This is a genomic window from Burkholderia sp. KCJ3K979 (assembly GCF_016759955.1).
Classification (GTDB): Bacteria; Pseudomonadota; Gammaproteobacteria; order Burkholderiales; family Burkholderiaceae; genus Burkholderia; species Burkholderia orbicola.
In genome coordinates, this window is the sequence record NZ_JACFYV010000041.1 from 1 (window position 1) to 41,471 (window position 41,471).

Below are 41,471 nucleotides of genomic sequence, written 5' to 3' on the forward strand. Positions count from 1 at the left end.
GCCGGCCGGAATCGGATACGGCTTGCCCCCCGCCTGTCGCACGCTCTCCATCGCTTCTTCCCAACTGCGGCGAATGCCGATGTCGAAACCGTCGGATACGAGCCGCACGTCGGCGCCCATCATCCGCGACAACTGGATGTTGCCGACCCGGTCGTACACCGGATCTTCATAGTTGACCCAGTGCTCCTGCACGAGCACGCATTTCATTCCGAGATGCGCGGCGACGGCCGCAACCTGGCGGGTCTGGTTCGACTGCACGCCGCCGATCGACACGAGCGTGTCGGCACCCTGCGCGAGCGCGTCGGGAACGAGATATTCGAGCTTGCGCGTCTTGTTGCCGCCGAACGCGAGGCCGCTGTTGCAGTCCTCGCGCTTCGCATACAGCTCGACCTTGCCGCCGAGATGCGCGCTCAGGCGCTTGAGCGGCTGGATGGGCGTCGGGCCAAACGTCAGCGGATAACGGGGGAAGCGTTGCAGATTCATCGGCGGGGCTCCGGAAGGGGAACAAGGCGGGAAATCGGATCGTTCGGGCGTGGCCGGCAGGCCGTGCGCCGATGACGAAAATGATAGGCAGAAGCGCGGGAAATGAGCTTGCGAAATGAATTGCGTCGACCTACTTTATCGAAGTTAATAATTAAAAATAGACAATTCTGATTCGTTGAAAAGGAGATTGGCGCAATGAAATTAGATCGCGGCAGCGCATTACCGACTGACGCCGCACCGGCGCTCGACCGCATCGACCGCGCGATCCTGCGGCAACTGCAGCAGGACGCGTCGATCTCGAACGTGAGCCTGGCGGCGAAAGTGAAGCTGAGCGCGCCTGCGTGCCTGCGGCGCGTCGAGCGGCTGAAGGAAATGGGGCTGATTCGCAGCATCGTCGCGCTGCTCGACCCGAAGCCGCTCGGTGCCGGGATGCTGGTCGTGATCGGCTTCGTGCTCGATCGCTCGACGCCGGAAACGTTCGCCGCGTTCGAGAAGGCCGCGCAGAAAGTGTCAGGGTGTGTCGAATGTCATGTCGTGACCGGCGAATTCGACTATTTCATGCTCGTGCGCACGCGCGACAACGACAGCTTCAATCGGCTGCATGCCGAACAGCTGTTGTACCTGCCGGGGGTACGGCAGGTGCGCTCGTTCATGGTACTCAAGGAGATCCTGTCGACGCATGCGCTGCCGGTATAGCGGATGACGTCCGCGCGTGGCCGGGCGGACGCTTCCGGACGAAGCGGCGTCCGGCCGAGTCCGCATCGGCCCGCGTGCACGGATTGCCCAGGCGGCAGCGACGCTCTTCCGATCGTGCGGAAAGAGCGGGCTGGGCGCGCGAACGGGCCCGGCCGCGCTGTCGCGCATGCCATGCTGCTCGCACCGTCACGACGCCGCCCGGCGCGATCGCGTATGCTCGTCCCGTCATCTCGGCGAAGGCCGCAGGCGCCGCCGCCGGATCAATCGACGACCGATCAACGAGCGAGGGCATCATGGCAAGACAGACGATGGCGGAATACCTGGCGAAGACGCTGGCGGCAGCGGGCGTCGAGCGCATCTGGGGCGTGACGGGCGACAGTCTGAACGGCCTGTCGTTCAGCCTGAGCCAGATCGGCTCGATCCGCTGGATGCACACGCGGCACGAGGAAAGCGCGGCGTTCGCGGCCGGCGCCGATGCCGCGTCGACCGGGCGACTCGCGGTGTGCGCGGGCAGTTGCGGGCCCGGCAACCTGCACCTGATCAACGGGTTGTACGACTGCCACCGCAATCACCAGCCGGTGCTCGCGATCGCCGCGCACATTCCGTCGACCGAGATCGGTCTCGGCTATTTCCAGGAAACCCATCCGCAGGAGCTGTTCCGCGAATGCAGCCACTTCGCCGAGCTCGTGACGAACGCGTCGCAGTTTCCGCGCGTGCTGGCGCGGGCGATGCGCACCGCGATTGAGGCGCGCGGCGTGGCGGTGATCGTGCTGCCGGGCGACATCGCGCTCGGCGACGGCCCGGACGAGGCGCCGGCGTGGAGCGAATCGGCGCCGCCGTCGATCTTGCCGGCCGATGCCGATCTCGATCGGCTCGCGGCGCTGCTCAACGGGTCCGACGCGGTCACGCTGCTGTGCGGCAGCGGCGCGCAGGGTGCGCACGACGAAGTGGTCGCGCTGGCCGACACGCTCGGCGCGCCGGTCGTGCATGCGCTGCGCGGCAAGCAGTTCGTCGAGTGGGACAACCCGTTCGACGTCGGGATGACGGGGCTGATCGGTTTCAGTTCCGGCTATCACGCGATGGAATCGTGCGACACGCTGCTGATGCTCGGTACGGATTTCCCGTACCGGCCGTTCTATCCGACGAACGCGAAGATCGCGCAGATCGACTGGAAGGGCTCGCAGCTCGGCCATCGCGCGCCGCTCGCGCTCGGGCTCGTCGGCACCGTGAAGGAAACGATCGCGGCGCTGCTGCCGCGGCTGACGCGCAAGACGCAGCGGCGCTTCCTCGAGAACGCGCTGAAGCACTACGCGGCCGCGCGCAAGGGGCTCGACGATCTCGCGGTGGCCGAGCCGCCGGGCCGCGCGATCCATCCTCAGTACCTGACGAAGATCGTCGACGAAGTCGCGGCGGAGGATGCGATCTTCACGGCCGACGTCGGCACGCCGACGCTGTGGGCCGCGCGCTACCTGACGATGAACGGCAAGCGGCAATTGCACGGGTCGTTCAATCATGGGTCGATGGCGAACGCGATGCCGCAGGCGCTCGGTGCACAGGGTGCGCATCCGGGGCGGCAGGTCGTGTCGCTGTCGGGCGACGGCGGGCTGTCGATGCTGCTCGGCGATCTGCTGACCGCGCGCCAGCTCAAGCTGCCGATCAAGGTCGTCGTGTACAACAACAGCCTGCTCGGCTTCGTGTCGATGGAGCTGAAGGCGGCCGGCTATCTCGACACGAACGTCGATCTGAGCCCGACCGACTTCGCGGCGATCGCGAAGGGCGCCGGTATCTTCAGCGTGCGCGTCGAGCATTCGGAGAACGTCGAGCACGCGTTGCGCACGGCGTTCGAGCATGACGGGCCGGCGGTGGTGGACGTCGTCACGTCGAAGTACGAGCTCGCGATGCCGCCGAAGATCGAACTCGCGCATGCGAAGGGCTTCAGCCTGTTCATGCTGCGCGCGATCCTCAGCGGTCGCGGTGACGAAATCGTCGAATTGGCGAGAACCAACTTGCGGTGACGGTAGACGCGCGCGTCGTGCGGCGAGCATGGCGCGCGGTTCACAACTCGGCTGTGCTGCCCGCTCGCGCACGGCTTCGGCGAGCAGCGGCAGCAGAAATACAGCGCGCCGAAATACTGACCCTATTTCAACCGTCGTGGCGCTGATAGCAGACGATCCCGCCGCGATCGAGACGACGCTGCAGCAGATCCGGATCGTCGCCGAGCGTTATCCCGCCCACTTCAGCAGAGCGTCGATCGCCAACCGCAAATCGACGGCTGATCGGGCACGAATTGGTCAGGGGAATCAGGGTCAATCTTCACGTCGCCTTAAGTTTGCGTTTCCTAGAATCGATTGACCGTCGCGCGCCGCGGCGGACCGATTCGCCGAGGAGGATGCGCATGAACCTTGCCCGTGTCGCCGTAGCCCCGTTCCGTGCCGTCATCGGCACACCGCCGCCAACCGCGCAAGCGCCGGAGGCCCGCCTATGATGTGGCCGAACGCGTGGCGTGTCTCGGCACTGTTCGTGCGCGAGTGGGTCGGCCGGCCGGCCGCGGTGGGCGCGTTGTGCCCGAGTTCGCGGCATCTGGCGCGCGAAATGGCCGACGCGGTGCCGGATGGCGACGGGCTGGTCGTCGAGCTCGGCGGCGGCACCGGTGCGATCACCGCGGCACTGCTCGAGCGCGGTGTCGCGCCGCGGCGCCTCGTGGTGGTCGAACGCTCGCCGGCGTTCGTGCAGCATCTGCGGCGGCGCTTTCCCGGGATCTCGATCGTGTCGGGCGACGCGCGGCGGCTCGAACGGCTGTTGCCGCCGGGCGCCACGGTCGATGCGATTGTGTCGTGCCTGCCGCTGCGCACGCTGCCGCGCGAGGACGTGGCGGCGATCATCGGTCAATGTCAGCGGGTGCTGTCGGCCGACGGCGTGATGATCCAGTTCACGTACGATTTGCGCCCGCCCGGTCGCCATCCGCTGGGCGATTCGGCATTCGTTGCCAGCGGCAGCCGGATCGTCTGGGCAAATATTCCGCCTGCGCGCATCGTGACCGTACGCTGCGCTGCCGCCGAATACGCCGGCTGACCCGCTGCGCGCGGGGCGCCCGGACGCAGCGCCCCGCCGCATTCTTTCATCCGTCATACTGATCCTTCCGGTTTCCCTTCATCTTGCCGTCACATCCGGTTCCTACCATCGCCTTTCATTTCGAAAGCATCTGCGGTGAGCAGCACAGGCTACTTGATGTCCTCGGCTCCCCGAAGGCAGGGATTCCGACGCGGATGTTGACGTTGACGCCGGCTTTTGTTCGCCACCGTACGCGGAAAACTAGACGCGCGCGCTGTCGGTCATCCGCGCCGCCGGCCGCGATGCGACGCGCTTGATGAAGCGGTCGAACGGCGTCGCATAGCCGCGCGCGATGACCGCACTCACGCCGGCCGACAGCGCCAGATACGCGACGAGCAGCGCGAGCTTGCCGTCGCCCTGCGTGGACGACGGCGGCCAGAACGTGCGCAGCGCGCCGAGCACGATCAGATGGAACAGATACAGCTCGTAGCTGAGCCGGCCGCTCCAGCGCAGCGGCGCGAGCAGGCGGCCATGAGCGCGGGCGTGTTCGACGTGCGCGCCGATCAGCAGCACGGCCGTACCGAGTGCCATCGCCGAGACGCCGAACACATGGCTTTGCGCGATTGGCCACGCGAGATAGAGCGCGGTCATCAGTGCTGCGACCAGCCATTGCACGGGTGCCGCCGCGAGCAACTGCCAGCGCGCGTGTTCGGCGAGCAGCGCGGTGCAGCAGCCGATCGCGATACCGTCGAAGCAGGCGAGGTACGCGTACAGGAAGCCGCCTTCGTCGCCCGGATGCGTGTAGCGGTACACGGGACCGACCGCCGCAATCAGCAGCCAGAACGCGAACAGCCGCGTGTCGCGGCGCAACGCGATGCACAGCAGCGGGAACGACAGGTAGAACACCTCTTCGACCGACAGCGACCACAACACGCCGAGCGCGTAGTTGACCCATCCGTACGCGCCGATCAGCACGTTCATCCAGAACGTGAGCGATGCCAGATTCACGAGCCAGTACGACACGGCGATGCCCTGCGGCGCATGGTTCGTGAAGATCGGCACGCCGGCTGCCGCGAGGCCGTTGACGAGCGCGAGCAGCAGAAGCAGGCACGGGACGATCCGCGCAATGCGCGACACGTAGAACGCGCGCACGTCGAGCGCGCCGAGTCTGCCCCAGCGGCGGCGCGCGTTCGACGTGATCAGGTAGCCCGAGATCGCGAAGAACATCGTCACGCCGTAGTTGCCGTTGCGCACGATCGCGTGGATCGTGTCCCAGCCGAGCACGCGCGCGAGCGCGGTGTCGCGCAGCGGATATGCGATGTTGAAGTGATGCAGCAGGACGAGCAGGATCGAGACGCCGCGCAGGAGGTCGATGCGGGCGTTGCGGGGAGCGGCGCTCATTGCGGCGGGGCCGCGGCGGCGAGCGTCGGCAGCGCCGCGAGGAACGTGTCGCGTGAGCGCAGGCCGGCATTGGGCGTTTGCCGCTCGTCGTCCTGGATCAGGTTCGCGAACACCAGCGTGCGCGATCCCTTCGTCGCCCAGCCGACGAACCAGCCGTACGCGTGTGCCGCGTCGTACTGGATGCCCGGCGAGCCGGTGCCGGTCTTGCCGTGCACCGTCCAGCCGCCCGGTTGCGCGTCGAGCAGCGTGATGCGCGCGGTCATGTCATACGCGTGCGCGCTGACGGGCAGCGTCCGCTGGACGATCTTACGCATGAACGCGACCTGTTCGAGCGGCGAGATTCGTAGCGACGAATTGACCCACGCGCCCATCATGCCGGGGAGTTCGCCCGCTTTGCTGGTGACGTCGGCGTTGCCGTAGTCGAACGCGCTCGTGTACTGCTGGAAGCGTGCCTGCCCGAGCGCCTGCGTGACCTGCTCCGAATACCAGAAGACCGACAGCCTCATCCAGCGCGCCGGATCGGTCGGTTCGCGCCACGGCGCGCCGCCCCAGTCGGGGTAGCCGGCGTGGAACTCGAGCGTGGGCGTGTGTTCGTCCTTCAGCACGCCGGCGTCGAAGCCCATCAGGCCGATGGCGACCTTGAACGTCGATGCCGGCGTTACGCGGGTCGTGCAGTCGCCCTGCTGCACGAGCAGCTTGCCGGTGGCGGCGTCGGCGACGACGGTGCAGACGGGGTGCGCGTGAGAGGACGCGGCGGCCAGGAGGCCGGCGAAGGCGAACAGCGCGTAATGCCAGTGCTTCAAGTGCAATTCCTTGGAAAGCGTGCGGAAGATGCGCGGGGCGGACGGAAAGCGGGAAGCCGTGCGCAAGCGAAGCGGCGGCCGGCATCGGTGAGGGCGATCGCGGCCGTCGGGATGGCTCACAGTGTATCGACGGATCGCCGGCTGTCGACCTGTCATGGTTGACGGGGGCGCTCGCGACGGCCGAGCGGCCGTATCACGTCGTCCATACGAGCCGGGGCCCGACCGGCATGCCGTTTTTTGCACGGCCGCCCCGTTTTTTTTGCACGGCGTTTATACCGCCTCTTCTAAGCTGGGGACGTGTCGAACAGCCGAGACGGCTTGCGTCCGCGCCATGACCTTTATTCGTCCCTTTCCCGCGTTCGATGTCGCCGGCCGGCGGTTGCGTGCCGGCGCACCCGGCAACGTCACGCCGTTCCCGGCGCCGCGCCCGCGCCTGCAATTGCCTGTCACGCTGACGGCCGACTCCGTCGCGGCGGCGCACGCCCGGCTTGCCGCGCTGCTGCATTCCCCGCTCGGTGTGTATGTCGTCAGCGCGCGCGCCGTGCGCAACGTGATCCACGTGCATTTCGACATCGCCTCGAAGGATCTGGATTTCACGCTGCACACGCTGATCGCGCAGCAAGTCGACGCGGTGATCGGGCCGATCGCGCGCCAATTGTGCGTTCCGGCTGGCGTGCGCTGAGCCGGGAACGGCGATTGCTTGGCTAATCCGCCGCCGATTCGCCGGCCGCCGTGCTGTCCGCCGGCCGCCGATGGTGGACGTTTGTGCGCTGCGTCGAACGCGGCGCTACCCCTGAACAGGGAGGGCCTATGTACCTTACGGAAGAAGTGCGTATTGCGCGCCCGGCTGCCCGTCGCGCGCATACCGCGGCGTTGCCGTCGGGCAGGCAGCTTGCCCGGCAGTTGATGGTGACGGTTCGCACGGCGGACGTGCTGCTGCGCCAGGCGATTCGCGTGCCCGATCGCCATCAGTGGCTGGTCGACGCCGAACGCGTCGATGCGGCCGGCGGGCCGCTCACCGCGTGGGATTCTCACGTGACGTTCCGCATCGTCAAGGCATTCGCACCGGCGTTCGATGCGGATGCGTGTGCGGCCGACCCCGATCAAGCGGCGGTCGAGATCCGCTTGTTTCTACCCGAACAGGCTTATGTCGCCGAGCGGCGCATCGGCATCTTCGGCCGGCGGCATGGCCAGCGGTTCAGCGCGACGCTATCGGTCACGGCCGGCTCGCAGTGGGGCGGCCGGCGCAGCGAGCACGTTCCGCCGGCAGGGCGCCACGTGCACGGCGACACGCTGGAAGCGCTCGTCGATACGGTGGCCGGCATCGTCAACGCGGCGTTGCGCGCGGCCGGACATGGCACGACCGGCCACGGCTGACGCGGCGGCGAGCGGCCGCCGGCGGGCTCATACGTCGCCGGTCTGCCCGGTCTGCCGCTGCAGGTCTTCCATCAATTGTTCCGCGAGGAAGTCGCACGGCGGCCGTTTCGACTTGGTGCTGCGCGCGAGGATCAGCTCGAGCGGCGGCAGGTCGGGCAGCCCGTGCGAACGGCCGAGCATCGACAGTTGCGCGGGAATCGCGCAGCGGGCAAGCGGCGCGACCGCGAGGCCGGCCTCGACCATGCTGAGCAGCCCGAGCAGGCTCGGGCTTTCATACGAGGTGCGGTACGGCACTTTCGCGCGTTCGAGGCTGCGAATCGCGTTCTCGCGCGCGACGCTTCCCGGCATGAACACCGCGATCGGCAGCGGCCGCTCCTCCCAGACACGCGGCCCGTTCGTCATCGCGGCCCACGCCATCGGCTCGTGGCGGATGAAGTCGCCCGACAGCCCCTTGATGCGCGTCCCGCACACGAGATCGACGGTGCCCTCCTTGATCAGCGGCGCGAGCGCGCTGCTCGGCAGCCCCATTACCTGGATCTCGACCTTCGGGTAGGTCGCGGAGAATTTCTTCAGCACCGACGGCAGCAGCGACGACGCATAGTCGTCCGGCACGCCGATCACGACCTTGCCGGTCACCTCCGGCCGCACCACGGCCGCCCATGCCTCGTCACGCAGCGCCAGCATTCGTCTGGCGAATCCCAGCAGCACCTCGCCTTCGCGCGTCAGCACGATGCTGCGCGGCTTGCGCACGAACAGCGGCCGGCCGATCGCGTCCTCCAGGCTCTTGATCTGCATGCTCACGGCCGACTGCGAGCGGTTCACGGCCTCGGCCGCGCGGGTCATGTTGCCGGTTTCCGCGACGGCGACGACGGTGGCCAGCACGTCGTGATCGAGCATCTTCATAGGTATCAGGAAAACTGGACGTAACGATCAGCATTATGCGTTTTTATTGTTGCTGTGTGTCTGCCATAGTGCGATCACGCTGGCGTTTCGCCCGAGGGTGGCGCGGCGGTCGGGCCGCGCCAATCCGGCGTGCGGGACTGAACAGGGAAGCGTGGTGAATCGATGATGGACCATCCGTTGCGCGCCGCACTGGCCGCGGAATTGCATGCGCGGCCGTTCCTGCGGCTCGCCGAAGCCGTGTCGCTCACACACTACGCGATCTATGCGGACGGCCAGCCCGACATCCACGAAACGCTGCTGCACGCGCTGTGCCGCGATACCGGCATCGACGCGCCGCACGAAGGCGCGACGCACTACGCGGTGCAGTCGCCGTGCGGCTGGCACCTGAAGTGGGAGCGCCACACCGAATTCTCGACCTTCACGTTCGTCACGCCGCGTCGCGACACCGGTTATTTCGACGATCTCGCGATCGACGGCATTCCGGCCGCGTGGTTCGCGCGGCTGGCTGGCATCCGCTTCGTCGCGGTGCGGATGGAGCTGCTATCGGGCGACGCCGCGCGGCGCGTGTGCGGCGACCTGCGGCGCTGGATCGACGGGCCCGTGCTCGTCGGCAGCCACGTGCTCGGCGGCGGCAAGGTGTTCTGCGACTGGCACGTGCGCGACGACGGCTTCATGCGTTTTCTCGTGATCGACGAGGATTTCCGCGAGGAGCAGGGTGGCCGGCTGTTGCAGCGTCTGTATGAAATCGAAACGTACCGGATGATGGCGCTGCTGGCACTCCCCGTCGCGCGCCGGATGAGCCGCGAGCTCGACGAGATCCATGCGGCGCTGCACGCATTGATGCAGCGGATGGACGCGAGCGGCGCCGACGGTGACGACGCGGCGTTGCTCGTCAAGCTCACGCATCTGGCGGTGCGGGTCGAATCGTTGTCGGGATCGGGGGCGCGCTTCAGCGCGTCGCGCGCGTACGAAAAGCTCGTGCTGGCGCGCATCCACGAGCTGCGCGAGGAGCGTATCGAAGGGATGCCGACGATCGCCGAATTCATGGAGCGACGCTTCGCGCCGGCGATGGAAACCTGCCGCAGCGTATGGGCGCGTCACGAACAGATCGCCGCGCGGATCGCACGGGCGGTCGACCTGCTGCGCACTCGCGTGAATCTCGCGCAGGAAAAGGACGTGACGCGGCTGCTGGCCGGCATGGAGCGCACCGCGCGCAACCAGCTGCATTTGCAGCACGCGGTCGAAGGGCTGTCGGTGGCCGCCATTTCGTACTACGTGCTGTCGCTCGCGACGGCGGCGTTCAAGGCGCTGCACGTGATGAACCTGCCGGTCGATCCGGAGCTGGCGGAAGGGCTGCTGATCGCGCCGGTCGTGTTCGCGGTGATCCACATCACGCGGCGTACGCGCGCGCAGCTTGCGCGGGCCGAGGCGGGGCATGACAGTGCGCCCGTGCATGCGGCGGCGTTGAAGCAGGCCAGCTAGAACATCAACGACCTATGAAGGCAAAGGAGTGGAGATGACTTTTTCGCAGAAGCAAGCGGGGTTTTACAGCGGTTTCGATGCCGCGTTCGATGAGCCGGTGCCGGATGATGCCGGTGTGCCGGAAGCGGTGCGCGTGACGTCGTATCAGGCAGTGCTGCAGGAACCGATGACGTCGCTCGTTGGCAGCACCATCGATCGTCCGGAGGTCGCGGCGGTAGCGATTCTCGGGTACAACTGACGCGGCGTCGCGCGACTATTCCGCGCGGCTACGCAGCATCCACGAGCGGCCCTTCTCCGATCAACCGCCATCGCGCATGCGTGGCATCGTCGGGTACGCCGCCCATCGGGCGTCGATCTTGCGGCCGGGCAGGAAATGAAACTCGATATAGCCGTCTCGCCGGTTCGGCAAAGCCGGCACGGCGACCTCGGTTTCGACGATTTCAGGTGCCTGGTTCCTGGCGTCTTCTTCAGCCGTCAGGTCGTAAGTGACCCTGACGTGCCAGGTCTGCTTGCCGCGGGGCACGCTCATGCAGCACATCGTGCCACCCCCGCCGCCGAACTGGCGTGCGTGCACGCTGCCGGCGCCGAAGCCGTCGACCACGAAGCTGTAGACGCCACGATCCGTGTAGTTGAACCCCACGACGCGATACGGGCCGTCGGCGCGCGTCTGTGCGTGGACCCACCAGGCTGCGCCTGCCAGCAGCGCGGCGATGGCAAGTGGGTTGAGCGTCATGCGGCGTAGCAGGTTCGACATGTCGATGTTTCCATGAGTCGGTTCGCCGGCGACGATCCGTTGCCAGCAGCTGAGGTCAGCGCGCGCGCCTGACCGGCCCCGCCCCCCGCGCGAGCGCTAACTCGACGAACGCCCGCGCGGCCGCACTCCGATACCCACCCTTGCGCTGCAGCAGCACGGCCGTGCGCCTCAGCCCCGCCGGATCGAGCGCAACCGCGACGAGATCGTCGTGCTCGACCGCGATCGTCGCCGGCAGCAGCGTCGCGAGGTTCGTGCGGCGCACGATCTCAATCACCGCACCGAGCGAATTCGCTTCCATCAGCACGCGCGGCTGCAGGTCGTGCTCGCGGAAATAGCGGTCGATCTGCATGCGCGTCGCGAATTCCGCGGTGAGCAGCACGAGCGGCGCGTCGTGCAGCGCGCGCAGGCCGGCCTTGCGTTTGCTGCCGAGCGCGTGTCCGCGGTTCACGACGAGCGCGAGCGTCTCGACCAGCAGCGCCTGCGCGTCGATATCCGCCGTCTGCACCTCGTCGAATGCAATGCCGACATCGATCTCGTCGTCGACGAGCAGTGCCTCGATACGCTCCTGCGACATCTCGCGCACCGACAGCGATACGTCCGGATAGCGGCGGTGAAACGCCTCGACGAGCGGCCCGACGAGATAGCTCGTGAAGGTCGGCGTGACCGCGACGCGCAGCGAGCCGCGGCTCAGGTCCTGCACGTCGTGAATCGCCCGCCGGCCTTCCGCGAGATCGTGCAGCGCCTGCCGCGCATAGCGGAAATACACGTCGCCGGCATCGGTCAGCCGCGTGACGCGCCCGGTGCGGTCGAACAGTTGCGCGCCGAGCGTGTCCTCGAGCTGGCGGATCTGCTGCGACAGCCCGGGCTGCGATACGTGCAGCGCGGCGGCCGCGCGCGTGAAGCTGCGGTGTTCGGCGACGGCCAGGAAGTAGTGGATGTGACGCAGCAGCATGGCGGTTCCTATAAGTCGTGCTTATCCGGTGGATCGTAAATCAGTCTTTTACGTTATCGGAAGTCGGGCGTAACCTGTCCTTCATCGATTCCACCCGCACCGGAGAACACGCGATGAAGGACATCATCGAGGGCTTCCTGAAGTTCCAGCGCGACGCCTATCCGTCGCGCGCCGCGCTGTTTCGCGATCTCGCGCGCAGCCAGAATCCGCGGGCGCTGTTCATCTCGTGCTCGGATAGCCGGCTCGTGCCCGAGCTCGTCACGCAGCGCGAGCCGGGCGACCTGTTCGTGATCCGCAACGCGGGCAACATCGTGCCGTCGTACGGCCCGGAGCCGGGCGGCGTGTCGGCGTCGGTCGAATATGCGGTCGCCGCGCTGCGCGTGACGGACGTCGTGATCTGCGGGCATTCCGATTGCGGCGCGATGACCGCGATTGCGACCTGCCAGTGCATGGACCACATGCCGGCCGTCGGCCACTGGCTGCGCTATGCCGATTCGGCACGGGTCGTGAACGAGGCGCGCACGCATCGCAGCGAGCGCGAGCGGATCGACTCGATGGTGCGCGAGAACGTCGTCGCGCAACTGGCCAACCTGAAGACGCATCCGGCCGTGCGGCTCGCGCTCGACGAAGGGCGCCTCGCGCTGCACGGCTGGGTCTACGATATCGAATCGGGCTGCATCGACGCCTACGACGGCGCGAGCGGCCGGTTCGTTTCCCTTGCGGACCATCCCGGCGTCCGTGCAACCCCCGCGACACTCCCCGTCGCGGCCTGAATCGCTCCCACTCCACTACGAGGCATTACCATGATCCAGTCCCAGCACAGTCAGACGGCGCGCCACGCGCTGGCGGAAACCGTCGTGCTCGCGAAGGCGCGCAAGAACCTGTCGTTCGCGCAGCTCACCGAAGGCACGGGCCTGAGCGAAGCGTTCGTCACGGCCGCGCTGCTCGGCCAGCATGCGTTGCCGGCCGACGCGGCGCGCCTCGTCGCCGACAAGCTCGGCCTCGACGACGATGCGGTGCTGTTGCTGCAAATGATCCCGATGCGCGGCAGCATCGACGATCGCGTGCCGACCGACCCGACCATCTACCGTTTCTACGAAATACTGCAGGTGTACGGCACGACGCTGAAGGCGCTCGTTCACGAGAAGTTCGGCGACGGCATCATCAGCGCGATCAACTTCCGGCTCGACGTGAAGAAGGTCGACGATCCGGAAGGCGGTTCGCGTGCGGTGATCACGCTCGACGGCAAGTACCTGCCGACCAAGCCGTTCTGACGCCCGCAGCGCGTCGTGGCGTCGCGACGTCGCGCGATATCGAGCGATCATCGTGCGTCGTCACGGCATATGACGACGCGCTATAGTCGTGTGATACCCGCCGCGGGCGCCGCCCCGCCCGGCGGTCTATTCACGCACGCGTTCGCCTCGATGACAGCCCATCCCGACGTTACCCTTCGACTGACCGATACCGAGCAGCCGGCCGCCCGAGACTTCATCAGCCGCAAGCTCGGCGAATTCAACCATGCGATGACGGGGCGCACCGATACGGCCGCGCTCGACGTCTACGTGACCGATCCCGCGACCGGCGACGTACTGGGCGGCCTCACCGGCCGCACGTCGCTCGGCCTGTTCTTCATCGATCTGTTCTATCTGCCCGAATCGCTGCGCGGCGGCGGCTTCGGCAGCCGGCTGCTGCGCGAGGCCGAAGCGGAAGCGAAGCGGCGCGGTTGTGCGCGTGCGGTGCTGTACACGATCTCGTTCCAGGCGCCGGACTTCTACCGGAAGCACGGTTACGAGACGTTCGGCGAAGTGCCGTGCGAGCCGGCAGGCGCGGCGCGCGTATTTATGGTCAAGGTGCTTTGAGCGGCAACGGGCGGTTTCCTGACATCTCATGACAAGCTGGTAGCGCCGGAAGGCTCATGGATCACCGCCCGGGCGTCGCCCGCTCGACGATCATGTCGCACAGCGCCCGCGCGGCGGGCGACAGTTGCGCGTTCCTCCGCATGACGAGCACGAGCGTGCGCGACACCGAGGGCTCGACGAGCTCGATCGTGCGGATCATCGGATACGCATTCTTCTGGATCGCGAGCTTCGGCACGACGGCCGCGCCGAGCCCTTCCGCGACGAGCCCGAGCGCGGTCGAGCTGCGCTGCACCTCGTAGAACGAATGCAGCGATACGCCGCTCGTCTTCAACGCGCCATCGAGCAGCCCGCGATTGCCGCTCACTTCGCCGGCGAAGATCAGCGGATGCGGCTGCAGCGCCGCCCAGCGGATGCGCCGCCGCTTCGCGAGCAGGTGATCGTCGCGGCACACGAGTACGTAAGGGTCGTGCGTGAGCGGCACGCTGACGAGTTCCGGGTGCTGGTCGCCGGCGATGCTGATGCCGAATTCCGCTTCGCGGCGCAGCACGGCCTGCAACACCGACGCCGACGCGTGATCGAGAATCTTCACGCGATCGTGCGGCCGGTGCGTGGAGAAAGCGCGCAGGATGCGCGGCAGGTACTGCACGCCGACCGTCGGCACGCACGCGATCGTGACGTCGCCGCGCTGGCTCAGGCCCGTCTCGCGGATTTCGGTCAGCGCATCGGACAGTTCGTTCAGCAGCCGGCGCGCCTGCGGCAGGAAACGCCGGCCGATCTCGGTCAGCGTGGTACGGCGCGTCGTGCGCTCGACCAGCGCGACGCCGAGATACGCTTCGAGCTTGCGCAGCCGCTGCGTGATCGCCGTCTGCGTGACGTGCAGCGTATCGGCTGCCTGCCTGAAGCTGCCGCCGTCGGCGATCGCGACGAAAGCCTGCACTCCGAGCGTATCGATCTTCATCAGAATTTTGAATCAATCACGATATTAAATTCATTTTACTGAAGGTCGGCGGCAGTCGCAGAATGCGCTGAATCGACGGCCCGTTGCATCCGGTGCCCGGATGCGCGGCGGCTGCTCATGCCGACCAGGAGAACTATCGTGACGACCCCGCTCGATCAATACGCGACCCAGTACGTGCAGTTCGAGGACGAGCGCACGCGGCCGGTGCGCGATCTGCTGGCCGCCGTGCCGAACACGCCGATCCATACCGCGATCGATATCGGCTGCGGGCCGGGCAATTCGACGGAAGCGCTGATCGCCCGCGCACCGGACGCGACGATCCACGGGATCGATGCGTCGGCGGACATGATCGAGGCCGCGCGCAAGCGCCTGCCGGCGCTGCGTTTCGACCTTGCCGATGTCACCACCTGGGACGATCCGGGCGGCTATGACCTGATTCTGTCGAATGCGGTGCTGCAGTGGGTGCCTGCGCACGACACGCTGTTCCCGAGGCTCGTCGGCCGGCTCGCGTCAGGCGGCCATCTCGCGGTGCAGATGCCCGACAATCTCGACGAACCCGCCCATCGGCTGATGCGCGAAGTCGCCGCAGGCGGGCCGTGGGCCGACAAGCTGAAAGGCGCGGCGCGCACCGAGCGATTCGATGCGCGCTATTACCATGCGCTGCTGGCGCCGCTGTGTTCGCGTGTGGACGTGTGGCGCACGACCTATTACCACCCGCTGCGCGGCGGTGCGGACGCGGTCGTCGAATGGTTCAAGGGCAGCGCGCTGCGGCCGTTCCTCGCGGCGCTCGACGCGTCCGAACAGCGCACATACCTCGAGCGCTATCGCGACGCGCTGGCCGGCCCGAACGGTTATCCGGTGCAGGACGACGGTACGGTGCTGTTGCCGTTTCCGCGCCTGTTCATCGTGGCGACGCGCAAGTAACGCGGCAATCACACTGCATTGACGTGACGATCAACCGTGCATCAGCGCACCGGCTGCACCGATGCCGGATCGACCGTGCGGCTTCGCGCGGTCTGCCCGTCGCGCAGGTCCTTGTACCAGAACAGCGCGACTTCTCCCGCGTTCTCGCCATCGGCGTAGAGAAAGCGGTCGTGGCCGCCGAGCACGAAGCCCGCACGCGCATACGTCGAGCAGGCCGCGACGTTGTTCGCCTGCGTTTCGAGCCGCATGAAGCCGAACCCGTGGCTGCGCGCCCACGCTTCCGCGGCTGCCAGCAGGAATTTCCCGATACCCTGGCGCCGGCAGTGGCGGTCGACGGCCAGTTCCGCGATCTCGGCCATGCCGTTCCAGCTTTCCTCGATCGCGACGAATCCCGCGAGCCGTTCGCCGGCCGTCGCGCGAAACAGCGCCGTGCGGCCCGACGCATCGCGCGCCCAGCCGGCAGGATCGAAACCGTAGTCCTTGCGCCGCGCCGGCAGCGCGCGAAGATCGAGCAAGTCTTGATACGGCGCATTCAATTCCCACGCGATGTCGAACGAGAAATCGCATCCGTCCAGTTCGTCGGCGGCAAGCGCGAGCGCCGGTTCGATGCTGATGTGTTCGGCTCGGTCCATAGGTCGGTGTCCTGTCTTCGGCGCGATGGCGCGATGACGTGATGGTATCCGTGATGCGATCGTTGGTGCGATGAATGCGCGCCGCAGCGCGTCCTCGTCGTTGCTTCGTTCGCTGCGCCGGGACGCAGACGCAGCGGCTCAGGTCAGCGCGGGATGGCCGGCGGTGCGTCGCCGTCGTCATACGATCCGGCGGCGGGGAGCACGGCGGCGGCCGAACCCCATGCGGCGAGTTCGCGCTTCGTGCGCACGCCGAGCTTCGCGAATGCACGCTTCACGTACGACTCCGCCGACGCGACGCGTACGCCGAGTATCCCGGCGGTTTCCGGCACGGTCTTGCCGGAGAGCAGGTGCTTGCAGGTTTCGTATTCGCGCTTCGACAGCTTCACGCCGTCGGCCGCGAGCCGCGCATCGAACTGCGCGAGCGGATGGACGTCGGGCGTCGCGTGCGCGATGCGCCGCGCGGCGGTGGTCGACGCATGCAGTTCGAGCAGCGGAAACAGCATGTCGCTGATGCTGCGGAAGCGGTTCATCTCGGCGAGCGTGAAGGGCGGCCGGTCACGGCCGCGCTCCAGCGCGATCGAATGCTGCGAATAGCGCGTGCCGCGTGCGAGCACGCATTCGTGGCCGATATGCACGTCGTCGAACAGCCGCTGGCGGAATTCGCCGGGCGGGATCGCCGCGATGTCGCGCACGACGAGCATCGTGCCGGTCTTGCCGCGCAGCCCCGCGAACAGCGGGTCGCTGTCGAGAAAGCGCTCGTAGTAGAGCGTCATCACGTCGGAGATGTCGGTGGACGCGGTGCCGATGCCGCTGCTGCCGATCCATTCGCAACGGTAGCCGGTGGGCATCGTCGCGTCGACGCGCGAGCGTTCGACGTGCGCGACGTCGAGCGGCACGACCTCGTTCAGCAGTTGCGTGAGGCGCGGCACGAAGTGCGGCGTGCCGACCGTCTCGATCAGCTCGCCCAATGCCTTGAACGACACGTTGAAGCGATCGTTGTCGCGGTGGATGGCGTTCACGTTGAGCAGCATGCGATTCCCAAGGCCTGTTCCGCCCATGACACGCGTTCCGTTGATACGAAAAAAGGGCATCTGTTCGGCTCGCGATCGGGAGGGAATACAGGCAGGCGACCTGCCGGTCCGTTCGCCTCGTAAAACGTCGCGTGTCATCCCGAAGAGGGCATACCGGGGCAGTGTAAACGAGTCACTGCATCCCCGTCTTTTTCAATCGAGCGACAAGCGATTTTGACGACCAACCTGATCAGGCGCATCGTGCCGCAGGGCACGCGCTTGGGCGAATCGAAGAGGCTCGACTTCGGGGGGACCAAAGCGATCGGCGCGCGGCCGAAGGCAGGCGCGGCAACTGAATCGACGGCTGTCGGGAAGGCAAGGGTGGGTCAGGCGCGTTTCCGGAGTCCGCCGCATCGGCGGTGTGGCGCGCCAGCCGGGACAGCGGTCAAGCAGGGCGACGCAGGTGCGCCGCCCTTGCAGCGCTTACGCGTCGATGCGCTCGACCTTGCCGACGAGCAGCCCATACGACAGGCTGCCCGCGAGCGCCATGGCGGCGATGTAGGTGATCGCGCGCGAGAAGTCCGCGCCATCGACCAGCAGCCCGATCACGATCGGCGTCGCGATCGCGGACAGGTTGCCGACCAGGTTGAACACGCCGCCCGTGAGGCCGAGCAGTCGCGCGGGTGCGAGCCCCGACACGAGCGACCACGTGATCGATGCGAAGCCGTTGCCGAAGAACGCGATCGTCATGAACGCGATCACCCAGCCGGTGGAGCTCACGTAGTTCGCGCCGATGATGCAGGTCGAGATCAGCAGCCCCGAGATGATCGGCAGCTTGCGCGCGAAGCCCTGCGATGCGCCGCGCCGCATCAGCCAGTCCGACAGCACACCCGAGCACAGCACGCCGACGAACGCGGCGAGGAACGGCAGCGACGCGAGGAAGCCCGACTTGATGAAGTCCATCCCGCGATACTTGACGAGGTAGGTCGGGAACCACGTGAGGAAGAACCACAGCGTCGAGTTCAGCGCGAACTGGCCGAGGTAGATGCCCCACAGCTTGCGCCGGCCGAGCACGACGCCGAGGTCGCGCCACGTTGACGGTGCGCGGTCGCTGCGCGCCGCGATGCGATCCTCGAGATCGACGAGCCCGCCGCCGTCGCGGATCAGCGCGATTTCGGCCGCATTGACGCCGCGCAACGCGCGCGGCTCGCGATACACCGCATACCAGATCGCGGCCCATGCGATGCCGGCGAGGCCGGTCGCGACGAACACCATGTGCCAGCCGAGATGCACCTGCAGCCACGCGAGCACCGGCGTGAGGAATGCAAGGCCGACGAACTGCCCCGACGTGTAGCCGCCGATCGCGCTCGCCCGCTCGCGGGTCGGGAACCAGGTCGTCACCACGCGGTTGTTGATCGGATAGGCCGGCGCTTCGAGCGCGCCGACCGCGAGACGCAGCGCGATCAGTCCGACGAACGAACCGGCGAAGCCGAGCAGCAGCGTCGCGGCCGACCACAGTGCGAGCGCACCCGCATACAGCACGCGCGGCGACACCTTGTCGACGAGCCAGCCGCCGGGAATCTGCATCAGCGCATAGGTCCAGCCGAACGCGGAGAACACGAGGCCCGCGCGAACCGGATCGATGTTCAGTTCCTTGAACAGTTCGGGCGCCGCGATCGACAGGTTGCTGCGGTCGAGATAGTTGATCACGACCGTGACGAACAGCAGCGCGAGGATCAGCAGCCGCTTGCGGCTCGGCGGCGTGGCCGGGGGTGCGGTGGTGGCGGCCGAGTGGGTAGCTGATTCGGATGAGGTGGCGGTGTGCGCGGATGGCCGCTGCGGCGGGTTGGCATGGGTGCGTGACGCGGATGGGCCCACGGTTGTCTCCTGTGTTCTATGCCCCGGCCGGCGCTCGCGAACGAGGCGGCCGAATCGAATGGCGTTGGGGCGAACGTTAGAGCCGTGGCGCGGCGTGCGTCAACATTTGGGCAGGCATCCCCATTAATGGGACGTGTGCCGTTCAATATGTGGGAACGGGCGCCGAGACGCGCGGGTCGGTGTCGTCACGAAGAAGCGCAAGCAGGCGAGCGCTTAGCCGCCCGTGCTGTCGTCGCTATAGCCGCTCTTGCCGACGAAGATTTCCTTCAACGCGGCGCGCAGCGTGCCCGGATCGTACTGACCGGGCGCGAGATGGATCACGTAACGCGTCTGGCCGTCGAGCCGCGCGGCGACGCCCGGTTCGATCTCGACGTCGATCGTATCGTCGGTCAGCTGCACCGACAGATCCTTGACGCGCACGTTGAGCTGGTCGCGCACCATCACTTCGATCAGCGCATCGTCCGGAAAGCGCGACAGCGCGAAGCAATAGTCCTGCTCCGCATCGTGACAGTAGATATTGGCGAAGCTTTCGTCGTCGTCGAGGTCGGACGTGGCCGCGCCGACGGTAGCGTGCAGTTCCATGAGCATCGATTCCTGCTGAAGGGTTATTTATGAGCGTGCATCGTCTTTTCGATTGCAGCCGCGGTGTCGGGCATTGCGTCGGCGTGCGCGTCGCGTGCCTTCAGCCACAGCCCGAAATCGCGCATCACGTCGACCACCGGCCGCAGCCGCTCGCCGTCCGCGGTGAGATCGTACTCGACGCGCACCGGCACTTCGGGATAGACGGTGCGCCGCACGAGCCCCGCGTCTTCCAGCGCGCGCAGGTCGAGCGTCAGCATGCGCTGCGAGATGCCCGGCATGTCGCGCCGCAGGTCGCTGAAGCGGCGCGGCCCGTCGAGCAGATACGACACCAGCAGCAGCCGCCAGCGGCCGCCGAGCAGGCGCATCGCTTCTTCAACGGAACATCCTGTCGCACTCGTTTTCATCGCGCTGAATCCTGGTCGGTAAATTTTTTGTGACTACGGCACAAACGACTGCCGTCTTCTCAGCCGTGTGCCGATGCGAGATATTAGCGCCCGCGTCGCGGCGAATCGATACATGGACAACCCACGAAGGAACCATATGAAGCTCTACCACGCTCCCGGCAGCTGTTCGCAGGCGATCTGCATCGTGCTGCGCGAAGGCGATATCGACGCCGAGATCGTCAAGGTCGACGCGCGCAAGCATGTCGTCGACGGCGGCCGCGATTACTACGACGTGAACGAACTCGGCTACGTGCCGCTGCTCGAACTCGACGACGGCACGATACTGCGCGAAGGGCCGGTGATCGCGCAGTATCTCGCGGACCAGCGCCCGGAAGCCGCGCTCGCGCCCGCTTACGGCACGCTCGCGCGCTACCGGCTGATGGAATGGCTGAACTTTCTCGGCACCGAGATCCACAAGGGCTTCATCCCGCTGCTGTATGCGGTGCAGGCGGGGAAGTACGTCGACCCCGTGCGCCAGAAGCTCGACAGCCGCTTCGCATGGATCGACCGCCAGCTCGACGGCAGGACGTTCCTGACCGGCGACACGTTCACCATCGCCGATGCGTACCTGTTCGCGCTGACCGGCTGGGGCAAGGCCGACTGGATGCGCTCGGTATACAACGCGGATATCGACCTGAGCCGGCATGCGCATCTGCGTGCGTGGTACGAGCGGGTACGGGAGCGGCCGGCCGTGCAGGCGGCGCTGGCGGCGGACAACCTGTTGCGATGACGCGCGGCCGCCGCAGCGGGGAGGGCGCATCATTTCGTCGTAGCGGCGCCGCGCCATGCCGCAACAGTGCGCGCTATAATCGCCGCCATGAAACTGCTTCGGACCTTCATCCTGCTGCTGCTATGCGCGGTGCTGCCCATCACGGGGCTGGCAGCCAGCGGCCTGACCGGTGAATGTCCGATGCAGCACACGATGTCGATGGACGCGGACACGGGCATGAACATGGCCATGTCCGCCGAGATGAGCGATTGCGATTCGATGCAGCCGCCATCCGCCGATCACGCGAAGGCCAAAGCCAAGGGCATGGCCTGCAAGGTGACGGCCCAATGCCAGTTCGGCAGTCTCTACCACCCGGCCGTCCGCGCCGACGTCAACCGTCCCGCTGCATTCGCCAGCACGATCGTCTTCCACTACACGCAGTCCGTCCCGGCTCGCGACCCGAACGGGTTGTGGCGCCCGCCACGCATCAGCTGATCCCGATTTGACCGGTTCGCCGCGCACGCGGTGAGGTTCGTCCTGCGCGCAGGACGTGGAATCCCTTTGGATTCCGATTTGGGGTTACACCATGTCATTTGTTTTCCGCACGCTGCGCATGCCGCGTGCAGGTCGGCGCGCGCCCGTACCGTGGGCCGCGCTGCTGGTGGCGGGCGCCGTTCACGCGCAGCCGTCGCCGCTGACGCTGGACGCCGCGCTGCAGTCCGCCACCGATCGTTCCGCGTCGATGCAGGCCGCGCAGGCGTCCGTGCTCGCGCGTTCCGAAGCGGCCGTCAAGGCCGGCCAGTTGCCGGACCCGATGCTCAAGGCCGGCATCGACAACCTGCCGGTCAACGGCGGGCAGCGCTTCACCGTCGGCCAGGACTTCATGACGATGCGCCGCATCGGCATCGAGCAGGAATGGGTGTCCGGCGACAAGCGGCGGCTGCGTACCGCGCTGGCCGACGAGCAGGTCGGCCGCGAGCGCGCCGGCTATCTCGTGCAGCTCGCGGCCGTGCGCCGGCAGACCGCGACGGCGTGGCTCGATGCCGTCTATGCGAAGCAGGCGCTCGCGCTTCAGCAGGCGCTGCTCGGTCACATGAACCATGAACTCGACGCGACGCAGGCGTCGTATCGCGGCGCGAAGGCGAGCGCGGGCGACGTCGTGCAGGCCCGCGCGATGCTCGCGCAGACGCAGGACCAGGTGCTCAAGGCACAGCAGGCGTATCGCACCGCGCTCATCGCGCTGGCCCGCTGGACGGCGGTGCCCGTGACGGACGTGGCCGGTACGCCGCCCGCGCCCGAATCCTTCGTATCGTCGTTGCCGCCGGACGAACTGCGCCTGTCGCAGCCGGCGCTCGTCGCCGCCGCGGACGATATCGCAGTGGCCGAAGCCGACGCCGCGGTCGCGAACAGCGAGCGCAGCCCCAACTGGACGTGGGAAATCGCGTACCAGCAGCGCGGCGGCGCGTATTCGAACATGGTGTCGGTCGGCGTCTCGATCCCGCTGCCGCTCAATCGCAAGAATCGCCAGAACCGCGACGTCGCCGAAAAGGCGGCGCTCGCGACGAAGGCGCGCCTGATGTACGAGGACACGCTGCGCCAGGTACAGGCCGACATCCGCACGCAATCGGACACGCTGGCGAGCGGCCGCGAACGCATCGCGAATCTCGGCGCCGCGCTATTGCCGGCCGCCGACCAGCGCGTGCAACTCGCGACGGCGGCGTACCGGGCCGGCACGGGGTCGCTTGCCGACACGTTCGCCGCGCGGCGTGCGCAACTCGAAGCGCAATTACAGGTGCTCGACCTCAGGCGCGACGTGTCGCAGACCTGGGCACAGCTCGAATATCAGGTCGTGCCGTCGGCGATGGCCGCCGCGCAGTGAAGGAGACGTTCATGACAAGGCAATCACTGATGCGAGCGGTGCTGATCGCATCCGCCGGCGCGGTGCTCGTCGGCGCAGGCTATTTCGCGGGCGTTCGCCATGCGACGAACGGCGCGGCGACGGCCTCAGTGCCCGCCGCTGCGCCGTCGGGTATGCCGGCTCAGCAGGCCGCACGCAAGGTGCTGTACTGGCACGACCCGATGGTGCCGAACCAGCACTTCGACAAACCGGGCAAATCGCCGTTCATGGACATGCAGTTGCAGCCGGTCTATGCGGACGAAGGCGGTGCCGCGGCAGGCATCCGGATCGATCCGGGCCTGCAGCAGAACCTCGGCATCCGCTATGCGACCGTGCGTCGGCAGCAGACGGCGGCCGGCTTCGACGCGGTGGGCACCACGCAGTTCGACGAAGCGCGCGTGGAGGTCGTGCAGTCGCGCGTCACGGGCTACATCGACCATCTGTATGCACGCGCGCCGATGCAGCGCATCGCGAAGGGCGCGCCGGTCGCATCGCTGTTCGTGCCCGACTGGCTCGCGCCGCAGGAGGAATATCTCGCGCTGAAGCGCGGCGGCATGGACGGCAACCTGCTCGATGCGGCGCGCGCACGAATGCGCGCGCTGTCGATTCCGGACGGGATGATCGCGACCCTCGATCGCACCGGCCGCGCGCAGACGCACGTCGAGCTGAGCGCGCCGGAGACGGGCGTCGTCAGCGAGTTGAACGTGCGCGACGGCGCGATGGTCGCGCCCGGCCAGACGCTCGCGAAGATCGCCGGGCTGTCGACGCTGTGGCTGATCGTCGAGGTGCCGGAAGCGCTCGCTTTGAACGTGCAGCCGGGAATGTCGGTCGACGTGACGTTCGCGGGCGATCCGGCCCGGCATTTCAGCGGACGCATCCGCGAAGTGCTGCCCGGCATCAGCACGGGCAGCCGCACGCTGCAGGCGCGCGTGGAGATCGACAACGCATCGCTGAAACTCACGCCCGGCATGCTGATGCGCGTGCGGGTCGCCGCGAAGGAGACGGTGTCGCGCCTGCTCGTGCCGTCCGAGGCCGTGATCGCGACCGGCCGGCGCATGATCGTCATCGCGAAGCTCGGCGACGGTCGGCTCCAGCCGGTGTCGGTGACGGTCGGCAACGACGTCGGCGGCGACACGGAAGTGCTCGGCGGGCTGAACGAAGGCGACACGGTTGTCGCATCGGGGCAGTTCCTGATCGATTCGGAAGCCAGCCTGAAAAGCGTGCTGCCGCGGCTGGAGCGGGCGGCAGGCGCAAGCTCGGCCGCATCGTCCGCGACGGCAAGCGCGCCGGTCTACGAAACCACCGGCAAGGTGGAGAAGGTCACGGCCGACGACATCACGTTCTCGCATCAGCCGGTGCCGGCGCTCGGCTGGGGCGCGATGACGATGGCGTTCGGCAAGCCGTCGGCGCACGCGTTTCCGGACGTGAAGCCGGGCCAGACGGTACGTTTCGCGTTCACGCAGGCCGACGACGGCTACCGGCTGACGAAGGTCGAACCGCAGGGAGGTGAGCGATGATCGCGCGCCTCATTCACTGGTCCGTCCATCATCGGTTTCTGGTGCTGCTGGCCACCGTGCTGATCGCGGCATGGGGCGTGCATTCGCTGCGGCAGACACCGCTCGACGCATTGCCCGACCTGTCGGACACGCAGGTGATCGTGAAGGCGTCGTATCCGGGCAAGGCGCCGCAGGTCGTCGAGGATCAGGTGACCTATCCGCTGACGACGACGCTGCTCGGCGTGCCCGGCGCGAAGACCGTGCGTGCGTACTCGTCGTTCGGCGACGCGTTCGTCTACGTGCTGTTCGACGACCGCACCGATCCGTACTGGGCGCGCTCGCGCGTGCTCGAATACCTGAGCCAGGTGCAGAGCCGCCTGCCGGCGGGCGCGACCGTGTCGCTTGGGCCCGATGCGACCGGCGTCGGCTGGGTATACGAGTACGCGCTCGTCGATCGCACCGGCCGTCACGATCTCGGCCAGTTGCGCGCGCTCAACGACTGGTTCCTGAAGTTCGAACTGAAGGCCGTGCCGGACGTCTCCGAAGTCGCGAGCATCGGTGGCATGGTGCGCCAGTACCAGGTCGTGCTGGACCCGGACAAGCTGCGCGCATACGGCATCACGCAGGCGGCGGTCGCGGAGGCGCTCGGCAAGGCCAACCAGGCATCCGGCGGCTCGGTCGTCGAGCTGGCCGAGTCGGAGTACATGGTGCGGTCGTCCGGCTACCTGCGCACGCTCGACGATTTCCGTCACGTCGTGCTGCGCACCGACGACACCGGCACGCCGGTCCTGCTCGGCGACGTCGCACGCATCCAGGTCGGCCCGGCGATGCGGCGCGGTATCGCGGAACTGAACGGGCAGGGCGAAGTGACGGGCGGTGTCGTCGTGATGCGCTCGGGCAAGAACGCGCTGACGACGATCGACGCGGTGAAGGCGAAGCTCGCCGACCTCAAGCGTTCGCTGCCTGCCGGCGTCGAGATCGTCACGACCTACGACCGATCGCAACTGATCGCGCGCGCGGTCGACAACCTGACGGACAAGCTGATCGAGGAATTCGTCATCGTCGGTGTCGTCTGCGCGGTGTTCCTGTTCCATCTGCGCAGCGCGCTGGTCGCGATCCTGTCGCTGCCGCTCGGCGTATTGGCCGCGTTCATCGTGATGCGCTACCAGGGCGTGAATGCCAACCTGATGTCGCTCGGGGGGATCGCGATCGCGATCGGCGCGATGATCGACGCGGCGATCGTGATGATCGAGAACGCGCACAAGCATCTGGAAGCGTACGACCACGCGCATCCGGGCGAGCCGCTCACGGTCGCGCGTCGCTGGGAGCTCGTCGCGGCGTCGGCGGCGGAAGTCGGGCCCGCGCTGTTCTTCTCGCTGCTGATCATCACGCTGTCGTTCGTTCCGGTGTTTTCGCTGGAAGGGCAGGAGGGCAAGCTGTTCGCGCCGCTGGCGTTCACGAAGACCTATACGATCGCGGCGGCCGCCGGGTTATCGGTGACGCTGGTGCCGGTGCTGATGGGCTATCTGGTGCGCGGCCGCATTCCGCACGAGCACGCGAACCCGATCAATCGCGTGCTGATCCGCCTGTACCGGCCGTTGCTCGAAGCGACGCTGCGGCGCCCGTGGGCCGCGATCGGCGTGGCAGTCGTCGCGCTCGTGCTGACGGCCGTGCCGTTGTCGCGGCTCGGCGGCGAATTCATGCCGCCGCTCGACGAAGGCGATTTGCTGTACATGCCGACCGCGCTGCCGGGCATCTCGGCGGACAAGGCGAGCGAGCTGCTGCAGCAGACCGACCGGCTGATCAAGACCGTGCCCGAGGTCGACACGGTGTTCGGCAAGTCGGGCCGCGCCGATACCGCGACCGACCCCGCGCCGCTCGAGATGTTCGAGACGACGATCCGCTTCAAGCCGCGCAGCACATGGCGGCCGGGCATGACGCCGGAGAAGCTCGTCGACGAACTCGACCGGACGGTGAGGGTGCCGGGCCTGTCGAACGTATGGGTGCCGCCGATCCGCAACCGGCTCGACATGCTGTCCACCGGGATCAAGACGCCGGTCGGCGTGAAGATTTCCGGGCCGGACCTGACGGGAATCGACGCGATCGCGACGCAGGTCGAGGCCGCCGTGAAGCGCGTGTCGGGCGTGACGTCCGCGCTCGCGGAGCGGCTGAACGGCGGCCGCTACGTCGACGTCGACATCGATCGGCTCGCCGCCGCGCGTTACGGGCTGTCGGTGGCGGATATCCAGTCGGTCGTGTCGTCGGCGATCGGCGGCGAGGACATCGGCGAAGTGATCGCCGGGCGCGAGCGTTTCCCGATCAACATCCGCTATCCACGCGAGATCCGCGATTCGCTCGAGAACTTGCGGCAACTGCCGGTCGTCACCGCGCGCGGCGCGCAGATTCGCCTCGGCGACGTCGCGCGTGTCGCGATCGCCGACGGGCCGCCGATGATCCGCAGTGAGAACGCACGGCTGTCCGGCTACGTGTACGTCGATCTCCGCGGTGTCGACCTGAGCACGGCGGTTCGTGCGATGCAGCAGGCCGTCGCGCGGCAGGTCGCGTTGCCGCCCGGTTATTCGATCGCGTGGTCGGGACAGTTCGAGTATCTCGAACGCGCGGCGGCGACGCTGCGCACCGTCGTGCCCGTCACGCTCGTCGTGATCTTCGTGCTGCTGTTCGTCACGTTCGATTCGGCGGCCGACGCGTTGCTGCTGATGTCGACGGTGCCGTTCGCGCTGGTCGGCGGATTCTGGCTCGTATGGGCGCTCGGCCATGCGGTGTCCGTCGCGACGTCGGTCGGGTTCATCGCGCTGGCGGGCGTGGCGGCCGAATTCGGCGTGGTGATGCTGCTGTACCTGAAGGGCGCGCTGCAGCGCCGGCTCGATGCCGGCGAACCGCTGACCGATGCGTTGCTGCTCGACGCGATTCGCGAAGGCGCGGTGCTGCGCGTGCGGCCGAAGGCGATGACGGTTGCCGTCGTGCTTGCCGGCCTCGTGCCGATCATGATCGGCCACGGCGCCGGTTCCGAAGTCATGCAGCGCATCGCCGCGCCGATGGTCGGCGGCATGGTCACGGCGCCGCTGCTGTCGATGTTCGTCATTCCCGCCGCATGGCTTCTGCTGCAGCGCCGTCGTGCGCGAAGCGCGGGCGGAGCGCGGCATTCCGATGCAGTTCCTTCCGGCACGAACGTGCCATCTCTTCCGACCGGAGAATCACGATGAAGATGAATCAATTGATCGCTGCTGCAACCGCTGTCGTCGCGCTGAGTGCTTTCGCGGTACCGGCGCTTGCCGCCGGCGAGATGTCGAACATGGACATGTCCGGCATGAAGATGTCGTCGGACGGCGCGACGGAATCGAACGCCGCGCTGACCGACGCCGAAGTGAAGAAGGTCGATGCCGCGAGCGGCAAGATCACGTTGAAGCACGGCGCGCTGCAGAACGTCGGGATGCCGCCGATGACGATGGCGTTCAAGGCGAAGGATGCGGCGATGCTCGCGCAAGCGCATGCAGGCGACAAGGTCAAGGTGCGGATCGAGAAGGTCGACGGCACGTTGACGATCGTCAAACTCGTCAAGGGTTCCTGATCGGCGGGATGCGGGCGTCGCAGCCGCCGCCTGCATGCGGCGCCGTGAAGCGCGCCGTGCCGACGTGTTGGTCGGCCGGCGCGCCCGACCGGCGTTCAACGCGCCAGCGTCACCGCCAGATACCCCGCATACCCCGCGCCGTTCGCGAGCAACGCCCAGATCGCGAGCCCGCGCGTGCGTGCATTGACGCGCAGCCACGCCGCCGCCGCGAGCGTGATGATCACGCCGGTCAGCACTTCGGGGCGCGGCTCCCAAGGCGTCAGCATGATGCCGATCGCCGGCAGCAGCGTGCCCTGGAACACCATCGCGCCGGTGATGTTGCCGAACGCCAGCGTGTCTTTCCCGCGGCGAATCCACAGCACGCTGTTGACCTTCTCCGGCAGCTCCGTCGCGATCGGCACGATGATCAGCGACAGCAGCAGCGCCGACACGCCGAGCACGTGCGACACACCTTCCACGCCATGAATGAAGCCTTTCGCCCCGCCGACCAGCAGTGCGACGCCGATCAGCAGTTGCAGCACGATCGTCGCCAGGTTGGTCGGCAGGCCGATGCGGGAGAGCAACATCGCGTGCGGCGCCTCGGTGCCGTGCCCGGCATCGACGAGCCGGGTCGACGCGCGGAACGTCAGCACGACGTACATCACATAGAGGCCGACCAGCATCGCGGCGAGCAGCGCGCGCACGGCCCAGTTGTGATGCGGGACGAACATCGCGACGGTCGCCAGCGAGAATGCGGCGAGGAAGGTGTTCATGTCGCGCACGAAGCCCGTGCGTTCGGGCGCGATCGTGCCGCGCAGCCCGCGCGAGCGGATCACGGCGAGCGCCATCAGGAACGTGGTGAGCGTCGCGAGCATCAGCGGGGCGCCGAGAATCGCGCCGACGCCGATCTCCTCGTTCACGGCCTGGCTCGACGTGCCGCCGGCCAGCGCGAGCAGCGGCACCATCGTTTCGGGCAGCGCCGTGCCGACGGCCGCGAACAGCGAGCCGGTCACGCCTTCGGAAATCTTCAGGCGTTCGCCGAGATGTTCGAGCGCATTGGTGAAGACTTCGGCCGCGACGAGGATGACGATCAGCATGAACGCGAGTTCGACGAACATGAAGGTCATGTGGCACCTCCGCAGGCAGCGGGGGCGTGGGGCAGGTGAGCAGGGAGGAACATGGGGACTCCGTGGTCGGACGCTGACGAACCATGACACATCCGCCGACGTCCGACCAGGAACGACGCGATGTGCCGATGGTCTCGCCAAGCCGATCAGGCCGAACGCGCCACGGCCGCAGGCCGAGTGTGTTGACGCGTTCGCTTTCCGGGGGACGGAAAGCAGGCTACTCCCCAAAGACGGAAAGCAGTCTAGCCGAGCGGTTTTCTTTCGACAAGCCTTCGTCTCGAAAAAATATACCCCTCCGCCCTATAGGGGCAGCGCTTCGGAGATATACTCCCCTACCCTATACAGGAGCCATCGATGAGTCATACCGTTCGCGAAAAACAGAAGCTGCTGAACCGCGTACGCCGTATCAAGGGACAGGTCGAGGCGATCGAGCGGGCGCTGGAGGAAGAGCGCGGCTGCAACGACGTGCTGCAACTGATCACGAGTTGCCGCGGCGCGATGAACGGCCTGCTGGCCGTCGTGCTGGAAGACCACATCCGGTCGCATCTCGTCGATGCGGATACGCCCGACGCGCACGAAGGCAGCGCGACCGAGCAGCTGATCGAGGTCGTTCACAGCTATTTCAAGTAAGCGGATCGGAACATGAACGAATTCAAGGGCACGGCGGCCGGCGGCGCGCACAGTCACGCGTTTCTGGGCGCCGCCCATGCGCGCAACGAGCGGAAGACGTGGATGGTCATCGGCCTGTGCACGGCGATGATGATCGCCGAGATCGTCGGCGGCACGCTGTTCGGGTCGCTCGCGCTGGTCGCGGACGGGCTGCACATGTCGACGCATGCGGGCGCGATGCTGATCGCGGCGCTGGCCTATACCTATGCGCGCCGGCACGCCGACGATCCGCGCTTCGTGTTCGGCACCGGCAAGCTCGGCGACCTGGCCGGCTTCACGAGCGCGATCGTGCTGGCGATGATCGCGTTGCTGATCGGCTATGAGGCGATCGCGCGCCTGCTGGCGCCGGTGCCGATTCACTTCGACGAAGCGATTCCGATCGCCGTGCTAGGGCTGGCCGTAAACCTCGCCAGCGTGTGGCTGCTGAGCGGCGATCACCATCACGGGCATGGTCACGGCCATCATCATGCGCATGGACACGACGATCACCATGACCATGACCACGACGACGCACACCACGCGCATCATGCTCACGGGTCGCACTCGGCCGCGCATCGCGATCACAACATCCGGTCGGCCTACGTTCACGTGATCGCCGACGCGGCCGTGTCGGTGCTGGCGATCGTCGGCCTGCTGCTCGCGCGTGCGTTCGGCTGGGTCTGGATGGACCCGCTCGCGGGCATCGTCGGCGCGCTGGTGATCGCCAACTGGGCGTACGGGCTGATGCGCGATACGGGCGGAATCCTGCTCGACGTCAACGTCGATCGCAAGCTGACCGACAACGTGCGCCGCGCGATCGAGGCGCTCGGCGACAAGGTCAACGATCTCCATGTGTGGCGCGTGGGCCCCGGGCACATGAGCGCGATCGTGTCGGTCGAATCGGGCGACGCCGCGCGCGACGCGCGCTTTTATCATGCGCTGGTCGCGGGTTTCGACGGCGTGTCGCACGTGACCGTCGAAGTGCTGACGCCCGCGAAGGCCGCCTGATCGTGGCCGTGAAATCGCCGTGTATCGAGCTGTGCACGTTCGACGGCCGCACCGGCTTTTGTGTCGGCTGCCTGCGCACCCGCGACGAGGCGCGCGACTGGAAGAAGCTGACCGACCATCGCCGGCACCAGATCCTCAACGACCGCACGCGCCGGCAGGCGAAGCTCCGGCGCGACGCGGCGGAATAACGAGGGTGCACGCGCAACCTGCGATCGTGTCACGGGACTGCAGTAGCATCACAGGCATTCAGCGTCACGATTCCTGAGCCGGGGACGACCCATGCAGACCGACTCATCGACCGGCATTCTTCGGCAGATTCCGCGCAGCGTGTGGGTGCTCGGCTGTGTCAGCCTGCTGATGGACGTGTCGTCCGAAATCATCCACAGCCTGTTGCCGATGTTCCTGATGGCGGGACTCGGTGCGAGCGCGACGACGATCGGCCTGATCGAAGGGATCGCCGAGGCGACGTCGCCGGTCGTCAAGGTGTTCTCCGGCACGCTGAGCGACTATCTGCGCAATCGCAAATGGCTCGCGGTGGCCGGCTACGCGCTCGGCGCGCTCAGCAAGCCGCTGTTCGCGATCGCGCCGACGATCGGCGTCGTGGTGACCGCACGGATCGTCGACCGCGTCGGCAAGGGGATTCGCGGCGCACCGCGCGATGCGCTCGTCGCCGACGTGACGCCCGTTCACCTGCGCGGCGCCGCGTACGGGTTGCGTCAGTCGCTCGACACGGTGGGCGCGTTCCTCGGGCCGCTGCTGGCCGTCGTCATCATGCTGATGTGGCGCGACGATTTCCGCCTCGCGTTCTGGCTGGCCGTGATCCCGGGCGTGCTGGCCGTGGTGCTGCTCGCGTTCGGCATTGATGAGCCGGCACGTGCGCCGGGCGAGAAGCGCGTCAATCCGATTCGCCGCGAGGTCGTCGCGCAACTCGGCGCGCGCTACTGGTGGGTCGTGGCCGTCGGCGGCGTGTTTGCGCTGGCGCGTTTCAGCGAGGCGTTCCTGGTGCTGCGCGCGATGGGCAGCGGCGTGCCCGTCGCACTCGTGCCGCTCGTGATGGTCGCGATGAACGTCGTGTATGCGTTGTCCGCTTACCCGTTCGGCAAGCTCGCCGATACGACGAGCCACACAAAACTGATGGTGGTCGGGCTCGCGCTGCTGATCGCCGCCGATATCGTGCTGGCGCACGGCGCGCACTGGCCGGCCGTGCTCGTCGGCGTCGCGCTGTGGGGGCTGCATATGGGGATGACGCAAGGGCTGCTCGCGACGATGGTCGCGCAGGCCGCGCCGGCCGAATTGAGAGGCACGGCGTTCGGCGTGTTCAACCTGATCAGCGGCATCGTCACGCTCGTATCGAGCGTCGTCGCGGGCGCCCTGTGGGACCGGATGGGCGCCGCCGCCACGTTCTACGCAGGGGCCGCATTCAGCGCGGCGACCATCGTGCTGCTCGTGTGCGTTCGCACGTCGTTCGGCGCGGTGCAGGATCGCTAGCCGCTCAATGCGGCGGCGCATGGCCTAACTATCGGTACCGCGCGGAAAGTACAGCGCGAACGTCGTACGCCCGTCGCGGCTCGCGACTTCCACCTTGCCGCGATGCAGCTCCATGATCGACTTCACGATCGCGAGCCCGAGCCCCGCGTTGCGCGCCGCGCCGTGCCGCGACGAATCGATCCGGTAGAAGCGCTCGAAGATCCGCTCGACCTGTTCGGGCGGAATCGCGACACCGCGATTCGTGACTTCGACGACCGCGTAGCTGCCTTGTACGGACACGGCCAGTTCGATCGTCGACGCGGCTTGCGCGTGTTCGAGCGCATTCGACGCGAGGTTGCTCACCGCGCGCCGGAACAGCGTCGCGTCCGCGACGACCGGCGCTTCGCCATGCACGTCGATGCGCACGCCGGCCTCGTCGGCCAGCGCCTGGAAATACGACGCGAGCCGGCGCAGTTCGCTGCCCGCATCGAGTTCGGCGGCCTTCAGGTGCTGCCGCGCATTGTCGGTACGGGCGAGAAACAGCATGTTCTCGATCATCCGCTGCAGCCGTTCGCATTCCTCGATATTCGATTCGATCAGCGCTTCATATTCGTCGGTCGTGCGCGCGCGCGACAGCGTGATCTGCGACGAGCTGATCACGTTCGCGAGCGGCGTGCGCATGTCGTGTGCGAGATCGGATGAGAACTGCGACAGCCGCACGAACGCGCGTTCGAGCCGGTCGAGCATCCGGTTCACCGACGTGGCGAGCTCGCGCAATTCGACCGGGCCGCCGCGCGCGTCGAGGCGCGCGTTCAGGTTGTGCGCCTCGATGCGCGACGTCTGCCGGCCGAGGCTCTCGACCGGGCGCAGCCCGCGCGACGCGACCGCATAGCCGAGCGCACCGACCAGCAGCGCGCCGACGGCCGCCGCGAGCCAGATGTCGACGCGATAGCTTTCGAGCAGCGACTGGCGATCGGTTGCGGTGCGCGCGAGCGCGACCTGGATCGCTTCGCCGGACGGCAGCGTTTCACGCGCATACACGCAGCGCGATGTGCCGATGCCGGGCGGCGCGCACGTGAACGGCCCATCGGTGCTGCCAGCCGGATGCGAGGCCGAGAGCACCGACGCGAGCGTGTTGCCGGCTTCGTCGGAATGCTCGACGAGCGGCCGGTGTTGCGCATCGTAGATGCCGAGATAGACGCCCGGATGCGACAGCAGCACGTCGTGGAACACGGCCGGATCGGCACGCAGCGCGGCCGTCGATCCGCTGGCGCGTGCGAGTTGCAGGAACTGATTGAGCTTGGCCGAGATCTCGATGTCGTCGCGCCGTGTCAATTCGGCGGACAACGAGCGGTAGAGATACGCGCCGGTCAGCGCGAATACCAGCGCCGCGACGGCGGCGAACGCGAGCGTCAGGCGCCGCAGCAGCGAATACGATGCGGGGCGCGCGGTCACGAACGATCCTCGAGCACGTAGCCCATACCGCGGATCGTGTGGATCAGCTTCTTCTCGTACGCGTTGTCGATCTTCGCGCGCAGGCGCTTGATCGCGGCATCGACGACGTTCGTGTCGCTGTCGAAATTCATGTCCCAGATCTGCGACGTGATGAAGGTGCGCGTCAGCACCTCGCCTTCGCGTTCCGCGAGCAACTGCAGCAGCGCGAATTCCTGCGCGGTCAGGTCGATGCGAGTGTCCGCGCGCCGCACGCGGCGCTTGAGCAGGTCGATTTCGAGATCGGCGACGTGCAGGATGTCGCGCACGTTACGTGGCGCGCGCCGCAGCAGCGAGCGGATGCGCGCGAGGAATTCGGCATACGCGAACGGCTTGAGCAGGTAATCGTCGGCGCCGAGTTCGAGCCCGGCGACCTTGTCCTCGATCGCCTCGCGGGCCGTGAGCAGCAGCACGGGCGTCTGCTTTTGCGCGCGCAGCCGCCTGAGCACCTCGAAGCCGTCCAGCGCGGGCAGCATCACGTCGAGCACGATCAGGTCGAAATCCTCGTGCAAGGCGAGGAACAGGCCGTCCTGGCCGTTTTCCGCGACGCCGACCGTATAGCTCGCCTCCGTCAACCCCTTCCGGAGGTATGACGCCATCTTGGGTTCGTCTTCGACTATCAGTATCCGCATGGTGAGGCAGGCTGTCCGTGATTCCAGCCGGTCAGTTTAACGCCGGAGCTTACGGCAGCGCGCGTGCGTGAAGGATGACCGGCGGATGACGGAATTGTCATGAAAAGCCGGTCATGTTTCGGCCATGCCGTCGTCACCGCGGCGGCGATAAGCTGCGACCGTCTTGTCCCCGGAGCGCGCCGTCGTGCGACGCGCCGGCCCTAACGATCGCTGTCTGCCTGATCTCGCATCCATGTCGTACTGGCGCACATTTCTCGCCGTCGTGTTGCTCGCGCTGAGCCTGTCGATCCCGTCGTTCGCGGCGGTTTCGATGCAGTGCCCGGGCGCCGCCGTGCCGCAAGAGGAAAAGGCGTCGTACGCGATGCCGGCCGCGCAGGGTGGCCATCACGATCACGGCGATCGCGACGATCACGCGCGGCATGCGTCGTCATGTGCCGCGTGCGTCGTCATGTGCCGCGTGCGTGTCCTGCTGCTTCGGCACGGGGATGTCGAGTGCGCCTGCGGTGCCTGCCGCGGCGAGCGTCGGCGTCACCATCGTCGCGCCTCCGCGCTCGGCCGGGGGCGTCTCGTTCCTGACGGGCGGAATCGACCGGCCGCCGCGCCGGACGCCCGCCTAGTCGCTGCCCGCGGCCGATGCGCCGCGATCCGCCATCCGCTCCGGCGGCCGCATCCGGCGCGCCGGACGACTTACGACGAGACATGTTCATGCGATTGATCATTGCGGCGCTGTTGGGCGCGGCGGCCCTCGTGCCGTCGCTCGCGCCCGCGCAAACCCCGTTTCCCGATCCGGCGGACGCCGCCGCGTCGGTGCCGGACGTCACCGTGACGTCCGCGTTCGACGGCTACCGGCCGTATCGGGACGACGCAGGCCCGGGCTGGAAGCAACTGAACCGGGACGTGATGGAGCGGCCCGCGAAAGGGCGCACGACCGGCAACGCCGCGCCCCATTCGACGCACGGAGGGGCCACGCGATGACGACGCTGGCGATATCACCGAGGATCGGCGCGGCCGCGATCGCGCTGGCGTTCCTCGCGGGCTGCACGACGTTTTCGAAGGATGGCGGGTTCGACGCCGTGTCGTCGGTTGCGTCGGAACGCATCGGAAAGGACGCGGTGGTGGTGAGGACCGACGCCGACCGCGAAGCGGTCGACCAGCGGACGAAGGAACTGCTCGGCAAGCCGCTGTCGATGGACGACGCGGTGCAGGTCGCGCTGCTGAACAACCGCGGGCTGCAGGCGTCGTACGCGGAACTCGGGCTGTCGGAGGCCGACCTCGTGCAGGCCGGCCGGCTGCCGAACCCGCGCTTCGCGTTCAGCCGCACGCGTGCCGGCGATGGCGAGCTGACGCTTGGCCGCACGTTCTCGGCGAACGTGTTCGCGCTGCTGACGATGCCGCTCGCGACGAAGATCGAACGCCGCCGTTTCGAGCAGACCAAGCTCGAAACGGCCGATGCGATGCTGAAGGTCGCGGCCGACGCGCGCCGTGCGTATGTCGAGGCCGTCGCCGCCGAGCAGGCCGCACACTATGCGCAGCAGGTGCGCGACGCCGCGAGCGCGGCCGCCGAACTCGCACTGCGCATGCGTCAGGCCGGCAACTTCAGCCGGCTCGACTACGCCCGTGAACAGGCGTTTCACGCCGACGCGGTCGCGCAGCACGCGAAAACGCGACAGCAGGCCATCGCCGCACGCGAGAAGCTCACGCGCGCGATGGGGCTGTGGGGCGAGCGCACGCGGTACGCGCTGCCCGAGCGCTTGCCGGATTTGCCGAAGGCGCGCCCGAACCTGCCCGACCTCGAACGCTTCGCGATGGGCAATCGCCTCGACGTCCAGGCCGCGAAGCTGCAGACGCAGGGCGTCGCGTCGTCGCTCGGCCTGAGCAAGGCCACGCGTTTCGTCAACGCGGTCGAGCTCGGCTACGTGAACGACTACGAGACCGGCAAGGGCCACGAGCACGGTTACGAGATCAGCGTCGAGATTCCGCTGTTCGACTGGGGTGGCGCCAAGGTCGCGCGCGCCGAGGCGATCTACATGCAGTCCGCGAACCGGCTCGCGAAAACGGCCATCGATGCACGCTCGGAAGTACGCGAATCGTATGCGGCGTACGTGACGAGCTACGACGTCGCGACGCACTATCGCGACGAAGTCGTGCCGCTGCGCAAGACGATCTCCGACGAACTGCTGCTGCGCTACAACGGGATGCTCGCGAGCGTGTTCGAGCTGCTGACCGATGCGCGCGAACAGGTCGGCGCGGTCAACGGCTACATCGATGCGCTGAAGGACTACTGGCTCGCGGAAACCGATCTGCAGATGGCCGTCGGCGGCCGGTTGCCGTTACCGGGTGCCGTGCCGAGCGCGACGCATTCCGCCGAATCCGCACCCCAATCCACACCCCAATCCACACCCGTCGCCGACGCTGCGCCGCAGCCGGCTTCCACTCCCGCGGCGCCGTCGGCGCCCGCCACGCAACCGCATCCGGAAGGTCATTGACATGGTGTCCCGTCGACAATTTCTCAGCGGCTCGGGCGCCGCGCTGCTCGGTGCGGCGATGGTCAGCAAGGCCGGCGCCGCGTCGTTGCCCGACGCGCCGACGATGGCGAAAACCGGCACGCAGCCGCCGCTCGTGCCGCCCAACGGCCGCCCGTACACGCCCGTCGCGACGCTGAACGGCTGGTCACTGCCGTGGCGGATGAAGAACGGCTGGAAGGAATTCCACCTGACGGCCGAGCCCGTCGTGCGCGAGATGGCGCCCGGCATGAACGCGAACCTGTGGGGCTACAACGGCCAGTCGCCGGGCCCGACGATCGAGGCCGTCGAAGGCGACAAGGTCCGCATCTTCGTGACCAACCGGCTGCCCGAGCACACGACGATCCACTGGCACGGGCTGCGGCTGCCGAACGGGATGGACGGCGTCGGCGGCCTCACGCAGCCGCATATCCCGCCCGGCAAGACCTTCGTCTACGAGTTCCAGCTCGAAGCGCACGGCACGTTCATGTATCACCCGCATGCCGACGAGATGGTGCAGATGGCGATGGGGATGATGGGGATGTTCATCGTGCATCCGAAGGCGCGCGGCACGATGCCGGTCGATCGCGATTTCGTGTTCCTGCTCGCCGCATACGACATCGACCCGGGCAGCTATACGCCGCGCGTGAACGAGATGACCGACTTCAACATGTGGACTTTCAACTCGCGCGTGTTCCCGGGCATCGATCCGCTGCCGGTGCGCGCCGGCGACCGCGTGCGGATTCGTTTCGGCAACCTGACGATGACGAACCACCCGATCCACCTGCACGGTTACAGCTTCGAAGTCGCGGGCACCGACGGCGGCTGGATTCCGCCGGCCGCGCGCTGGCCGGAAGTGACGGCCGATGTCGCGGTGGGTCAGATGCGCGCGATCGAGTTCACGGCCGATCGCCCGGGCGACTGGGCGTTCCATTGCCACAAGTCGCACCACACGATGAATGCGATGGGCCATCAGGTGCCGAACCTGATCGGCGTGCCGCAGAAGGATCTCGCGAAGCGCATCGGCAAGCTCGTGCCCGACTACATGGCGATGGGCAGCACGGGCGGCGCGATGGGCGGCATGGAGATGCCGCTGCCCGACAACACGCTGCCGATGATGACCGGCACGGGCCCGTTCGGGCCGCTGGAGATGGGCGGCATGTTCACGGTGCTCAAGGTGCGGCAGGGGCTGGGCCGCAACGACTATCGCGATCCGGGCTGGTTCCGGCATCCGAAGGGCACCGTCGCATACGAATACACCGGCGAATTGCCGGACGGCTGAAGCAGCATGCGGCGGCCGCGCCGATGCGGCCGCCGGCTTCCATTCACTCACACGGGAGTCGACACGATGAAGAAGGGACTGGTTTTGATGGTGACGGGGTGCGCGCTGGTGTTCTCCGCCGCGTCGTACGCGGCCGGCGACATGGCCGGCATGGACATGAGCGCGAATGCGAAGCAGGGCGCCGCGGTGTCGCGCATGTCGCACGGCGAGATCCGCAAGGTCGACACGGCGGCCGGCAAGCTGACGATCAAGCACGGCCCGCTGGAGAACCTCGGGATGGACGCGATGACGATGGTGTTCAAGGTGAAGGACCCGGCGATGCTGGCGCAGGTAAAGGTGGGCGATACGATTGATTTCGTCGCCGAGGACGTGGACGGTGCGTTGACCGTCGTCGAGCTGAAGAAGCCGTGAAGCGGAGCGCGTGAACATGACGATCTCGATGCTCAAGCGGCTGGCCGGCTTTGCCGCGGCTACCGCCATCTTCGCAGGCGCACCGGTCGCGGCGTCGGCGCACGGCAAGCTGGAGCGCGCCGTACCGGCGGCCGGCGGCACGATCGATGCGGCGCCCGACACGGTGCGGCTCACGTTCAACGAAGACCTCGAACCGGCGTTCAGCTCGGTGAAGGTGTCGGACGCGAGCGGCAACGCCGTCACGCAGGACAAGGCGAAGGTCGATGCGTCGAACCCGCGCGTGATGACCGTCGCGATACCGAAGCTCGCGACGGGCGCGTACACCGTGCAGTGGGCGGCGATGACGGCCGATGCGCATCGCACGAAGGGCGCCTATACGTTCCGGGTGAAGGAATGAACGACGGCATCGTCGGCCTGCTGCGGCTCGTGGCGGTGGCGATCCAGAACGCCGGGTTCGCGGTCGTCGTCGGCGCATTGCTCGGCCGGCACTGGCTCGCACGCGGCGTGTCCGCGTGGCAGCACGACGTTGGGCGGCGGCTCGCCGCGACGCTGCGCATTGCGTCCGTCGTATCGCTGCTCGCGAGCGTCGCCGCGTTCTGGGCGCACTGCGCGCTGATGAGCGAGGTGTCGCTGCTCGACGCGGGGCCGGCGGTGTGTTCGATGCTCGCGCGCACCGGCTTCGGTCATGCGTGGCTGGCCGGGGCGGCGTTCATGCTCGTCGTCGTGCTGCTGTCGTTCGTCGGGCGCGCGAAAGACACGCGCTTTCCGCTCGCGATGGTGGCTGCCCTCGCTTGTGTCGCGCTGGCGCGCAGCAACGGCGGCCATCCGGTGGACGCGGGGCTGTTCAGCGTGCCGGTGTGGATCGACTGGCTGCATCTGCTGGCGATCAGCGCGTGGGTGGGGCTCGTGCTCGTGACGGCATTCGGCGTGATGTCGCGGCTCGCCCGCATGCCGGCGAGCGAACGCGCGACGGGCGCATCGTTCGTGCAGTCGCTGTCCGACGCATCCACTTACGCGCTGGTCGTGTTGTTCGCGACCGGCGCGTACAACGGCTGGCGCGGCGTCGATACGCCCGCCAACCTGTTCGCGTCGACGTACGGGCAAATCTTGCTGCTGAAGCTTGTGCTCGTGCTGATTGCCGCGATGCTCGGCGGACACAACCGCTTCTTCGGCATGCCGAAGCTGCTGGCCGCGTTGAAGGACCCGGCCGCCGCGATACCGGCACGCGTGTTGAAACGGTTCGGCACGGTGCTGCGAGTCGAGGCGGTCGTGCTCGGCGGCGTGCTGATGGCGGCGGCCGTGCTCGTGTCGAGCGCGTTGCCGGGGACGGCCTAGCGGCGGGGCTTCGTCGTCGGAAGATCGGCTGCATTGTCGAGACTTGACCGGACGACGCATGGCGATCGCGGCGTGATGACGACGATTACATCGGCCTGTCTCACGATTACCAAAAACTGTCATTGAGCGCCGCTAAGCTTTCGCCACCCTCACAACCGGGATTCCCGCCATGCGCTCGACAATCCGCCTGTTTGCCCCGCTATTGCTGCTTCCGACGCTCGCCACGCCGGTATTCGCCGCCACTGCCGCGCCCGTCAGCGCGAACTGCGGCGGCAGCACGACGCCGATCGCCGATATCCAGGGGGCCGGCGCGCCGTCGCCGCTCGCCGGTCAGAACGCATCGATCGAAGCGGTCGTCACCGCCGATTTCGGCGGCACGGACGGCTTCGGCGGCTTCTTCGTCCAGCAGGCGGACGCGCAGCGCCGCAACCAGCCGGGCGTGTCCGAAGGCCTGTTCGTCTATGCGCCGAAAGCGCGCGCGAAGGCCGGCGATCTCGTGCACGTGACGGGCAAGGTCGAGGAGAAATACGGGCAGACGCAGCTCACGCTGCAGGGCGCGATCGCGGTATGCGCGAACGGCCAGACGGTCACGCCCGCGACGCTCACGCTGCCGGTCGACAGCCCCAACGCGTTCGCCGCGTACGAAGGGATGCTCGTGCGCCTGCCGCAGACGCTGAGCGTCACCGACAACTACGAACTCGGCCGCTACGGCAGCGTGATGCTCAGCAACGGCCGCCTGCGCACGCCGACGAGCGTCGTGCCGCCCGCGCAGGCGCAGACGCAGATCGACGCGAACGCGCGCAACCGCCTGATCCTCGACGACGGCTCGAACAAGCAGAACCCCGCGACCGTGCCGTATCCGGCGCCGGGCCTGTCGGCCGCGAACACGCTGCGCGCGGGCTACACCGTGCGCGACGTGGAAGGCGTGCTCGAAGTGCGTTACGGCGCCTGGCGCGTGCAGCCGCTGCCGGGCGCGGCCGTGCCGGCGTTCGACGCGCGTTCGAACCCGCGCACCAATGCACCGGCGCGCGATCCGAAATCGAACCTGCGCGTCGCGTCGTTCAACGTGCTGAACTACTTCAACGGCAACGGTCTCGGCGGCGGCTTCGACGATCCGAACAATCGCGGCGCGAAGACGTTCCAGGAATTCCAGCGCCAGGAAGCGAAGATCGTCAGCGCGCTGAAGGCCATCGACGCCGACGTGATCGGCCTGATGGAAATTCAGAACAACGGCTATGGCGAACTGAGCGCGGTGCGCCAGCTCGCGGCGAAGCTGGGCAACCACTGGCGCGTGGTCGATCCGGGCACGTCGCGGCTCGGCGGCGATGCAATCGCGGTCGCGATGATCTACGACAGCCGCAAGGTCGAGCCCGTCGGCCGCGCGGCGACGCTCGCGATCGACGACAAGAACCGCCAGCCGCTCGCGCAGTCGTTCCGGCTGATCAACGGCAACAAGCAGGCGCTGACGGTGGCCGTGAATCACCTGAAGTCGAAGAACTGCCCGGACGCCGCGAACGACGATCTCGACCAGGGCGATGGTCAAGGCTGCTGGAACCCGACGCGCACGCGCGCGGCGGCGAAGGTCGCCGACTGGCTGGCCGGCAACCCGACGGGCATCAAGAGCCAGGGCGTGCTGCTGATCGGCGACTTCAACAGCTACACGTACGAAGACCCGATCCGCACGCTGGAATCGCGCGGCTACCGCAACCTG

At 67.5% G+C, this 41,471-nt stretch carries 44 protein-coding genes, 1 pseudogene and 1 riboswitch; of the genes and pseudogenes, 29 read left to right on the top strand and 16 right to left on the bottom strand.

The window, feature by feature from the left end; translation table 11 throughout:
- Positions 1–483 (bottom strand): pyridoxal-phosphate dependent enzyme (locus tag H3O04_RS12120; RefSeq protein ID WP_202587764.1); only part of this gene is annotated, 483 nt, incomplete at its 3' end.
- 195 nt (positions 484–678) lie between these two features.
- Here H3O04_RS12120 and H3O04_RS12125 point away from each other — a divergent pair.
- Positions 679–1,179 carry an Lrp/AsnC family transcriptional regulator gene (locus tag H3O04_RS12125; protein WP_202587765.1) on the top strand — a complete coding sequence of 167 codons (501 nt, stop codon included), beginning with the start codon at positions 679–681 and terminating at the stop codon, positions 1,177–1,179.
- A 293-nt stretch (positions 1,180–1,472) separates the two neighbouring features.
- Positions 1,473–3,194: a ubiquinone-dependent pyruvate dehydrogenase gene (gene poxB / locus H3O04_RS12130; protein ID WP_202587766.1), complete on the top strand. Its 1,722-nt coding sequence runs from the start codon at positions 1,473–1,475 to the stop codon at positions 3,192–3,194.
- Positions 3,195–3,321: 127 nt separating this feature from the next.
- Here the strand turns inward: poxB and H3O04_RS12135 are convergent, their stop codons facing one another.
- Positions 3,322–3,489, bottom strand: a complete 168-nt coding sequence (locus H3O04_RS12135) for a hypothetical protein (protein WP_202587767.1) — start codon at positions 3,487–3,489, stop codon at positions 3,322–3,324.
- Positions 3,490–3,660: 171 nt separating this feature from the next.
- Here H3O04_RS12135 and H3O04_RS12140 point away from each other — a divergent pair, with 171 nt between their 5' ends.
- On the top strand, positions 3,661–4,251 hold the full coding sequence (locus H3O04_RS12140; RefSeq protein ID WP_202587768.1) for a class I SAM-dependent methyltransferase: 591 nt from the start codon (positions 3,661–3,663) through the stop codon (positions 4,249–4,251).
- A 240-nt stretch (positions 4,252–4,491) separates the two neighbouring features.
- Here the strand turns inward: H3O04_RS12140 and H3O04_RS12145 are convergent, their stop codons facing one another.
- Positions 4,492–5,631, bottom strand: a complete 1,140-nt coding sequence (locus H3O04_RS12145) for an acyltransferase family protein (protein WP_202587769.1) — start codon at positions 5,629–5,631, stop codon at positions 4,492–4,494.
- On the bottom strand, positions 5,628–6,440 hold the full coding sequence (blaOXA, locus tag H3O04_RS12150) for an OXA-1043 family class D beta-lactamase (protein WP_442862826.1): 813 nt from the start codon (positions 6,438–6,440) through the stop codon (positions 5,628–5,630). The genes H3O04_RS12145 and blaOXA overlap by 4 nt, the downstream gene beginning before the upstream one ends.
- A 325-nt stretch (positions 6,441–6,765) precedes the next feature.
- Between blaOXA and H3O04_RS12155 the strand changes: the two genes are divergently transcribed.
- A complete protein-coding gene (locus H3O04_RS12155) occupies positions 6,766–7,116 on the top strand; it encodes a hypothetical protein (protein ID WP_202587792.1) in 351 nt (116 codons plus the stop codon).
- Between the two features lie 128 nt (positions 7,117–7,244).
- Complete coding sequence (locus tag H3O04_RS12160) at positions 7,245–7,811, top strand: hypothetical protein (protein WP_202587771.1); 567 nt, start codon at positions 7,245–7,247, stop codon at positions 7,809–7,811.
- A gap of 27 nt (positions 7,812–7,838) precedes the next feature.
- Here the strand turns inward: H3O04_RS12160 and H3O04_RS12165 are convergent, their stop codons facing one another.
- Positions 7,839–8,714, bottom strand: a complete 876-nt coding sequence (locus H3O04_RS12165) for a LysR family transcriptional regulator (RefSeq protein WP_006479882.1) — start codon at positions 8,712–8,714, stop codon at positions 7,839–7,841.
- 162 nt (positions 8,715–8,876) lie between these two features.
- Between H3O04_RS12165 and H3O04_RS12170 the strand changes: the two genes are divergently transcribed.
- Entirely contained in the window at positions 8,877–10,196 is a 1,320-nt protein-coding gene (locus H3O04_RS12170; protein WP_202587772.1) for a DUF3422 family protein, read from the top strand.
- Between the two features lie 34 nt (positions 10,197–10,230).
- Positions 10,231–10,434: a hypothetical protein gene (locus tag H3O04_RS12175; RefSeq protein WP_202587773.1), complete on the top strand. Its 204-nt coding sequence runs from the start codon at positions 10,231–10,233 to the stop codon at positions 10,432–10,434.
- A gap of 60 nt (positions 10,435–10,494) precedes the next feature.
- Here the strand turns inward: H3O04_RS12175 and H3O04_RS12180 are convergent, their stop codons facing one another.
- Complete coding sequence (locus tag H3O04_RS12180; protein WP_202587774.1) at positions 10,495–10,950, bottom strand: DUF3304 domain-containing protein; 456 nt, start codon at positions 10,948–10,950, stop codon at positions 10,495–10,497.
- A gap of 55 nt (positions 10,951–11,005) precedes the next feature.
- Positions 11,006–11,902 (bottom strand): transcriptional regulator CynR, encoded by an 897-nt coding sequence (gene cynR / locus H3O04_RS12185; RefSeq protein ID WP_202587775.1) that lies wholly within the window; start codon positions 11,900–11,902, stop codon positions 11,006–11,008.
- 113 nt (positions 11,903–12,015) lie between these two features.
- On the opposite strand from cynR, the gene H3O04_RS12190 reads away from it, so the two are divergent.
- The 3 genes from H3O04_RS12190 (at position 12,016) to H3O04_RS12200 (ending at position 13,761) form a co-directional block, all read left to right on the top strand.
- Positions 12,016–12,675, top strand: coding sequence for a carbonic anhydrase (locus H3O04_RS12190; protein ID WP_053526717.1), 660 nt, complete (start codon positions 12,016–12,018; stop codon positions 12,673–12,675).
- A gap of 30 nt (positions 12,676–12,705) precedes the next feature.
- Positions 12,706–13,176 (top strand): cyanase, encoded by a 471-nt coding sequence (gene cynS / locus H3O04_RS12195; RefSeq protein WP_006479873.1) that lies wholly within the window; start codon positions 12,706–12,708, stop codon positions 13,174–13,176.
- Positions 13,177–13,326: 150 nt separating this feature from the next.
- On the top strand, positions 13,327–13,761 hold the full coding sequence (locus tag H3O04_RS12200) for a GNAT family N-acetyltransferase (RefSeq protein ID WP_027807662.1): 435 nt from the start codon (positions 13,327–13,329) through the stop codon (positions 13,759–13,761).
- Between the two features lie 61 nt (positions 13,762–13,822).
- Here the strand turns inward: H3O04_RS12200 and H3O04_RS12205 are convergent, their stop codons facing one another.
- Complete coding sequence (locus tag H3O04_RS12205; RefSeq protein ID WP_202587776.1) at positions 13,823–14,719, bottom strand: LysR family transcriptional regulator; 897 nt, start codon at positions 14,717–14,719, stop codon at positions 13,823–13,825.
- A gap of 138 nt (positions 14,720–14,857) precedes the next feature.
- Here H3O04_RS12205 and tam point away from each other — a divergent pair, with 138 nt between their 5' ends.
- Entirely contained in the window at positions 14,858–15,643 is a 786-nt protein-coding gene (gene tam, locus H3O04_RS12210) for a trans-aconitate 2-methyltransferase (protein WP_202587777.1), read from the top strand.
- 41 nt (positions 15,644–15,684) lie between these two features.
- Here the strand turns inward: tam and H3O04_RS12215 are convergent, their stop codons facing one another.
- The 5 genes from H3O04_RS12215 to H3O04_RS12235 form a co-directional block, all read right to left on the bottom strand.
- Positions 15,685–16,275: a GNAT family N-acetyltransferase gene (locus H3O04_RS12215; protein WP_202587778.1), complete on the bottom strand. Its 591-nt coding sequence runs from the start codon at positions 16,273–16,275 to the stop codon at positions 15,685–15,687.
- A 143-nt stretch (positions 16,276–16,418) separates the two neighbouring features.
- Positions 16,419–17,306, bottom strand: a complete 888-nt coding sequence (locus H3O04_RS12220) for a helix-turn-helix transcriptional regulator (protein WP_053526097.1) — start codon at positions 17,304–17,306, stop codon at positions 16,419–16,421.
- Positions 17,307–17,768: 462 nt separating this feature from the next.
- The gene (locus tag H3O04_RS12225) at positions 17,769–19,163 is read right to left on the bottom strand and encodes a D-galactonate transporter (RefSeq protein ID WP_202587779.1); all 1,395 of its coding nucleotides are present in this window, start codon (positions 19,161–19,163) and stop codon (positions 17,769–17,771) included.
- 213 nt (positions 19,164–19,376) lie between these two features.
- On the bottom strand, positions 19,377–19,751 hold the full coding sequence (locus H3O04_RS12230; RefSeq protein WP_202587780.1) for a hypothetical protein: 375 nt from the start codon (positions 19,749–19,751) through the stop codon (positions 19,377–19,379).
- Between the two features lie 17 nt (positions 19,752–19,768).
- Positions 19,769–20,149, bottom strand: a complete 381-nt coding sequence (locus tag H3O04_RS12235; RefSeq protein ID WP_200161646.1) for a winged helix-turn-helix transcriptional regulator — start codon at positions 20,147–20,149, stop codon at positions 19,769–19,771.
- A 136-nt stretch (positions 20,150–20,285) separates the two neighbouring features.
- On the opposite strand from H3O04_RS12235, the gene gstA reads away from it, so the two are divergent.
- The 6 genes from gstA (at position 20,286) to H3O04_RS12265 (ending at position 27,879) form a co-directional block, all read left to right on the top strand.
- Positions 20,286–20,918 (top strand): glutathione transferase GstA, encoded by a 633-nt coding sequence (gene gstA, locus H3O04_RS12240; RefSeq protein WP_202587781.1) that lies wholly within the window; start codon positions 20,286–20,288, stop codon positions 20,916–20,918.
- A gap of 87 nt (positions 20,919–21,005) precedes the next feature.
- Positions 21,006–21,392, top strand: a complete 387-nt coding sequence (locus H3O04_RS12245) for a hypothetical protein (protein WP_077179170.1) — start codon at positions 21,006–21,008, stop codon at positions 21,390–21,392.
- 91 nt (positions 21,393–21,483) lie between these two features.
- Entirely contained in the window at positions 21,484–22,776 is a 1,293-nt protein-coding gene (locus H3O04_RS12250; protein WP_202587782.1) for a TolC family protein, read from the top strand.
- Between the two features lie 11 nt (positions 22,777–22,787).
- Positions 22,788–24,311 carry an efflux RND transporter periplasmic adaptor subunit gene (locus H3O04_RS12255; protein WP_202587783.1) on the top strand — a complete coding sequence of 508 codons (1,524 nt, stop codon included), beginning with the start codon at positions 22,788–22,790 and terminating at the stop codon, positions 24,309–24,311.
- Entirely contained in the window at positions 24,308–27,514 is a 3,207-nt protein-coding gene (locus tag H3O04_RS12260) for an efflux RND transporter permease subunit (RefSeq protein WP_202587784.1), read from the top strand. The genes H3O04_RS12255 and H3O04_RS12260 overlap by 4 nt, the downstream gene beginning before the upstream one ends.
- The gene (locus H3O04_RS12265; RefSeq protein ID WP_027808254.1) at positions 27,511–27,879 is read left to right on the top strand and encodes a copper-binding protein; all 369 of its coding nucleotides are present in this window, start codon (positions 27,511–27,513) and stop codon (positions 27,877–27,879) included. The genes H3O04_RS12260 and H3O04_RS12265 overlap by 4 nt, the downstream gene beginning before the upstream one ends.
- Before the next feature lie 95 nt (positions 27,880–27,974).
- Here H3O04_RS12265 and H3O04_RS12270 read toward each other — a convergent pair whose 3' ends face one another.
- A complete protein-coding gene (locus H3O04_RS12270; RefSeq protein WP_175786881.1) occupies positions 27,975–28,985 on the bottom strand; it encodes a sodium:calcium antiporter in 1,011 nt (336 codons plus the stop codon).
- A gap of 68 nt (positions 28,986–29,053) precedes the next feature.
- Positions 29,054–29,223, bottom strand: a riboswitch (yybP-ykoY riboswitch).
- 116 nt (positions 29,224–29,339) lie between these two features.
- Here H3O04_RS12270 and H3O04_RS12275 point away from each other — a divergent pair.
- From H3O04_RS12275 to H3O04_RS12290, 4 genes are all read left to right on the top strand, one after another.
- A complete protein-coding gene (locus tag H3O04_RS12275; protein ID WP_006479857.1) occupies positions 29,340–29,615 on the top strand; it encodes a metal/formaldehyde-sensitive transcriptional repressor in 276 nt (91 codons plus the stop codon).
- Positions 29,616–29,627: 12 nt separating this feature from the next.
- On the top strand, positions 29,628–30,641 hold the full coding sequence (gene dmeF, locus H3O04_RS12280) for a CDF family Co(II)/Ni(II) efflux transporter DmeF (protein ID WP_202587785.1): 1,014 nt from the start codon (positions 29,628–29,630) through the stop codon (positions 30,639–30,641).
- A 2-nt stretch (positions 30,642–30,643) separates the two neighbouring features.
- Positions 30,644–30,829: a DUF1289 domain-containing protein gene (locus tag H3O04_RS12285; protein WP_080486914.1), complete on the top strand. Its 186-nt coding sequence runs from the start codon at positions 30,644–30,646 to the stop codon at positions 30,827–30,829.
- 91 nt (positions 30,830–30,920) lie between these two features.
- Positions 30,921–32,129 (top strand): MFS transporter, encoded by a 1,209-nt coding sequence (locus H3O04_RS12290; RefSeq protein WP_202587786.1) that lies wholly within the window; start codon positions 30,921–30,923, stop codon positions 32,127–32,129.
- Between the two features lie 24 nt (positions 32,130–32,153).
- On the opposite strand, the gene H3O04_RS12295 is transcribed toward H3O04_RS12290, so the two are convergent.
- The gene (locus H3O04_RS12295; protein WP_202587787.1) at positions 32,154–33,563 is read right to left on the bottom strand and encodes a heavy metal sensor histidine kinase; all 1,410 of its coding nucleotides are present in this window, start codon (positions 33,561–33,563) and stop codon (positions 32,154–32,156) included.
- Positions 33,560–34,231, bottom strand: coding sequence for a heavy metal response regulator transcription factor (locus H3O04_RS12300; protein WP_202587788.1), 672 nt, complete (start codon positions 34,229–34,231; stop codon positions 33,560–33,562). The genes H3O04_RS12295 and H3O04_RS12300 overlap by 4 nt, the downstream gene beginning before the upstream one ends.
- A gap of 232 nt (positions 34,232–34,463) precedes the next feature.
- Between H3O04_RS12300 and H3O04_RS12305 the strand changes: the two are divergent.
- The 8 genes and pseudogenes from H3O04_RS12305 to H3O04_RS12340 all read left to right on the top strand — a co-directional run.
- Positions 34,464–34,848, top strand: a pseudogene (locus H3O04_RS12305) (hypothetical protein).
- A gap of 88 nt (positions 34,849–34,936) precedes the next feature.
- Entirely contained in the window at positions 34,937–35,206 is a 270-nt protein-coding gene (locus H3O04_RS12310) for a hypothetical protein (protein ID WP_034175319.1), read from the top strand.
- Positions 35,203–36,717 (top strand): TolC family protein, encoded by a 1,515-nt coding sequence (locus H3O04_RS12315; RefSeq protein WP_202587789.1) that lies wholly within the window; start codon positions 35,203–35,205, stop codon positions 36,715–36,717. Before H3O04_RS12310 ends, H3O04_RS12315 begins: the two co-directional genes overlap by 4 nt.
- A gap of 1 nt (position 36,718) precedes the next feature.
- A complete protein-coding gene (locus H3O04_RS12320; RefSeq protein WP_027813004.1) occupies positions 36,719–38,014 on the top strand; it encodes a multicopper oxidase family protein in 1,296 nt (431 codons plus the stop codon).
- Positions 38,015–38,080: 66 nt separating this feature from the next.
- Positions 38,081–38,425 (top strand): copper-binding protein, encoded by a 345-nt coding sequence (locus H3O04_RS12325; protein WP_200161644.1) that lies wholly within the window; start codon positions 38,081–38,083, stop codon positions 38,423–38,425.
- A 16-nt stretch (positions 38,426–38,441) separates the two neighbouring features.
- Complete coding sequence (locus tag H3O04_RS12330) at positions 38,442–38,822, top strand: copper resistance CopC family protein (protein WP_027813006.1); 381 nt, start codon at positions 38,442–38,444, stop codon at positions 38,820–38,822.
- A complete protein-coding gene (locus H3O04_RS12335; protein WP_202587790.1) occupies positions 38,819–39,760 on the top strand; it encodes a CopD family protein in 942 nt (313 codons plus the stop codon). Before H3O04_RS12330 ends, H3O04_RS12335 begins: the two co-directional genes overlap by 4 nt.
- A 169-nt stretch (positions 39,761–39,929) precedes the next feature.
- Positions 39,930–41,471: ExeM/NucH family extracellular endonuclease (locus H3O04_RS12340; protein ID WP_202587791.1), on the top strand; the 1,542-nt coding region annotated here is incomplete at its 3' end.

Bases quoted from the DNA above. Each gene is read 5' to 3' on its own strand.
- H3O04_RS12255 (WP_202587783.1), top strand. From the start codon at position 22,788: ATGACAAGGCAATCACTGATGCGAGCGGTGCTGATCGCATCCGCCGGC.
- H3O04_RS12155 (WP_202587792.1), top strand. From the start codon at position 6,766: ATGACCTTTATTCGTCCCTTTCCCGCGTTCGATGTCGCCGGCCGGCGG.
- poxB (WP_202587766.1), top strand. From the start codon at position 1,473: ATGGCAAGACAGACGATGGCGGAATACCTGGCGAAGACGCTGGCGGCA.
- H3O04_RS12245 (WP_077179170.1), top strand. From the start codon at position 21,006: ATGAAACTGCTTCGGACCTTCATCCTGCTGCTGCTATGCGCGGTGCTG.
- H3O04_RS12265 (WP_027808254.1), top strand. From the start codon at position 27,511: ATGAAGATGAATCAATTGATCGCTGCTGCAACCGCTGTCGTCGCGCTG.
- cynR (WP_202587775.1), bottom strand. From the start codon at position 11,902: ATGCTGCTGCGTCACATCCACTACTTCCTGGCCGTCGCCGAACACCGC.
- dmeF (WP_202587785.1), top strand. From the start codon at position 29,628: ATGAACGAATTCAAGGGCACGGCGGCCGGCGGCGCGCACAGTCACGCG.
- H3O04_RS12320 (WP_027813004.1), top strand. From the start codon at position 36,719: ATGGTGTCCCGTCGACAATTTCTCAGCGGCTCGGGCGCCGCGCTGCTC.
- cynS (WP_006479873.1), top strand. From the start codon at position 12,706: ATGATCCAGTCCCAGCACAGTCAGACGGCGCGCCACGCGCTGGCGGAA.
- H3O04_RS12190 (WP_053526717.1), top strand. From the start codon at position 12,016: ATGAAGGACATCATCGAGGGCTTCCTGAAGTTCCAGCGCGACGCCTAT.
- H3O04_RS12235 (WP_200161646.1), bottom strand. From the start codon at position 20,149: ATGAAAACGAGTGCGACAGGATGTTCCGTTGAAGAAGCGATGCGCCTG.
- H3O04_RS12160 (WP_202587771.1), top strand. From the start codon at position 7,245: ATGTACCTTACGGAAGAAGTGCGTATTGCGCGCCCGGCTGCCCGTCGC.
- H3O04_RS12330 (WP_027813006.1), top strand. From the start codon at position 38,442: ATGACGATCTCGATGCTCAAGCGGCTGGCCGGCTTTGCCGCGGCTACC.
- H3O04_RS12220 (WP_053526097.1), bottom strand. From the start codon at position 17,306: ATGCTGCTCAACGTGAACGCCATCCACCGCGACAACGATCGCTTCAAC.
- H3O04_RS12180 (WP_202587774.1), bottom strand. From the start codon at position 10,950: ATGTCGAACCTGCTACGCCGCATGACGCTCAACCCACTTGCCATCGCC.
- H3O04_RS12335 (WP_202587790.1), top strand. From the start codon at position 38,819: ATGAACGACGGCATCGTCGGCCTGCTGCGGCTCGTGGCGGTGGCGATC.
- H3O04_RS12215 (WP_202587778.1), bottom strand. From the start codon at position 16,275: ATGGACCGAGCCGAACACATCAGCATCGAACCGGCGCTCGCGCTTGCC.
- H3O04_RS12125 (WP_202587765.1), top strand. From the start codon at position 679: ATGAAATTAGATCGCGGCAGCGCATTACCGACTGACGCCGCACCGGCG.
- H3O04_RS12270 (WP_175786881.1), bottom strand. From the start codon at position 28,985: ATGACCTTCATGTTCGTCGAACTCGCGTTCATGCTGATCGTCATCCTC.
- H3O04_RS12140 (WP_202587768.1), top strand. From the start codon at position 3,661: ATGATGTGGCCGAACGCGTGGCGTGTCTCGGCACTGTTCGTGCGCGAG.
- H3O04_RS12170 (WP_202587772.1), top strand. From the start codon at position 8,877: ATGATGGACCATCCGTTGCGCGCCGCACTGGCCGCGGAATTGCATGCG.
- H3O04_RS12205 (WP_202587776.1), bottom strand. From the start codon at position 14,719: ATGAAGATCGATACGCTCGGAGTGCAGGCTTTCGTCGCGATCGCCGAC.
- H3O04_RS12250 (WP_202587782.1), top strand. From the start codon at position 21,484: ATGTCATTTGTTTTCCGCACGCTGCGCATGCCGCGTGCAGGTCGGCGC.
- H3O04_RS12325 (WP_200161644.1), top strand. From the start codon at position 38,081: ATGAAGAAGGGACTGGTTTTGATGGTGACGGGGTGCGCGCTGGTGTTC.
- H3O04_RS12260 (WP_202587784.1), top strand. From the start codon at position 24,308: ATGATCGCGCGCCTCATTCACTGGTCCGTCCATCATCGGTTTCTGGTG.
- gstA (WP_202587781.1), top strand. From the start codon at position 20,286: ATGAAGCTCTACCACGCTCCCGGCAGCTGTTCGCAGGCGATCTGCATC.
- H3O04_RS12175 (WP_202587773.1), top strand. From the start codon at position 10,231: ATGACTTTTTCGCAGAAGCAAGCGGGGTTTTACAGCGGTTTCGATGCC.
- H3O04_RS12145 (WP_202587769.1), bottom strand. From the start codon at position 5,631: ATGAGCGCCGCTCCCCGCAACGCCCGCATCGACCTCCTGCGCGGCGTC.
- H3O04_RS12200 (WP_027807662.1), top strand. From the start codon at position 13,327: ATGACAGCCCATCCCGACGTTACCCTTCGACTGACCGATACCGAGCAG.
- H3O04_RS12275 (WP_006479857.1), top strand. From the start codon at position 29,340: ATGAGTCATACCGTTCGCGAAAAACAGAAGCTGCTGAACCGCGTACGC.
- H3O04_RS12165 (WP_006479882.1), bottom strand. From the start codon at position 8,714: ATGAAGATGCTCGATCACGACGTGCTGGCCACCGTCGTCGCCGTCGCG.
- H3O04_RS12300 (WP_202587788.1), bottom strand. From the start codon at position 34,231: ATGCGGATACTGATAGTCGAAGACGAACCCAAGATGGCGTCATACCTC.
- H3O04_RS12290 (WP_202587786.1), top strand. From the start codon at position 30,921: ATGCAGACCGACTCATCGACCGGCATTCTTCGGCAGATTCCGCGCAGC.
- H3O04_RS12310 (WP_034175319.1), top strand. From the start codon at position 34,937: ATGCGATTGATCATTGCGGCGCTGTTGGGCGCGGCGGCCCTCGTGCCG.
- H3O04_RS12230 (WP_202587780.1), bottom strand. From the start codon at position 19,751: ATGCTCATGGAACTGCACGCTACCGTCGGCGCGGCCACGTCCGACCTC.
- H3O04_RS12315 (WP_202587789.1), top strand. From the start codon at position 35,203: ATGACGACGCTGGCGATATCACCGAGGATCGGCGCGGCCGCGATCGCG.